Annotated in this window: 35 protein-coding genes and 1 pseudogene (1 of these 36 cut by a window edge); 16 read left to right on the forward strand and 20 right to left on the reverse strand. The window is 64.6% G+C overall.

Translation table 11 applies throughout. The annotated features are described in order from the left end of the window. The 3 genes and pseudogenes from ACFFIC_RS15065 to ACFFIC_RS15075 form a co-directional block, all read right to left on the reverse strand. Positions 1–2,542, reverse strand: partial view of a type I restriction endonuclease subunit R gene (locus ACFFIC_RS15065; protein WP_377051732.1) — the 5' portion only. The gene continues 512 nt to the left of window position 1, outside the view; only the first 2,542 of its 3,054 coding nucleotides appear in the window; it begins with the start codon at positions 2,540–2,542; its stop codon lies off the left edge, out of view. Further along, positions 2,539–3,708 (reverse strand): restriction endonuclease subunit S, encoded by a 1,170-nt coding sequence (locus ACFFIC_RS15070; protein ID WP_377051734.1) that lies wholly within the window; start codon positions 3,706–3,708, stop codon positions 2,539–2,541. The genes ACFFIC_RS15065 and ACFFIC_RS15070 overlap by 4 nt, the downstream gene beginning before the upstream one ends. Continuing rightward, a pseudogene (locus ACFFIC_RS15075) lies at positions 3,699–6,547 on the reverse strand (N-6 DNA methylase). Before ACFFIC_RS15075 ends, ACFFIC_RS15070 begins: the two are co-directional and overlap by 10 nt. 801 nt (positions 6,548–7,348) lie before the next feature. On the opposite strand from ACFFIC_RS15075, the gene ACFFIC_RS15080 reads away from it, so the two are divergent. Continuing rightward, a complete protein-coding gene (locus tag ACFFIC_RS15080) occupies positions 7,349–8,275 on the forward strand; it encodes a hypothetical protein (RefSeq protein WP_377051736.1) in 927 nt (308 codons plus the stop codon). A 271-nt stretch (positions 8,276–8,546) separates the two neighbouring features. Here the strand turns inward: ACFFIC_RS15080 and ACFFIC_RS15085 are convergent, their stop codons facing one another. From ACFFIC_RS15085 to ACFFIC_RS15095, 3 genes are read right to left on the reverse strand one after another with little or no spacing between them, the layout of a single operon-like run. After that, the gene (locus ACFFIC_RS15085; protein ID WP_377051738.1) at positions 8,547–8,948 is read right to left on the reverse strand and encodes a hypothetical protein; all 402 of its coding nucleotides are present in this window, start codon (positions 8,946–8,948) and stop codon (positions 8,547–8,549) included. Next, a complete protein-coding gene (locus tag ACFFIC_RS15090; protein WP_377051740.1) occupies positions 8,945–10,315 on the reverse strand; it encodes a recombinase family protein in 1,371 nt (456 codons plus the stop codon). The genes ACFFIC_RS15085 and ACFFIC_RS15090 overlap by 4 nt, the downstream gene beginning before the upstream one ends. Then, a complete protein-coding gene (locus ACFFIC_RS15095) occupies positions 10,312–10,788 on the reverse strand; it encodes a DUF2924 domain-containing protein (protein WP_377051742.1) in 477 nt (158 codons plus the stop codon). Before ACFFIC_RS15095 ends, ACFFIC_RS15090 begins: the two co-directional genes overlap by 4 nt. 385 nt (positions 10,789–11,173) lie before the next feature. On the opposite strand from ACFFIC_RS15095, the gene ACFFIC_RS15100 reads away from it, so the two are divergent. From ACFFIC_RS15100 to ACFFIC_RS15130, 7 genes are all read left to right on the forward strand, one after another. Then, on the forward strand, positions 11,174–12,409 hold the full coding sequence (locus ACFFIC_RS15100) for a hypothetical protein (RefSeq protein WP_377051744.1): 1,236 nt from the start codon (positions 11,174–11,176) through the stop codon (positions 12,407–12,409). Between the two features lie 85 nt (positions 12,410–12,494). Continuing rightward, positions 12,495–12,734 carry a helix-turn-helix transcriptional regulator gene (locus ACFFIC_RS15105; protein WP_377051746.1) on the forward strand — a complete coding sequence of 80 codons (240 nt, stop codon included), beginning with the start codon at positions 12,495–12,497 and terminating at the stop codon, positions 12,732–12,734. Further along, positions 12,734–15,016, forward strand: a complete 2,283-nt coding sequence (locus ACFFIC_RS15110; protein ID WP_377051748.1) for a phage/plasmid primase, P4 family — start codon at positions 12,734–12,736, stop codon at positions 15,014–15,016. The genes ACFFIC_RS15105 and ACFFIC_RS15110 overlap by 1 nt, the downstream gene beginning before the upstream one ends. A gap of 229 nt (positions 15,017–15,245) precedes the next feature. Continuing rightward, positions 15,246–16,517: a site-specific DNA-methyltransferase gene (locus ACFFIC_RS15115; RefSeq protein WP_377051750.1), complete on the forward strand. Its 1,272-nt coding sequence runs from the start codon at positions 15,246–15,248 to the stop codon at positions 16,515–16,517. Position 16,518: 1 nt separating this feature from the next. Further along, positions 16,519–16,914: a hypothetical protein gene (locus tag ACFFIC_RS15120; protein WP_377051752.1), complete on the forward strand. Its 396-nt coding sequence runs from the start codon at positions 16,519–16,521 to the stop codon at positions 16,912–16,914. Next, the gene (terL, locus tag ACFFIC_RS15125) at positions 16,904–18,364 is read left to right on the forward strand and encodes a phage terminase large subunit (protein WP_377051754.1); all 1,461 of its coding nucleotides are present in this window, start codon (positions 16,904–16,906) and stop codon (positions 18,362–18,364) included. The genes ACFFIC_RS15120 and terL overlap by 11 nt, the downstream gene beginning before the upstream one ends. A gap of 153 nt (positions 18,365–18,517) precedes the next feature. Continuing rightward, the gene (locus tag ACFFIC_RS15130) at positions 18,518–20,236 is read left to right on the forward strand and encodes a hypothetical protein (protein ID WP_377051756.1); all 1,719 of its coding nucleotides are present in this window, start codon (positions 18,518–18,520) and stop codon (positions 20,234–20,236) included. Positions 20,237–20,514: 278 nt separating this feature from the next. Here ACFFIC_RS15130 and ACFFIC_RS15135 read toward each other — a convergent pair whose 3' ends face one another. From ACFFIC_RS15135 to ACFFIC_RS15145, 3 genes are read right to left on the reverse strand one after another with little or no spacing between them, the layout of a single operon-like run. Then, complete coding sequence (locus tag ACFFIC_RS15135) at positions 20,515–21,477, reverse strand: Bug family tripartite tricarboxylate transporter substrate binding protein (protein ID WP_377051758.1); 963 nt, start codon at positions 21,475–21,477, stop codon at positions 20,515–20,517. 14 nt (positions 21,478–21,491) lie between these two features. Then, positions 21,492–22,700 (reverse strand): CaiB/BaiF CoA transferase family protein, encoded by a 1,209-nt coding sequence (locus tag ACFFIC_RS15140; RefSeq protein WP_377051760.1) that lies wholly within the window; start codon positions 22,698–22,700, stop codon positions 21,492–21,494. Beyond that, positions 22,697–23,686 carry a Bug family tripartite tricarboxylate transporter substrate binding protein gene (locus ACFFIC_RS15145; RefSeq protein ID WP_377051762.1) on the reverse strand — a complete coding sequence of 330 codons (990 nt, stop codon included), beginning with the start codon at positions 23,684–23,686 and terminating at the stop codon, positions 22,697–22,699. Before ACFFIC_RS15145 ends, ACFFIC_RS15140 begins: the two co-directional genes overlap by 4 nt. A 114-nt stretch (positions 23,687–23,800) precedes the next feature. On the opposite strand from ACFFIC_RS15145, the gene ACFFIC_RS15150 reads away from it, so the two are divergent. Then, positions 23,801–24,721: a LysR family transcriptional regulator gene (locus ACFFIC_RS15150; protein WP_377051764.1), complete on the forward strand. Its 921-nt coding sequence runs from the start codon at positions 23,801–23,803 to the stop codon at positions 24,719–24,721. Positions 24,722–25,174: 453 nt separating this feature from the next. Here the strand turns inward: ACFFIC_RS15150 and ACFFIC_RS15155 are convergent, their stop codons facing one another. Beyond that, positions 25,175–25,498: a recombinase family protein gene (locus ACFFIC_RS15155; protein ID WP_377051766.1), complete on the reverse strand. Its 324-nt coding sequence runs from the start codon at positions 25,496–25,498 to the stop codon at positions 25,175–25,177. Positions 25,499–25,847: 349 nt separating this feature from the next. Between ACFFIC_RS15155 and dapA the strand changes: the two genes are divergently transcribed. Together dapA and ACFFIC_RS15165 are read left to right on the forward strand one after the other, a co-directional pair. Continuing rightward, positions 25,848–26,786 (forward strand): 4-hydroxy-tetrahydrodipicolinate synthase, encoded by a 939-nt coding sequence (gene dapA / locus ACFFIC_RS15160; protein ID WP_377051768.1) that lies wholly within the window; start codon positions 25,848–25,850, stop codon positions 26,784–26,786. Further along, entirely contained in the window at positions 26,783–27,394 is a 612-nt protein-coding gene (locus ACFFIC_RS15165; RefSeq protein ID WP_377051770.1) for a glutathione S-transferase family protein, read from the forward strand. Before dapA ends, ACFFIC_RS15165 begins: the two co-directional genes overlap by 4 nt. A gap of 153 nt (positions 27,395–27,547) precedes the next feature. On the opposite strand, the gene ACFFIC_RS15170 is transcribed toward ACFFIC_RS15165, so the two are convergent. Continuing rightward, the gene (locus tag ACFFIC_RS15170) at positions 27,548–28,252 is read right to left on the reverse strand and encodes a recombinase family protein (protein WP_377051772.1); all 705 of its coding nucleotides are present in this window, start codon (positions 28,250–28,252) and stop codon (positions 27,548–27,550) included. Further along, positions 28,252–29,004 (reverse strand): DUF3489 domain-containing protein, encoded by a 753-nt coding sequence (locus ACFFIC_RS15175; RefSeq protein WP_377051774.1) that lies wholly within the window; start codon positions 29,002–29,004, stop codon positions 28,252–28,254. The genes ACFFIC_RS15170 and ACFFIC_RS15175 overlap by 1 nt, the downstream gene beginning before the upstream one ends. Before the next feature lie 141 nt (positions 29,005–29,145). Between ACFFIC_RS15175 and ACFFIC_RS15180 the strand changes: the two genes are divergently transcribed. After that, positions 29,146–29,406: a terminase TerL endonuclease subunit gene (locus ACFFIC_RS15180; protein ID WP_377051776.1), complete on the forward strand. Its 261-nt coding sequence runs from the start codon at positions 29,146–29,148 to the stop codon at positions 29,404–29,406. 250 nt (positions 29,407–29,656) lie between these two features. Next, positions 29,657–30,889, forward strand: coding sequence for an alpha/beta fold hydrolase (locus tag ACFFIC_RS15185; RefSeq protein ID WP_377051779.1), 1,233 nt, complete (start codon positions 29,657–29,659; stop codon positions 30,887–30,889). A gap of 414 nt (positions 30,890–31,303) precedes the next feature. Here the strand turns inward: ACFFIC_RS15185 and ACFFIC_RS15190 are convergent, their stop codons facing one another. From ACFFIC_RS15190 to ACFFIC_RS15215, 6 genes are all read right to left on the reverse strand, one after another. Beyond that, positions 31,304–31,552: a recombinase family protein gene (locus tag ACFFIC_RS15190; RefSeq protein ID WP_377051781.1), complete on the reverse strand. Its 249-nt coding sequence runs from the start codon at positions 31,550–31,552 to the stop codon at positions 31,304–31,306. A 289-nt stretch (positions 31,553–31,841) separates the two neighbouring features. After that, positions 31,842–32,981 carry a GTPase gene (locus ACFFIC_RS15195; protein ID WP_377051783.1) on the reverse strand — a complete coding sequence of 380 codons (1,140 nt, stop codon included), beginning with the start codon at positions 32,979–32,981 and terminating at the stop codon, positions 31,842–31,844. 88 nt (positions 32,982–33,069) lie between these two features. After that, on the reverse strand, positions 33,070–34,593 hold the full coding sequence (locus tag ACFFIC_RS15200) for a hypothetical protein (protein WP_377051785.1): 1,524 nt from the start codon (positions 34,591–34,593) through the stop codon (positions 33,070–33,072). A 3-nt stretch (positions 34,594–34,596) separates the two neighbouring features. Then, positions 34,597–37,014 carry a hypothetical protein gene (locus ACFFIC_RS15205; RefSeq protein ID WP_377051787.1) on the reverse strand — a complete coding sequence of 806 codons (2,418 nt, stop codon included), beginning with the start codon at positions 37,012–37,014 and terminating at the stop codon, positions 34,597–34,599. 34 nt (positions 37,015–37,048) lie between these two features. After that, positions 37,049–37,696 (reverse strand): class I SAM-dependent methyltransferase, encoded by a 648-nt coding sequence (locus ACFFIC_RS15210; protein WP_377051789.1) that lies wholly within the window; start codon positions 37,694–37,696, stop codon positions 37,049–37,051. Continuing rightward, positions 37,689–38,708, reverse strand: coding sequence for an HNH endonuclease (locus ACFFIC_RS15215; protein WP_377051791.1), 1,020 nt, complete (start codon positions 38,706–38,708; stop codon positions 37,689–37,691). Before ACFFIC_RS15215 ends, ACFFIC_RS15210 begins: the two co-directional genes overlap by 8 nt. Before the next feature lie 259 nt (positions 38,709–38,967). Between ACFFIC_RS15215 and ACFFIC_RS15220 the strand changes: the two genes are divergently transcribed. Then, a complete protein-coding gene (locus ACFFIC_RS15220; protein ID WP_377051793.1) occupies positions 38,968–41,760 on the forward strand; it encodes a UvrD-helicase domain-containing protein in 2,793 nt (930 codons plus the stop codon). Positions 41,761–42,144: 384 nt separating this feature from the next. On the opposite strand, the gene ACFFIC_RS15225 is transcribed toward ACFFIC_RS15220, so the two are convergent. Both ACFFIC_RS15225 and ACFFIC_RS15230 read right to left on the reverse strand, forming a co-directional pair. Then, entirely contained in the window at positions 42,145–43,290 is a 1,146-nt protein-coding gene (locus ACFFIC_RS15225) for a mandelate racemase/muconate lactonizing enzyme family protein (RefSeq protein WP_377051795.1), read from the reverse strand. Positions 43,291–43,294: 4 nt separating this feature from the next. Continuing rightward, complete coding sequence (locus tag ACFFIC_RS15230; RefSeq protein WP_377051797.1) at positions 43,295–44,266, reverse strand: Bug family tripartite tricarboxylate transporter substrate binding protein; 972 nt, start codon at positions 44,264–44,266, stop codon at positions 43,295–43,297. Positions 44,267–44,855: 589 nt separating this feature from the next. Here ACFFIC_RS15230 and ACFFIC_RS15235 point away from each other — a divergent pair. Together ACFFIC_RS15235 and ACFFIC_RS15240 are read left to right on the forward strand one after the other, a co-directional pair. Then, positions 44,856–45,482: a 2-hydroxychromene-2-carboxylate isomerase gene (locus tag ACFFIC_RS15235; RefSeq protein ID WP_377051799.1), complete on the forward strand. Its 627-nt coding sequence runs from the start codon at positions 44,856–44,858 to the stop codon at positions 45,480–45,482. Between the two features lie 39 nt (positions 45,483–45,521). Then, positions 45,522–46,613, forward strand: a complete 1,092-nt coding sequence (locus ACFFIC_RS15240; RefSeq protein WP_377051801.1) for a Bug family tripartite tricarboxylate transporter substrate binding protein — start codon at positions 45,522–45,524, stop codon at positions 46,611–46,613. Positions 46,614–46,757: the final 144 nt, after the last annotated feature.

Below are 46,757 nucleotides of genomic sequence, written 5' to 3' on the forward strand. Positions count from 1 at the left end.
GGCCGACACCATCGAAGTCGGAGATCGCCCGCGCGCCATCTGCTTTGATGTAGGTATCAATCAGATGCCGCATATCGGCCTCATAGGCCTTCAGGTCGAGCGTCTCACCGCTGGCTTGGCGGATGGTCGCTCGCAGGGCGACAGCGCGCTCCACCTCCTGCTCAACCTGCTTCGCCTCGGTGGCCGAATAGCCTCCTTCAGCCATATCGTCAGCGATCGCGGCGTAGGCGCGGACCAAGCCAGCGACGCATTTAAATAGCGTCACACGTTGCGGCTCGTGCGCGGCCAGGTCGTCCGGGATCTCCGTGTTGCCGCAGAAATAGTGGATGTGCTGCAACTCGCCTTGGGGCGAGTCCACATCCTCGCACAGGCGCGCCAGCGCCTCGCGCGCTTCCTCAAGGCGCTCTCGCCCCTTGGTCAGGCGATCCTGCAGCAGCACCTCAGGGCTTGCTCCACCTTCACTGTCGTCCAATTCCGAGGTGTAGACGGCGATTGCACCCTGCACCTTCTTGAACAGGTCCTTGTAATCCACGACGTAACCGAAGTCCTTGTCGTCACCATCCAGGCGATTGGTGCGGCAGATCGCCTGGAACAGGCCGTGATCCTGCATCGATTTGTCGATGTAGAGGTAGGTGCAACTCGGTGCGTCGAAGCCGGTGAGCAGCTTATCCACCACGATCAGCAGCCGCATGTTGGCGGGCTGCTTGATGAACTTCTCCTTGGCCGCGTCCTCGTAGGTTTCGGTCTTGCTCTTGCCCGGGCGCGCTGACACGTCCTTCAGCAGGGCCGTGTAGAGGTTGTAGATGAACTGCTTCTCGGTCTCGGTGTTCGCGCCGGTGTCCTCCTTCGTCACGTCCTGCGCGTTCGGATTGTAGGAGGTGATGACCGCGCTGCGGCCTTTGAAGACGGTCTTTTCAAACATCTCAAAATAGCGGCAGGCCTCGTAGATGCTGGACGCCACCAGCATCGCATTACCGCGGTGGCTGACTAGGCGCGGCTTCACGCCGAAATCGAAGACGATGTCCTCCACCACCCGCTCCATGCGCGAGCGAGAGCTGAGCACCTTCTGCATCGTGCCCCACTGCTCTCGCAGCGCCGCCTTCTGCCAATCGTTCAGGCCCTTGGTCTTGGCCTCGAACCACTGGTCAATCTTGGTGGTGGAGGCCAGTTCCTGCGGGATGTCGCGGGCTTCGTAGAGAAGGTCGAGCACCACGCCATCCTCCACCGCCTCGCCGAATTTGTAGGTGTGGATGTAGCCGCCGAAGATTTCGTTGCTGGTCGCCTTGTCCTGCTTCAGCAGCGGCGTGCCGGTGAAGCCGATGAAGACGGCGCCGGGCAGCAGCGCTTTCATCGTCCTGTGCAGCTTGCCGCTTTGAGTGCGGTGGCATTCGTCCACGAAAATGAACAGCTCGCCCACGGCCGGGCTTGGCTGGGCGCGCAGCTGCTCGATCAGCGTCTCGAAGTCGTCCACGCCTCGGCGGCCGAATTTGTGCACAAGAGAGCACAGCAGGCGCGGCGTGGCCTGGCCAAGCTGGGCCATGAGGTCGGCGCCGCTCTGGGTGCGGGCAATCGCCTCCCCGCTGTCGCGAAAAACACGCTCGATCTGCTTGTCCAGCTCGTCACGGTCGGTGACGATGACCACGCGGGCCTTGGGCTTGTTCTCCAGGATCCAGCGCGCCAGCAGCACCATGACGATGCTCTTGCCGCTGCCCTGGGTGTGCCAGATGATGCCGCCGCGATAGCCGAGCGCGTGGTCCTGCGCCGCCTTGATGCCGAAATACTGGTGCGGCCGGGGCAGTTTCTTGACGCCGCCATCGAACAGCACGAAGTCGCGGATCAGCTCCAGCAGGCGCGGCTTGGCGCAGAGCTTCGCCAGGTACTTGTCCAGCTTGTAGCCGGCGTTGTCGGCCTCGTCCTCCTTCCAGGCCAGGTACATCTTCTCCGGCGTGCCGATGGTGCCGTAGCGCAGGCCCTCGGTGTCATTGCCGGCCAGCAGAAGCTGCGCGGTGGGGAAGAACCAGGCGTTGAAGTCGGGCTGCTGATTGGAGATGAGCTGGCGGATGCCGTCTCCGATGCTGACGGCGCTGCGCTTGAACTCCACCACGCCGAGGGCGAGGCCGTTGACGTAGAGCACCAAGTCCGGCCGGCGTTCGAGCGGGCCCTTCAGCGTCACTTCCTCCGCGATCGCGAAGTCGTTGGCGGCAGGGTTGGCCCAGTCGATCAGCGGGATGGTTTCGGTGTTCTGGCCGGCCTCGGTCTTCACGGGCACGCCGTAACGCAGCAGGCCATACACGGCATGGTTGTTGTCGTAGAGACTGCGGGTGGGATTATTCGCCTCCCGCCCCAGCAGATCGAGTGCGCGGCTGATCTGTGCCGGGCTGCGACCGCGCTTGGCGAGCCAGCCCGTGAGAAGCAATTCCTCGATGGGACGGTTGCTTTGCCGATCCGACAAGTCGCCAAGATATCGATAGCCGAGCCTGTCGCGGAACAGGGCGATGACGCGGTTCTGCGTGGCGCGTTCGGGCTTGCCGATCGCGTTCATAGGAGGCGCGTCCGGCCGGTGATGAGTTCTTGCATCATGCCCTGCTTGAGAGCGGCAGTCTTGGCGCGGCGCTGTTCGAGAGCTTCGAGTTCCGCGTCCATGTCAGAGAGGACGCGACTGATGGCGTGCTGTTCGACTTCTTGCGGTACAGCTACTTCGACGCTGGCCAGCGCCGCAGCACTGATATGCACGACCGCATCGCCTTGGCCTCGGTTTGCCTTTTGTCGTGCGACCTGCGGCATGTTCGTCAAGTAGCCGAAAAACGTCGGGTCGCCCCCGTGCAGCCTGAGTATAACGATGTCCCCTCCTGCAAATGCTTCGACGTCCTGCACGATCGCGACGCTCTTTCCGATCTCCTCCTTCGTCTCACCCGATCCCGCAAAGAGCACATCGCCCCGCCCTATCCGTCGTGCAGTAGCGGCCACAGCATGCGAGATCCGAGAAGCAAACGAACGAACGATGTCGTTGTGGATCGTGTAAAGCTCACCGTAGCGGACGCAGGGAAGTTCGCCAGAGAGCGCCTCGTCACGCCGAATCCCACTACCTTTGAGGAAATCTCCAAGCCGTCCCAATCGCTTCACCTCCCACTCCCCGCTGAACCCCGGCAGGCGGGTTTGGCCGGTGAGAAGTTCCTGCATGGCGGCTTGTTTGAAGTCGAGCTTCTTGGCGATGAGCCGGTCCAGCGCGCCCAGCAGCGCGTCCACATCGTCGAGAGCTTGAGCAATCAGCCGTTGTTCGCTCGGCTGCGGCAGCGCGACGGCTATAGGCGCGATGAAATTGCGGTTGAGGGATTGCTGCGCGCCCCCTGAATTATGCCGAGAGAAATCTATTGCCGAGAGAAGATAGAAAACAAAGCGAGGATCGTTTCGCCGAAAATCTGTGACGTAGAGCGCCGTGTTATGCGGCCAAAAATCGCTCTCGCAGTAGTGGGCTTGGCCAAACGACGCCCCACTCCGTCCCAACACCACTCCCGGTCCACGAGCAAGTGCTGTATCGTGGTACCCAGCGAGTCCCGCTGAGCCCATGACGGGGATGTCGCCGCTACGCCGGTCACGCCAAGTAAGGTCGTGACCTCGCCTGAGCGAAATGCAGTCGCCAAGAGTGATATTCGCCCAAGCGCTGGTATCGCAAGTCCCCGATGTTACCCGTTCGATCGTCAGCTCCATGACGCACCCATCGCCTTTAGGTGACCCCCCACTCGGCTGGCAAGGGCGGCGACCTCGTCCACAAGCGCTGGCATCGGCGCGGCATAGCGGTCGGCGAGTTGACGGACCCGGCCTGTCAGCGCTTGCGAGACACGATCCAACTCGCCCTGCACGGCCGCGCTGATCGTCGCTACCCACTTGTCGTCCACCATCAGCGCCTTGACCTCCTCCTCGGTCAGCTTGCCGTACTTGGTCAGCACCTTCTCCATCAGCGCGTCCTGCGCCGCCTTCAGCTTGGCAGCCGTCTCAGCCTCCCGCTCGACCAGCGCGAGATACGCCTGCAGGGCCTGCCGTTCCTCGGCCGCCTCGCAGTCAGTCCGGATCTCCTTCAGCCGCGCGGCGACCGAGGTCTTGGTCAGCTTGTCCTTGTCGGTCTTCGCCTCCTCCAGCAGCCCGCCCTCGCCGCCCTGCTCCTCCGCCATCTCCTCCATTTGCTGTTCCAGCGCGGTGAGCGAGACCTCCAGCGCCTCGATCGCCACCTGCTCCGCGGCGAAGTAGCGGGCGATGAGCAAAGCGGGCGGGATCAGCGCGGCCTGGTACTTCTTCCTGCCGATGACGAAGTCCGGCCGCGCCTTCGTCTTCTTCGCCCTGTCCTCGATGATCGGCCGCGCCTTAGCGGCCTCGACCCAGCCTTCCTCCGCGATGCGCCACGCATCGTCCTGCAGCGTCTCCGCTGTGTAATCCATCAGGTGCTGATAGACGTCATAGGCATCTAGCAGCGGCGCGGCCCGAAACGCCTCCAGCAGGCTTTCGGAGGTGGCCTCGATCAGCGCCTTGGGGTGACCATCCTTGCCGAAGGCCTTCAGCAACGGCGCCGTCGTGGCCCGCCAGGTGGCGAAGCTCTGCATGGCGGTGGTGGTGAAGGCGGTGAATTCCGGATGGCCGAAGATAGTGGACTTGAGCTCGGCCACCGGCACGCGCAGCCGGGCATAGCCAGGACGTTCCGGTTCGAACAGGGCGGCGCGCACGCCGGGGATGACATCCCAGAAACGGTCCAGCGCCGTGACGTCGCGCTCCGGAATACCGCCCTGCAAATGGCCGCCGATGTCCTGGATGTCCTCCGGCTCGGTGGTGTCGATGTAGCGCGGCAGGTTGAGGTTGTAGTCGTTCCGCGCATCGGCGATCTCGGTCACCGGCACCAGGCGGGAATAGCCCGGCAGTTCGACCTGGCGCGTGAAGATGTCCACGATCTTGTGGATGTCCTGCTCCCGCAGGCGGTTCTTCGGCCCGTCCTTCCGGAAGCCCTTGCTGGCATCCATCATGAAGATGCCCTTGCGCGACGCAGCACCGGCCTTGTCCAGCACCACGATGCAGGCGGGGATGCCGGTGCCGTAGAACAGGTTGGCCGGCAGGCCGATGATGCCCTTGATGACCCCGCGCTGGATCAGGGTGCGGCGAATGCCGCCCTCCGCATTGCCGCGAAACAGCACGCCATGTGGCAGGATGCAGGCGCCCTGGCCGTTCGGCTTCAGGGAGCGGAGGATATGCAGCAGATAAGCGTAGTCGCCCTGCTTGGCCGGCGGCACACCATAGACCCTGAAGCGGTCATGCAGGTCCTTTTCGAGGTCGAGCCCGGTGGACCAGCGCTTGTCCGAGAAGGGGGGTTAGCGACGACAAAGTCGAAAGTCTTCAGCGACTCGTCGTCGAAAAATTTCGGGCCGGCCAAGGTGTTACCCTGCTCGATCTCAGCGGTGGCGTAATCGTGCAAAATCATGTTCATGCGGGCGAGGTTGGCCGTCGAAGAGTCCTTCTCCTGCCCGTAGAGCGTCACCCGCAGGTCGGTCCCTTGCGCTGCCTCGTCCGCGACCTTCAGCAATAGAGACCCAGAGCCACAGGTGGGGTCGTAGACAGTGGTGTTCGCGGTGGCCTTGGCGCGGCGGATGCCGAGTATCTGCGCTATGACGCGACTGACCTCCGCAGGGGTGTAGAATTGGCCCTTGCTCTTGCCGCTTTCGGTCGCGAAGTGGCGCATGAGGTATTCATAAGCGTCGCCGAGCAGGTCATCGCCATCGGCTCGGTTCCGCGAGAAATCGAGCGCGGGGTTCTCGAAGATGCTGATCAGATTGGTGAGGCGCTCGACCATCTCCTTGCCGCTGCCGAGCTTCGTTGGGTCGTTAAAGTCGGGCATGTCGGAGAGGTTGTTGGCCAGGGCAAGCGGCCCCAGGATCTTCTTGTTGATCTGGTCACCGATGTCCTTCGTGCCCTTGAGCGCGACCATGTCGGTGAAGCTAGCGCCTGTTGGCACGATGATGGCTGCGAAGGGCTGCCCGGCGAAGCGGTCACTGACATATTTCACGAAGAGCAGCACGAGGACATAGTCCTTGTACTGGCTGGCATCCATGCCGCCGCGCAGCTCGTCGCAGGAGGCCCACAGTGAGGAATAGAGGTCAGACTTTTTCACCGCTCCTCCGGAGCGGCGGCCGGTAGCCGCTTGGGCGGCGTGTTCATTCGCAGACCCAGTCGCGGAGGCGACGCTGTCGAGGTCGGTAATTGGTTGTGTCCTTTTCGCCAGCTGCTTGGGTTCCCGGGCCCTCGTTGTAGGAGGGCTCGCGGCATCTGCGCCCATGTTCTGCATGCGCACCGAGCCGCCCCGGCCGCGGCCAGCCACGATGGTGCCGTCCTCGATCAAGGCGGCATGGACGTTCCAGTAGGTGTCATCCTGCCAGCCGAGCGTTTCGCGCAGTTTGCCGTTTCCAGCGCTGCCCCCTAGCTCGAGCAAGGTCTCGCCGAACCGCTCACGTAATGCTTCGCGTACCATGCCCACTCTAGCCTTGACGCTGCTTTTCGGCTCTTGCGGCATTGCAAAGACCCAGTTTCATCATGCCTCAGGCGCTCTGGCCAAGCCAAGTACCTGCTGATGCCAGAATGACCGGGCGAACGGCTTCACTTGCGGTGGATCAAACCGGGGCAGGATGGAAGCCCTGGGTGCAGCCGTCCTTACTCTGCCGCCGAGGGTGCCACCGTATTTGACCTAAGCTTATGGCGGAGGCCGAGAGGCACATGACTTGGGTCTGGACGCTGGTGCCGTGGTTGGGGCCTCGCACTTCCCGCCGCCTCGAACGGTGCGACCCTTTCCCCAAGTCTCGCACAAGACTGGTCAGTCCCTCGATTTGGAGCCGGATGCTCACCCTTTGCTCGACACCGTGACCCGCTCCACCACCAGCCGTACGGGCCGCGCATGCTCGACCGAACTAGCCGCACACCGACGGGTCCGGCCGATCAACGACCGGACCTGCTCCCGCCAAGCCGGACGGAGGCTCGAAAGCTGTTGGCCGAATGCAGCAGCTCCGCTTCGGGGTAGATCATTCAGGAAAGCGGCCGCTAGATGACAGGCCTTCCCTACTGCTTTCGGCTTTTTGCATGCTCTTGCCATACCGGCCCAGCCGCCTGAACTGGCCATTTGCCGCCCGGTAGCTTGCAGGACCAGATCGAGCTGACGTTGTGTGTTCACCCACTGCTGGGAGGCCACTTTCCGGCCTAAGGCCCGTAGGTTATTTTCAATTTTAGCTGTTCGGAGGAGGGGTATCGCTTCCGAAGTGTCATGGGGCTATCACCACCCCACAACGCAGACACTTCAGTCAAACAGCAAGCAGGGTTTAAAGTGCCGACGGTCAATCAGGTCTTCCAACCGCCGTTGTACTGGCAGCAGTTCGAGGAACTCGCGACCGGCTTACTGGGCGAGGTCTACAATATTCCCAATGCTCAACAATTCGGACGGCCCGGCCAGGCGCAGAACGGTGTCGACGTATACGGGCGTTCGAAGCGGTACGGAATGATCGGCGTCCAGTGTAAGCGCCTCGCCGAGCGCGATCCGAACGGCAATCCCTATCCGGGTGGCTCAATCAACAGGAAGTTCCTGCGCGATGCTGCGGACGAGGCACTCGCGTTTGCGCCTGCTTTGTCGATCTGGATCCTGGCAACCACCACACGACGCGACACGTCGGTTCAAGGATGGGTCAACGAGCTCAACGACGATTGGCGAGCGCAGGGTTGTGATCGCCTCGCCATGGTGTGGTCCTGGGACGACATAATTGGCTACCTCAACGGCTTTCCCGAACTTCAGCGCTGGTATTACGAGGAAGTCATTAAGGTCCGCGGAGCAAAAGATCTCGATGGGGTCATTCTCTCCACGATTGCGATGGCATTCTCAAGACCGGCATTTGAGGTGCCGCTTCACTGCGAGAGCCCTGACGAGTTTTTGACGGCCCTTTCTGACACCCAGCGAGCGATGCGCACTGGGGAACTGCTCGATCGGGAAAGTCGGCATGTGATTCGCAAGGCCGTGGGGGGCTGGCGCGAGGTCGCCAATCTCGAGGTTCGTGATGGCCTCAGCGGTGTCAACAAGTCGCTCAGGCATCTTCGCACCCAGATCGAGCAGGGCCTGAAAGATCATAGGATCCGGCACGTGAACGGGTTTCTAGACTTCACGGACATGCAGTTTGCCATGCATCTTGAGGAGCTTCGGAACGAATGCATCGAGATCCTAAATAGGGTGCTGGAGATTGCGGACATGCCTCCCGTCAGTTGAGGGCTTTGACACCGTGCAATCACCACACAGCCTTCCGGGTCTGTTAGACTTGCTTCAGATCAGGACTTAGCTCTTAGGCGGCCAAAAATCGGAGCTGAACGGAACAAAGCGGTGGCCGAGAGCCGCTGTCTATGTCTGCTGCCCCTCCAACCCGTCCATATGCCGCCCGCCACTTGCGTCCGCTTTCGGGAAGGCTGTGACGTCATGCAGATGGCCGATATGGGCGCATAGCGAACCTGACCGATTGGCAGTGAAGTGTGCGGCGCCCATTTCAGGTGCGTACGCCGCCCTGTTGCTCCCAGATCAATGGGATTGACTTTAGCAATGATGGCAGGTCGAGCTGGTCGGACTGCCGGCCATCCAGCACTGCCTCTACGAGGTTCGGCGCTAGCAGCGTTAGCTGCAGCAGCCGCCCCATGTATCCTCGGTCCAGCTTCTCCGCCTCAGCCATCTCGGTGATGGACGCGTACTGCCCCTCATCAAGCAGCCGCTGGTACCGGAAGGACCTGGCCAGCGCTTTCAACAGCGCAGGATCAGCGCTGGTGGGGATTGCGGTTTCCGGCATGCCCGCGCTCGCCTTCCCCTCCGGCGTCACCACCGTCTTGCGCCCGGGCTGGCGTCGGATGCTGAGCGGCACCTGCACAGTGAGGCTAGCGGGGTGGGTGGCGCTCATTCCGCTGCCTCCGCAAGCTGCGTACTGCCCGCTCGTAGATCCCGCACGAGGCTGGCCAGCCCCTCCACTCGCAGCCGGATGTCCGCCCCCGTGCTGGACACCGTCACCCGCTCCACCAGCAGCCGCACGATCCGCGCTTGCTCCGCAGGGAACAGCTCATCCCAGAGTGGCTCCAGCTGGTGCAGGGCGTCACGTGTTTCGGCCTCAGTCAGGTCCGGATCGCTCGCCCTCGCCGCCGGCCAGGTGCCCACGATGATCTCGGGCTGGCGCAGGAGGGCCCGAACCTGCCCCACCACCGCCGCCTCGATCTCTGCCGCAGAGATGCGCCGCACGAGGGTGGGATCGGCCTGTTCGGCCGTGTCCGTGCCCTTCAGCGCCGCCTGACTGACGTAGTACCGGTACAGCCGCCCCCTCCTGCGCGTGTGGGTCGGCGAGAGCGCCCGCCCGTCAGTGCCGTAGATCAGACCCTTCAGCAGCGCCGGCGTCTGGTTACGCGTGCCATTGCTGCGGGTATGGGGGCTCTCCTTCAGCAGGGCGTGCACCGCCTCCCAGAGCGCCCGGTCGATGATGGGCTCGTGCTCGCCAGGGTAGACCTTCCCCTTGTGCGCCGCCTCGCCCACGTAGGTGCGGTTGTTCAGAAGCTTGTAGACGTCACCCTTGTCTAGCAGCCGCCCCGACCGGCTGGTCAGGTTCTCCGCCTGGAGCTGGCGGGCGGTCTCCGTGCCGGACCGAGTGTCCAGGAAGGTGGTGAACACCCGCCGGACCGTAGCGGCCTCCGCCTCGTTGACCAGCAGCTTCCTGTCGCTGACCTCGTAGCCGAGCGGCACATGCCCGCCCATCCACATGCCCCGGGCGCGTGAGGCGGCGAACTTGTCCCGGATGCGCTCGCCGATCACCTCGCGTTCGAACTGGGCAAAGCTGAGCAGGATGTTGAGCGTCAGCCGCCCCATGCTGGTGGTAGTGTTGAAGGACTGGGTGATGCTGACGAAGGTCACCCCGTGCGCCTCGAAGGTCTCCACCAGCCGGGAGAAGTCCATCAGCGAGCGGGAAAGGCGGTCAATCTTGTAGCAAACGATGATGTCGACCCGGCCCTGCTCCACATCGCGCAGCAGACGCTGCAGGGCCGGGCGCTCCAGGGTGCCACCCGAGAAGCCGCCGTCGTCGTAGCGGTCCCCTACCAGCGTCCAGCCCTCTGCCCGTTGGGACAGCACGTAGGCCTCGCAGGCGTCCCGCTGGGCGTCGAGGGTGTTGAACTCGCGGTCGAGCCCCTCGTCGGTGCTCTTGCGGGTGTAGACAGCGCAGCGGAGGCGCCGGACGGGGGTGGGAGGCGGCACCACCTCGGCCGCCCTGCCTTGGCGGCGGCTCATGCGCCCCTCCCTTGGCTCTTCAGCCCGAAGAAGGTCCAGCCGTTCCAGCGGGTGCCGGTGATGTGCCGTGCCACTGCGGAGAGGGAGCGGTAGGGCCGGCCCTCGAATTCAAAGCCGTCCGCCAGCACGGTGACCGCATGCTCCACCCCTTGCCACTCGCGGAGCAGGCGGGTGCCGGCCAAGGGTCGGCTGTCAGCTCGGATGCGGCGGAGCACCACGTTGCCCCCGTCCAGTTGCTCACCGAGCGCCTCTAGGCGGGCCCGGGTCTCCGGGCGTAGGCCACCGTAGGCGAGCTCCTGGATGCGGTAGGCCAGCCTGCTTTGGAGGTAGGCGCGGTTGAAGGGCGGCGGCTCCCTGCCGAACAGCTCGCGCCACTGCTGCTTCAGGTGAGCGGTGGGAGCGGCCTTCAGGGCTGCCAGGCGGCCGAGCACGTCGGCAGGCGGGATGGTCGGGAAGACGGGCGTGGGTGCCACAGGCGGAGCAGCCTGGACCTTACCAGCGCCCCTCCCCCGCTGTGCAGTAGATGGAAGCGTCATGCGTGTCTCCGAGTTTGGGGAGGGACACGACCGCTCTGTTTGGGCCGGAAGTGTAGCGAATTTTCTCCCAGGCCCCCGGCCTGCTCGGCGTCGCGGGCGAGATCCTCGGCACAGTGGGCACGAAGCCGCACCAGGCCGGCCGCGAGCACGGCGCAGACCTCGCGAAGGTGCGGGGGGAGGTGAAGGTTAGGCTCACGGGGAAGTTGGCTGGCTCGGGCTTGATGCACCTGTTTGGAGGGCTCGACCGCCTGGCGATCGCAATTTAGAACAAACGAGCAACTTCGCCTCGGAGTCGACCTCATGCCCGGAGCCTCTGCCCCTCATGACGCCTGAGCCACCAGTCGTGCTTACTCTCCACGGTGCACTGGAAAAATTGTGCGAGGCTGGTCTGGCGCGCGATCTTCGCCTTGCAGAGCACCGTTTGCAGGAACTGCTTCGTGAGCAAGTAGGCAAGAGCAGTACCGAAATGAACAGTGTCGATCTGTTTACGATCGATAAACATTGGCAAAGGCACAGGGCCTACTCGGCCTTGCAAAACGACTTGGTCGACCGGATCGAACGCGGTGAGTTCCACCTGTATGGGAGCAAAGTCTCGGCCACTGGCACGGACGCTGTAGTATTCCTCACATGCACAGACGTACACCGGGGCAGCATCAAACCAGCGGCGAACACCATTGAGCGGGCTGGCGAAACATACACGGAAGTCCATGCTGTCCTTGGCCCCTTCGAGGCGACCGTAAAAGCAGAGCGCCGTCGGCTGGTCCTGCAGCAGGCGGTGTCCCGTTGGTGCGACCCTTGGCTGCTGATCGGTGTTCGTCGCAACGAGAGCGTCTTCCGCACCGATGAGATACTCGACTTTGGTTTTCCACAGCTTAGTCTGGCCTGTGGTGCGAAGCGTGAGGCTCGCAGGCTGTCTGCAGAGGAGTACGCGGTGCAGCGGCGGTGTTTGGAAACGAGTTGGAGGGGTTTGCTCAAAGACTTGCAGACGCGAGTCGCGGCTGAGGAGATCTACCTGTACGGGGTTCAGACCCAGCCAAACTTGGCGACCGACTACGAACGAATTCCAGCCACTTGGGCGTTCGATCTTCAAGTCGATGCCAAAAATCAGTCCGTCACAGCACACGGCCGTCGGTGGACAGCGGTTGAGTGTTGGCTGGATCCGGCAGACGTCGACACAAAGCCCGCCGAGCAGGCATCCCCTGCTCCAGCAGCGCAGGCATCTTTTGCCACGCTCAAGCCCGAGGATGTTTATGAGTTCAGCGACGACTTGATCTTGGCCCTGCTTGAGGAAAACCACCGACGTGTGGTTGGAAGTCCAGATGTAAGGCCGATCTCGCCCGCGAAGGTCTCGTGGACGCCGCTGCTGAAGCGCAAGCTGAGGCACCGTGCCGCCGCCGGCGACATCATGCCGAACCTGGCGAGTGAAGCGTCGGCGTTGGCAGCTTGGCTTGATACAAAGGTTCCGTCGCATCAGGTCCCCAGCGCAAAGACAATCGAGAATGCTCTTCGCCTGGACTACGCTTCGCTGCGCCCACGATCGAACCCCATAATCCCATAATTCCTCACGAGGGATCCTGGGCATGGATCATGGCTCCGGTAGCACCTCTTCATGATGTCATCATTGATCGTCATGGAGCGATGGAATGTCTGTCAGGAGCACGCCGGATTACACAGAGGGCGATCACCGTCTCCGCCACCTTCACCAGCTTGAGTTGGCGCTACGCTGGAATGTCTCGCCTCGAACTTTGGAGCGCTGGCGGTGGCTGGGACAGGGGCCGCGCTTTCTCAAGCTCGGCGGCCGCGTCGTCTACCGCATCGAAGACATCGAGGCCTTTGAGGCACAGCAACTCCGTGCCTCTCGCGCCGCCATGGGGCTGGGCTGATGGACGGCTCGGTCAGGAACGTGGCGCTTCTCATGAAGGAGAACCTGCCCGACCGCCTCTTCCCCGTAACCTTCTTCCGGGACCACACCGCCACTCGAAAGCGCGAGGAGCTGACAACCCTTACCCAGCTGGCAAAGCGGATCACCACAACCAACGCTCCCCGTAAGGACCAGCTGCCCTGGCTCAAGCTGGCCCAGTTCGGCGATGCGCGTACCGAAAAGGGGAGCCTTCGCCATGATGCCAACGTGCTGGTTATTCGCGGCATCGAGGCTGATTATGACGGAGAGCAAATGCCCTTTGATGAGGCCGTCGAGGTCGCGACCAAGTTAGACCTCCTCTGCTTGCTCTACACCTCGCCTTCTCACACGGCTGCAAAGCCCCGTTGGCGGGTGCTGTGCCCGACCTCCCAGGAGCTGCCGCCAGGAGAGCGACGCAAGCTGCTTGGGCGACTGAATGGAGCGTTCCGCGGCGAGTTTTCGGTCGAGAGCTGGACGCTGTCGCAGGCCTACTATTTTGGCTCGGTCGGCTCGAATCCGGACCACCGGGTTGAACTGGTGGACGGCACACCGATCGACCAGCTGGACGAGCTCGACGAGACTTGGCAGGGCAAGCCGAACACGATTCCCATCGGTGCTAGCGGCGGTAGGCCGCAGCAAGGCCCAGTGGATGAGGCGTTGTTGCTGGAGCAGATCCGCACCGGCGCCTCCTACCACACCGCCTGCGTGCGTTTGCTCGGGCGGTGGGCACGGGACGGGGTGGCGTTTATGGATGCCCGCAAACGCCTTGTGCAAACCATGGAGGAGGTTCCCGCCGCAGGGCGGGACATCCGCTGGACCGAACGCTTTGCCGACATCGACCGCTGCCTGGAAGACATCTACGTCAAGGAGGCAGAAGCCAAAGATCGTGGTGACAGAGGGCCGGGCAACCAGTCACCCGGGTCGACCGAAACTGGCCTCATATCGGAGGACAGCGTCGCCGTGGCGTTTGCGAAGGCTTGTGGAGATATGCTCCGCTACTGCCATCACGCCGGCAAATGGTACCGCTGGACCGGCGCCATCTGGCAACGCGAGGACACCCGGCTCGCTTTCCACTGGATACGCCGCCTCGCGTGTCGCCTTGCGGCAGCGACTGAGGAGCCCAAGGTGATGATCGCCGCTGGAAAGGCCGCCTTTGCCTCTGGCGTCGAGCGGCTAGCACAGGCTGATCGCGTCTTCGCCGTCACCAGCGCCCACTGGGATCAGGATCCGTGGCTCTTGGGGACACCCGAGGGCACGGTCGATCTCCGAACCGGCACACTTCGAGCGGCTCAGCAGGCAGACCATATCTCTCGCGCGACCGCCGTCAGGCCTGCAAAGACAGCGGATTGCAAGATCTGGCTTGCCTTCCTCCAGCAGGCCACGGGTGGTGACCAGGAGCTGATCGACTTCCTGCAGCGCTGGTTCGGGTATTGCTTGACCGGCATCACCAGCGAGCACGCCCTCCTCTTCGTTTACGGGCCCGGTGGAAACGGCAAGGGCGTCCTGCTCGTCACTGTTGCTGGCCTTCTCGGCAGCTATGCCACCAATGCCGCCATGGACACCTTCACGGCATCCCAGGGTGATCGACACCCGACCGACCTCGCGATGCTGCACGGGCCGCGCATGGTAATGACAACCGAGACAGAGGAGGGACGTGCCTGGGCCGAGGCTCGGATCAAGGCGCTGACCGGAGGCGACCCCATCACCGCCCGCTTCATGCGACAGGACTTCTTCACCTTCACCCCTGCCTTCAAGCTGACTATCAGCGGCAACCATAAGCCGGCTCTTCGCAACGTCGACGATGCGGCCCGCCGCCGCTTCAACGTCGTGCCTTTCCTCTACAAGCCGGCCCAAGCAGACAAGGACCTGCCGGAGAAGCTCAGAGCGGAATGGCCGGGCATTCTTCGCTGGCTCATCGACGGGTGCCTCGCCTGGCAGAAGCAAGGATTGCAGCGCCCGAAGGTCGTCATCGACGCCACCGCCGAGTACTTCGCCGAGCAGGACGTTCTGGCGCAATGGGTGGACGAATGCTGCGACCAGGGCAAAGGCCTCGGTGATACCAACGCCAGCCTTTTCTCGTCCTGGAGAGCCTTCGCGCAGAGCCGAGGCGAGGAGGCGCGTAACGTCAAGTGGCTCGCGACAATGGTGGAGCGCCTTGGGTTCCGACGCGAGAAGGATTGCGACCTATTCCGCGGTCGCGGCTTCGTCGGTTTGCAAGTGAGGCCGGACATGGTGCCGCCTGACTGGAATGACCGCGACGGATGAGTCCTGTCTTCCGAGCCCTCAGCGACGCCAGCGACGCTAGCGACGTTTCTTCCGATTAATCGCCCACACGCGCGCGTGTAGCGCACCAATGGGAAACAGCGTCGCTTCCGTCGCTGGCGTCGCTCGCCCGCTGTAAATCGCAAACAAAGGAACTAGCGCGAAATCCTGTCGTATCGCGCTGCATGGACCTGCTCGGGTATCCTGCAGCGTGCTCCGTAGGAGACGTGCGATGCCCGACAATGCCCCGAGCGTGTTCCCTCCTTACAACCGCGCCCGCGTCTCCGAGCTGATCCCCTACGCCCGCAACGCGCGCACGCACTCGCCCGCGCAGGTGGCGCAGATCGCCGCCTCCATTCGCGAGTTCGGCTTCACCAACCCCATCCTCGTTGATGGGGAGCGCGGCGTCATCGCCGGTCACGGTCGCCTGCTGGCCGCGCGCCAGCTGGGCATGACCGAGGTGCCGACGCTGGAGTTGACGCATCTCACCCCTGCACAGCGCCGCGCCTACGTTTTGGCCGACAACCGCCTGGCGCTCTCGGCTGGCTGGGACGAGGACCTGCTGCGCGTGGAGCTGGCCGAGTTGGGCGCCGAAGGGTTCGACCTGTCGCTCACTGGATTCGACGAGCTGGAGATCGCGTCCTTCCTGGCCGAGCCCTCGTCGGGACTGACGGACCCCGATGCGGTCCCTCCCCCGCCTGAGACGCCAGCGTCGCGCCTGGGTGATGTCTGGCTGCTGGGTCGCCATCACCTGGTCTGCGGCGACTGCACCGACCCTGCCATTGTGGAAGCCGTGCTCGCCGGGGTGCGGCCCCACCTGATGGTCACCGATCCGCCGTACGGGGTGGAGTACGACCCGGCTTGGCGCAACGAGGCGCTAGAGGGCAGCAACACCCAGCGTACGGGCAAGGTCCTCAACGACGACCGTGCTGATTGGACCCAGGCCTGGGCGCTGTTCATGGGCGACGTTGCCTACGTCTGGCATGGCGCCCTGCACGCGGGCACCGTGGCGGACAACCTCACCGACTGCGGGTTCCAGATCCGGGCGCAGATTATCTGGGCGAAAGAGCGCCTGGTGCTCGGGCGAGGGCACTACCACTGGCAGCACGAGCCTTGCTGGTATGTGGTTCGGAATGGAGCGAAGGGCCATTGGGCGGGAGACCGCAAGCAGACCACCGTGTGGCATATTCCCAGCCGCGACCAGGACACCGACACCGTCCACGGCACCCAGAAGCCGGTCGAGTGCATGCGCCGGCCGATCGAGAACAACTCCTCGCCCGGGCAGGCGGTGTACGAGCCCTTCTCCGGCTCCGGCACCACCCTGATTGCTGCCGAGATGACCGGCCGTACCTGCCATGCCGTCGAGCTATCGCCCGCCTACGTCGATGTGGCGGTGCTCCGTTGGCAAGCCTTCACCGGGCTGGAGGCACGCCTGGAGGCCAGTGGGAGGACCTTTGCTGAGGTCAGGGCCGAGCGCCGCCCCGGCACCGCCGAGGAGGCCTGACATGGCCAAGGGCGGGCTCTACGTGCCCACTGCCGAGCAGCGCCGAACCGTGCGGGTCATGTCCGGCTTTGGCATCCCCCAGACCGACATCGCCACTCTGCTGGAGATCGACCCCAAGACGCTCCGCCTGCACTTTCGGCACGAGCTGGACCGAGGCGCGGCCGAGGCCACTGTCAAGGTCGCCCAGACGCTGTTCTCCATGGCCACCTCCGGCCAGAACACCGCGGCCTCGATCTTCTGGATGAAGGCGCGCGCGGGATGGCGCGAAAAGCACGAGGTGGTGCTCTCGGCTAAGCCGACCGGTGAGATGACCGACGCCGAGCTGGAGGAGGAGATCGCCCGCGCCCGGGCCGCTCGCCTTGTGCTCGACCGGGAGGCACCCAGCGATGGAGAGTGACCCGGCCTGGGAGCTCGGCCAACGGCGGGCCATCCGCCGCGAGTTCGGCCTCTGGTGCGAGCACGCCCTCGCTCCTCAAGGCATGGTGCCTGCCGCTCACCACCGCCTGCTGATCCGCGAGCTGCAAGCCGTGGCCGATGGGGTGCACGACCGACTGATGGTCTTCATGCCCCCGGGCTCCGCCAAGAGCACCTATACGTCTGACCTGTTCCCCGCCTGGTTCCTGGCCCAAGGGAAGGACCGCCGGGTGATTGCCACCTCCAACACCGCCGACCTCGCCGGCACCTTCTCCCGCCGGGTCAGGGGTCGCATCCGCAGCCACGGCCCCACTCTGGGCTACCGCCTGGGCCGCGAGGCGGAGGACCTCTGGACCACCAGCAACGGCGGCGAGTACCGGGCGGCCGGCATAGGCGGGGTGATCACTGGTTTACGCGCCGACCTCGCGCTGATCGACGACCCCGTGAAGTCCAGGGAGGAGGCGGACAGCGAGGCAAGGCGGAACCGAGTGTGGGAGTGGTACCAGGATGACCTCCGCACCCGCCTTCGGCCCGGCGCCGCCATCGTGGTGGTGCAGACCCGGTGGCACCAGGATGACCTCTCGGGCCGGCTGTTGGAGGCGCAGCGGGAGCGTTGGCGGGTGGTGTCGCTCCCCGCCGAAGCCGAGGAGGGTGACCCGCTGGGCCGAGCACCCGGCGAGATGCTGTGGGCCGACGACACCTACGGCTATGCCGCTTCCCTGGCCCGGGTGAAGGCGGAGGCCAGCACCCGCAGCTGGGCCGCGCTCTACCAGCAGCGGCCGGTGCCGGACACGGGCGACTACTTCCAGGCGGCCTGGCTGCACCCGGCCGACAGCCTGCCCGACCGGACCACGCTCCGGGTCTATGGCGGCTCGGACTACGCGGTCACCTCGGGTGGGGGTGACTGGACGGTGCATGTGGTGGTCGGCATGGACCCGCAGGGCCGGCTCTGGCTGCTGGATCTCTGGCGCGGGCAGGCGGCGGCAGACGCTTGGATCGAGGCGTTCTGCGACATCGTGCGCAAGTGGCGCCCGATTGGCTGGGCGGAGGAGACGGGGCAGATACGGGCGGGTGTGGGTCCCTTCCTGGAGCGGCGCATGCGGGAGCGCAGCGCCTATGTGGCGCGTCACCCCTTTCCCACCCGCGGCGACAAAGGCGTCAGGGCGCAGTCGATCCGAGGCAGGATGGCGCTGGACGGGCTCCATGTCCCGAGGAGCGCCTCCTGGCGCCAAGCCTTCGAGGCGGAGCTGCTGAGCTTTCCAGCCGGCAAGCACGACGACCAGGTTGATGCCCTTGGGCTGGTGGGGCAGCTGCTCGACCGCATGGTCCGAGGCGCCCCCGCCAAGCGCCAGGAGCCTGCACGGCGGGACGGGTACTCGCGCCTGTTTGGCCGCGTTTACGAGGAGGTGGGCAGGTCGTGGAAGACCGTCTGATGCATACCTTCCGCTCGGCATGGGGGTAGGAGAGGACACGGCCGCACAGGACGAAAAATAGTGGTCATTATCCCTCTGGCTGACGCTACACTTTTCTGGTCCCCGGGTGAGGTCCAATGCTCCTGTTCCACTCAGCCTCCATTTGCGCCAGCCATGTCTGATGAACGGCACCACACCATTCAGGACGTTTTTCGCGAGGATGGCCCGACAGCCGGTGGGCTCCGGATGGACTGGAAAGTGTTCCTCGCCTGTTGGGCCGCGGCAGCTTTTGTTGCACTTGCGCTGGGCCGCGACACCAGCTGGGACCTGAGGAACTACCACTACTACAACATCTATGCCCTGCTGGAGGGCCGCTGGGCGGTCGATCTCACTCCGGCCCGCGCGCACACCTTCCTCCATCCTGGGCTCGACCTCCCCTTCTACTTGCTGACCCAGAGCTATCTAAATGCGTGGCCGCGCTTGGTGTCGGTCCTACAGGCCAGCTATGCCGGACTGCTGGCCTTCCTCACCATCGCCGTGGCCAACCTCGTCCTGAACGGCAAGGCAGGACGGGTAACCCCTGCTACCGCGCTGGTCGCCTGCTTCGGATTGTCCGGCGCAGCGACGCTGCCCGAGATCGGCTCGACTTATAACGATATTCAAATTGCCTGCCTGGTCCTGGGTGCCCTGCTCGCACTCCTCCTGGCAGCAGGAGCCAGTGACGCGCACGAGGCGTCGAAGGCAACACGGCTGCGGCTAATAGCTGGGCTCTTGGGCGGCTGCGCAGTTGGCCTGAAGCTAACCGCCTTTATCTTCCCGCCCGCCCTTGCTCTCGCCGCAATCATCGCGACGCAAGGCGGCCTAGTGCTTAGGGCGCGTGCGGTGGCGCAGCTTTCCGTAGGCGGCGCGCTGGGCTTCGCCATTACTTATGGCCCGTGGGGCTGGTTCCTTTGGAACCGCTTCGGCAATCCCTTCGGCTCCTTCACCAACAACATCTTCCGTTCCCCCCTCTTCCCTTTTGTTAGCCAGCGCGACGAAAGCTTCCTTCCCGACAGCTTGGTCACCGCGCTGGCCTACCCGTTCATCTGGGCCCACCGTTCCACCGGCACAGTTCTAGAGCCAACGCTCGCTGACCCACGGTTTGCCGTCGGCCTGACTGCCCTTCTACTCGTCATCGGACTGGCCATGTGGCGCAGGTTTTCCCGCCCTTGCACCCCGCCTCCTTCACTTGAGGACCGCGCCGCCGCCCGTGCCGTCCGCACCGTGCTCGCCTTCACCCTGGCAAGCTATGTGATCTGGCTTGGGAACTTCTCGATCCTTCGCTACGCGATCCCAATGGAGGTGCTGCTCGGCATCCCCGTCTGGGCAGCCGCGCGCGAACTGCTCCTCGCCACTAAGCCCGAGGGAGGATTGGCCGCCGCAACAGCCCCGTTGCGCCGTGGAGCCACACTCGCCCTGGCCACAGCGCTAGGTGTCTCGGCCATTGTCACAGAATATCCCGCCCACCCTCGTGAGCCCTTCTTCTGGGAACGAGAACCTCGGGGAGCCGCAGTCTTGGCAGTCAGCCCAATACCCCTGCCGAAAGATTCGCTCGTCGTCCTGCTCGGCCCTGCGGTCTCCTTTGTCGCTCCCTTCCTGGACAGCCCTTCAGTACGCTTCGTCGGTGGACCCAATCCTAACTGGGCTGGTGTGGCCAGTGATCCGGCGAGCTACGCGGCCCAGGTGCTGCAGGAAGTCCGCCTGCATCGGGGACCAGCTTTTGTGCTGCTGGAAGACCCGGACGCCTATGATGAGGAAGCTGCTGAAGTTCTAGCCATCACCTTCGAACGGGCATCCTGCCGCCCCGTACCGAACAATCTTACAAAGGTCGTTCAACTCTGCCGCTGGCGGTAGTCACCGTAGTGGCGCAACCGGCAGAAGCGCAGTTTCCTGTGCTCCCATGACCTTACGCGACAATGCCTAAACTACTCGCCATTCAGGGCCGGCGCATGGAGGCTTCCACCTGTTCACCACCCAGCATCGACCGTTGCTCGGTGGTGAACATCCCCTGGTAGTGGACAAGGTATGCTGAGCAGGTCCGCTGAGCGCCAATTTCCGTCCGCCAGCGCCACCGCCGTCTTCCTGTGAGCGGACATTGAGCCTGAGCCAATGCGCGGTGGCGCCAAGCTCACCTAGCTGCCGCGTAGCCCAAGCGCAGAGACCAACTCGCCGAAGCGCCCGTGGTCGATCCGCAAGCGCTCCGCGAGGGCTTCGGGGCCGTCCTGTAGGATCTCGGTACCGGGCGGAAGGGCGGCCTTGAAACGTGCGGCGTCCGCTACCGCGCGGATCTCCCGCGCCAACTGCTCGACGATGGCGGGCGGCAGGCCGCGCGGTCCGAAGACGCCCAGCCAGGGTGAGGAGACCACGGTACCTGGTGCAACCTCGGGGAGGAGCGGCACGTCAGGAAACGCGGGCATGCGGGAGGAGCCCGTGTAGACGAGCGCGCGTAAAGTGCCGAACCGCACCCCTTCCGCGGTGACGCTCACGGGCTCAAGCGTTGCCTGCACCCGCCCGGCGAGGAGGTCGGTCAGGTTTGCCGCAGAGGTGCGATAGGACACGTGCTCGGCCTCGAAGCCCAGGGCGCGGCCGAGCGCTTCCATGTTCAGGTGCGCCAGCGTACCGATCCCAGCGGAGCCGTAGAGGACGCGGTTGGCGCGGGCGTAGCGGACGAAGCCGTCCAGGTCACGCGCGGGCAGGTCGCGGTGCACGGCCAGGAAGGCGTGCGGCACCGCCACGGCCGCTACGGGTGTTACGTCCCGCAACGGGTCGTAGCCGGTACCGCCTGGCGTCAGGTGCGGCTGCACGGCGAGCGCGGCCATCGCCGCCAGCACGAACGCGCTGCCATCGGCCGGAGCGCGGACCAGGTTCGCCACGCCGATCACTCCGCCGGCGCCGGGTATGTTCTCCACCACCACGGCCCCGCCAAGCTGCCTGGAGAGACCGTCGGCCAATAGCCGCGCCACCGTGTCGGTGACGTTCCCGGCTCCGTAGGGCACGACCAGCCGGATCGGACGGTCAGGCCAGGCGGCTCGCGCGGGCGATCCTCGTGACAGCAGCATCCCGGCCGCGGCCGCAATAACCGTGCGTCGGTGCATCGTGCCTTCCCCTTTCAGATCACACCGGCGTCGCGCAGCCGCACCAGATCATTCTCTGATAATCCCAGCTCACCGCTGAACACCTCGACATTGTGCTGGCCTATGGAAGGACCTGTGCGGTGCACGGCCCCGGGCGCATCAGGGAAGCGGGGCACGACATTCTGCATCCGCAAGGCCCCGAGCTGCTCGTCCGGCACGGTGATGATCGCCTCCCGCGCGGCGAGATGCGGGTCGGCGAAGACGTCGGCTATGTCGTAGATGGGTGCGAAGGCGACGGCGTGCGCGTCCATCGCCTCGGACCATTCCGAAAGGTCGCGCGCGGAGAGCGCCTCCGCCACGATCGCGTCGAGCGCCTCCCGGTGCCGCACCCGCTCGGGGTTCGAGGTGAAGCGCGGGTCGGCGAGGAGTTCAGGCCGACCGATCGCGGCGCAGAGCCGCTCGAACACGGTTTGGGTTGTGGCGGGTAGGCTTACCCAACGATCGTCGCGGGTGCGGTACACGTTGCCCGGGGCACCGTGCTGGCTCGTGTTGCCGTGCCGTCCCCGTACCTTGCCGAGTTGGTCGTACTCCGCCGGGAGGAAGTCCAGGACCCGCAGCATCGCTTCCAGCATCGAAAGGTCGATCTCCTGGCCGCCGAGCCGGGGGTCGCCGTCGCGTCGCCGCAGGGCCGCGAGGATTCCCATGGCACCGAACAACCCGCCTACGGCATCCGCGATGGGAAAGCCGGCGTGCAGCGGAGGGCCATCCGCCTCGCCGCAAATCGACGCGAAGCCCGACATGGCCTCGAACACCCGGGCGAAGCCGGGGCGGTTCCGATAGGGGCCAGTCTGCCCGAAGCCGGTCACGCGCAGGACGACGAGGCGCGGGTTGGCGGCGAAAAGGCGCTCTGCCGTCAGGCCCCACCGGTCCAGGGTGCCCGGGCGAAAGTTCTCCACCAGCACGTCGTAGCGGGGCAGCAGGCGGTCGAGCAGGGCAGCGCCCTCGGCCGTGCGCAGATCGATCGTCACGCCTCGCTTGTTGCGGTTCGTCACCTTCCACCAAAGCGGCACGCCGTCCTTGTACGGAGGCAGGGCGCGCAGGGCATCGCCCTTCCCGGGCAGCTCGACCTTCAGCACCTCGGCCCCTAAGTCGGCCAACAGGGTCGCGGACCAGGGTCCGGCGATGATGGTGGAGATGTCGAGGATCCGCACGCCCCGGAGGGGAGGGTCGGCCGGTCCGCTCATTCTGCGCGGGCTCCTGTGCGGGACACCACGCCGCGCCAGCGGGTCAGCTCCGACGTGACGAAGCGCGCGAAGTCCTGTGGCGTTGAAGCGATAATCTCGGCCCCCTGCTGCTCGACACGTTCCCGCACGCCTGGGCGACCGAGAGCCGCACGGATGCCATCCGCCAGCTTCGTGACGATGACCGGCGAGGTGCCTGCGGGCACGAACACGCCGTTCCAACCGACCGCATCGTAGCCGGGCAGGCCGGCCTCGGCGAGTGTGGGCACTTCGGGCAGCACGGCCGAACGGCTGGTACCGGACACGGCGAGGGCATGCAGGCCGCCGTCGCGGATGTGGCCCAGCGTGGTGAGCACGACGTCCATGGTCATCGAGACCTCGCCGGCTAGCGTCGCCGTGACCTGCGGCCCAGCCCCCCTGTAGGGCACGTGAGTGAGGGTGATCCCGGCCTGATCCCGGAAAAGCTCGGTGAAAAGGTGTGCGGCGGTGCCGTTGCCTGCCGAGGCGTAGGTGACTGTCCCTGGCCGCTGGCGCGCCAGCGCCACAAGCTCGGGCACGCTTCGCGCGGGAACGGAGGGGGGCACAACCAGCGCGTAGACCTGGGACGCCGCCTGCGTGACCGGGATGAAGTCGCGGGCGGCGTCGTAGGGCAGGTTGGAGTAGATCGCCGGGCCAATGCCATGGGTCGCGATCGTGCCCATCAGGAGCGTACGGCCGTCGGGTGCTGCGCGGGCCACTGCGGCGGTACCGACGCTGCCGCCGGCTCCGGCACGGTTCTCCACGACTACGGGTGCCCCCAACGCCTCGCCAAGAGGGCCGGCAATCAGGCGCGCAATCACGTCCGTTGCGCCTCCGGGGGGGAAGGGCACGATGAAGGTGATGGGACGGTCGGATAGCGGGCTCGGGGTCTGCGCTCCTGCTGGGATCGGGCATCCCAGAAGCAGGCCAAAGAAGAGCAGGGCGGCAAAAGTGAGCGGAGGTCGTCCCATGGCTTCGGTTTCCTTCCTTTTGCCGCCGTGGCGACTTTTCCCCGGAGCATCTGTTGCCGCCGGTCCGGATGGAAGAGTGTTTCAGATATTCGACTTCCGGATAGGAGTACGCGAGTGGATCTGGCACGGCTGATGAGCTTCGTCCGGATAGTCGAGGCGGGAAGCCTATCCTCTGCCGGAGCCTCACTCGGGGTCTCTCAGCCCACGCTCACCCGCCACCTGGCGGATCTGGAGCAAATTCTTGGTGCGCCCCTGCTTCACCGCACGGGCCGGGGCGTCGTTCCGACCGAGGCTGGGCAGCGGGCCTTGGTCCGGGCCAGATCGATCCTCGCAGAAGCCGAGCGCATGCGCGCCGAGGTCACGTCCGAACGGCGCATACCCTCGGGGCCAGTCTTGCTCGGCATGCTGGCCTCGGTCGCCGAAGCGCTGATCCCGACGCTGGTCCCGAGAATACAAGCCTCTTTCCCCGACATTCGCCTGAGGGTACGCGAGGGCTTCAGCGTGCAGGTGGAGGCATGGCTAGCCGCGGGAGAGGTCGATCTTGGTGTCTTCAACACTGCTCGTGTCGTGCGGACGGGTGCCGCTGCCGAGGATCTCCTTTCCAGCACCCTGGTGCTGATCGGCCCGCCTGATGCGCAGCTCGGTACGAGCGAGCCGTTGAGGAGCCTGAACGGCCGGGACCTGATCCTGCCTGCGACGGGGAACAACATCCGGCGTTCTGTGGAGGATGCCTGCGCAAGGATCGGCTTTGCGCCAAAAGTGGTGTTCGAATTAGACTCGGTGAACTCGATCCGCCGGCTAGTCTCGGCGGGCGTTGGCTGGAGCGTGCTCCCGGAACATGCCGTCGTGGAGCAGGTGGGGGCAGGCAATTTGAAGGCTGCCAAGCTTCGCGAGCCGCATCTGGTGCAGCACATCTTGCTCGCCCCAACCAAACGCCGCCAACCGAGTTCCGCCGTGCAGGCTGTAATGCGGCTCGTTCGGGATGTGGCGCACGAGCGGTCCCCTCCACCTTCGGCGCGAGTGAACTTGGATTAAACCAAGCCTCAGGACGCTCTGCGGCCAAGCGCCCGCTGGCGTGCCCTCTAACCTGGCTGCTCAGCGGGCGTGGCCCCGTGGCGCCAAGTTTACGCCCATTCCGAAAAACTCGACACGCGTCGAAGTCGTCACCCGCCGCAATCACTGATGCCGCTCCAGTGCCGAGCAGAAGCGCCGGCTGCCCGACTGCCCTAAGAGACTGTGGTGCCGAACATGAGGACGGGCTTTGTACGGGGCCGCAGCGGTTACAGGTCAGACCGTCGATGTCCGCCTTTCCGCACGGCCATCTCCGAAGCAGGATGGCCGCAATCGGCCGAATCTCGCTGTCCGGAAGTCAGGCCTTGGATGCTGAGGAGCAGCATCTCCGCTGGTTCAGCTAGTGCCCAGTCGGCCAAGGATTCGCGCTACCGTGGTGTGGGTCCACACCGCCCTACCCCGCGGCGTCGGCACCCCTCAATCCGTCAGCGCCCGCGCGATCCCCCGGCGTGTGATGATACCTTGAGCGCGGAGCGCTCCCAGCTCCAAGCCGAGCTGGTGTGCCGTGCGGGTGGCCTGCTCCCGCCGAGACTGGGCTGCAGCCGATGCACAGGGCGGCCTGGGTGGCCACCATTCCCGGTCCCCGCCCAGCACCGCCCCGCGGGCCCGTGCCGCCGCCAGCGCCGCCTTCATTCGCTCCGAGATCACCTCCCTCTCCTTCTGCCCCATGGCTGCGTAGACCCGCATCATCAGGTCGTCCGCACCAGGCATGTCGGCGGTGTGGTAGGGTCGCGAGCTCAATCCCATCCACGCCTCTGCGCCTCAGGTCCGCTTCGCGCCCGTCGCAGCGGTCGGACGTCTGAGAACACCTTCTCCGAAGCGGACGAGACACTCAGAGCAGACCAGCAATCTCGTCCTCCCGTGTCGTCGACGATTCAATGACACCTTGACGGCCTCCTTCGTCGCTGGAACGATCAACGCGTGATCCACCGCTGCGCCAAGCCCGTGCCGTCGAAGAAGTGCCCCGCAAGGGGCACCCTGGATCGTCGCGCTTAGTAAAAGCACAGCGCCAGAGGATCAGGTTGGACCCCGCCGGTTGGACGGGGTCACCTTCAGGTCCCGTCTCCGGCACAGGAGGAGACGGACCATTATGCAAGCGAACCACCGCAGCCCCATTAGCCCGGCACCGGGCGGCCTCTGGCTACCGCTCATCACGCCATTCCGCGATGGCGTGCTGGACGAAGCGTCCGTGCGAAGACTGGTGCGGCATTATGCTGCCGAGGCGATCGACGGGCTGATCCTCGCTGCCACGACAGGCGAGGGCCTGACCCTCGACAAGGAGGAGGTGGAGCGCCTCGTCGCCCTCACCGCGGAGGAACTGACCGCGGCCGGGCGGCGCCTGCCCGTGTTCCTGGGCCTCTCCGGCAGCGACACGCGCAAGCTGATGAAGGCGCTGGAGCACAGCGCAGCTTGGCCGATCGACGGCTACTTGATCGCCTGCCCCTACTACACGCGCCCCTCCCAGGAGGGGATGGTCCGGCACTTCTCCGCCCTTGCGGAGGGCGCGGCACGGCCGATCATGATCTACAACATCCCCTACCGAACGGGCGTGAACCTCGGCAATACGGCAATGCTGGAACTTGCGGCGCACCCGAACATCGTCGGCGTGAAGGATTGCTCGGCCGACATGGCGCAGTCGCTCGACCTGCTCCGCCGCAAGCCGGCTGGCTTCTCCGTGCTAACCGGAGAGGACGCCCTGTTCCATACCATGCTGGCCGGCGGCGCCGATGGCGGCATCACCGCTTCCGCACATGTCGGGATCGGCGTCTTCGTGGCCGTGCACCGCCTGCTGCGCGATGGTGAGGCTGCCCGGGCACTGGCCGCGTGGCATGCCATCTGCGACCTGCCGCGGCTCCTCTTTGCCGAGCCGAGCCCCGCGCCGATCAAGCACTGGCTCTGGCGCGCCGGGCTGATCGGTAGTCCGGAGGTACGGTTGCCGATGGTGCCGGTGAGCGACGGGCTCGCCGACCGGATCGACCAGGAAGTGGAGCGGCTCCGGGCGTCGGGCCTGGACGGAGCACGGGCGTGAGGCTCCTTTACCTCGCCTCCTCCCCTTATGCGCGGAAGTCGCTAGTCTGCGCGCACGAGCTCGGGCTGGGCCAGAAGCTGAAAGTCGTTTCGGTCGAGACCAGCCCCATCCGGTCCAGCCCCGAAGTCAACCGGGTTAACCCTCTCGGCAAGGTGCCCGTGCTGCTGCGGGAGGGCGGGCCTGACCTCTTCGACTCGGTCGTGATCTGCGAGTACTTCGACAGTCTGGCCGAGGGTGCGACGCTGTTTCCTCCGGCCGGGGAGGAGAGGTGGCGATCCCTGCGGAGGCACGCCCTCGCGGATGGGCTGTGCGACGCGGCGATCGCGATCCGCCGCGAGCGGAACCGGCCACCCGCGCTGCGGTGGTCGGATTGGGAGCAGGCGCACCTGCGCAAGCTCGACCAGGCCTATGCCCTGCTCGAAGGGGAGGCGGTGCTGCCGGATGAGCCCGTCGAGATCGGGCAGATCGCGCTGGCGACTGCGCTCGGCTGGATCGAGTTCCGCGCTGTTGGCAATGACTTCCGTCGAGGGAGGCCGCGCCTGGCTTCCTGGTACGACGCTTTCCGCCGCCGCCCGTCCATGCTCGCAGCACCGGTGTCGGACTGCTGAAGTGCCGGGAGGGGGAGCCGCATGCCGCCGGGCACGGCTCCTTCGCCGAGAGGAGCTTTCCCGCAACTGGCGCCGGAAAACTGCCATTTCGCTCGCGGCCAGACCCGGACATATCGACGCGATCCGCTCAGGGCGGACAGGGCCGATCTGCAGCTATACTCCTAACCGCGCGATGACCCGCGCTACAGTCGTGTGGGTCCATACCGCCCTGCCTTGCGGGGTCGGCACCCCTCTCCTCGTCAGCGCACGCGCAAGCCCCAGGTGCGTGGTGACCCCTTCGACCCGGATGGCTTCCACTTCCAAAGCAAGCCGGTGCGCCGTGCGGATTGCCTCCTCCTGCCGGGCCTGGGCTGCTGCTACTGCGCATGGCGGAGTGGGCGGCCTCCACCCTCTGTTCCCACCCAGCACCGCCCCACGGGCCCGCGCAGCGGCTAGCGCCACCCGGGTCCGCTCCGAGATGAGTTCCCGCTCCTTCTGCGCCATGGCGGCATAGACCCGCATCATCAGATCGTCCGCACCGGGCATGTCCGCAGCGCGGATAGACAATCCCTCTTCCAGCAACCCAGAGAGGGTGTGGGCGCGCCGGGTGATCCGATCGAGCCGGGCGGCGACCAGCACCGCCCCGAGCTGCCGGCAGCGGGTCAGCGCCGCCTGGAACCCTGGTCTGCGATCGTCCTTGCCCGAGGCAATGTCCTGGTACTCGGCGACCAAGGTCCAGCCCTCGCGCTCGACGAACGCCCGGACGCTGGCCTGCTGAGCCTCTAGCCCGAGGCCGCTGTGCCCCTGTTCGGCGGTGGAGACCCGGTACAACGCCACCGCATAGCGGGGCTGAGTAGGGGAGCGACGCGGGGCGGCCATCAGCCCTGCTCCCCAGCGGCGATGCGGTAGACGCTGTAGCTGCCCTTCGCACCCTGAGACCCGGCCCCGACCTGTCGCACCCGCTCCAGCACCTCGACCGCGTGTCCCCTCTTCTTCAGCCCCGCCAGGAAGCCACGGACGGTGTGCTGCGCCCAACCGGTCGCCTCCATGACCTGGGCGATGGTCGTGCCCTCAGGGTGGCGGAGAAGGGCCAGGACAGCCTGCTGCTTGGTGCCCTCTCGCGGGCGGCGTGGGGCGGAGGTGTCCCGAGGCCGACGAGCTCCGCCACCGCGGCTCAGGGCCGCCCTGAGCGCCTCCATGGCACCTGGCAGGGCCGAGCGCTCCACGCCTGCGTCCCAGGCCACCAGCAGGGTCGTGGCGGCCGCACGGAGCGAGGTGTGGCTCAGTTGCGCGGCAGGAGGGTCGATAGGCGCCTCCTGGCCATTCGGCGCGGCGACGGAGTCCGACTGCCCTTCCCCGCCCTCCTGCGCGTCCGCAGTAACCCTTTGACCCGTCTTCACCGTGACCGGCGCTCCGACCGCCTTGAGTCCAGCCGGAGTGATCCGCAGCACCATTGCAGGGCCACCCTCCGGATTAGACACTTCCTCCAGAAACCCGGCCCTCAGCATGCTCTGGAGCACCGCATTTCGAGCAGCGGCTGGCAGGTTCCGAGGCGCCTCGGCCAGCCGTGCCGGGTGCTGGGCAGCGGCGGTGAGGATAATCGCCTGGGTGGGGGAGAGCGGCTTCGTCATCGTCAGGTCCCTGCATCGGACCCGGTCAGTCGGGTCCTACGACCCAGAGCCCTGACGAGAGCCGGTCAGGGTGCACGGGAGGGAAGCAAGCAACCCGCGGCTGACCATTCGCTCTGACTTGCGAAGTAAGCAAGCGCCTTAGTGGCGCGTCTCCACCAGGAGCTCGGCGCGGCCATGCAGGCGGGCCGGCTCCGGCACGACGGCAACCCGGCGCTGGAATGGTGCATCAACAACGTGGTGGGACACCTCGACGCTCGCGGCAACGTCTACCCGCGCAAGGCACGCCCAGAGCAGAGGATTGACGCGGTGGTAGCCGTCATCATGGCGCTTAAACGCCCTATCAGCGGCGAGGGTGGCAGTATCGACATGCATGCCTTCTTAGCCGATCCGCTGTTCCTGTGAACCCCAGCATCGCGGCAGCCTGTTCGTCACCAGCCATGGACCGTTGATCGTGGTGAACAGCGAGCGCACCGGGCAGCCCTCTACACCTCCCCAGGGCAAACTCCAGTCCTGCCCTGGTGCAGTCCATCCTGCACAAGACATGACCAGGACGTCACGCGGCACGTGCGGCAGGAACCTGAGCTTGCACTTTAAGCCTTTCGAATATTAGCTCGTGCAGGGGCCCGACACAGAGGCCTGAAAGAGGAAACCCATGACCGGATTTGATCCTTTGCCTTCGCGCGGACCGGACCGACTGCCACCGCGCGAGCGCCACCGCCTGAACATTCGACACGCGGTACTCGGTCTAGCCCTGGCCTTGACGGCGGCCTCAGGCATTTCTCAGGCGGTAGCCCAGACATCATCTGTGCAGACCTGCGAGCTTGGCGACCTGCGCTTTGAAAGCGGCGCGATGATCCCGAACGCCCGGATGACCTACATCACGCATGGCACCCTAAACGCTGAGCGTAGCAATGCGATTCTCTCGATTCATGGCCTGCGAGGCAACCGCGACGCGCAAAGCTTCCTGGCAGGGCCCGGTCGCGCGCTCGACACAACGAAGTATTTCGTTATCCAGCCCGATACACTCGGCGTCGCCTCCGTCGATCCAAATGCTACCACCTCTCCGACCCGGTCGGGGATGAACATGAGCTTCCCGCGTTTCACGATCCGCGACATGGTGCAGGCTGAGTACCGCCTGATCACGGAGTGCCTGACTATTCGGCACCTAGTCGCTGTGACCGGAATTTCGATGGGCGGGAACGGTGCGCTGCAGTGGGCGGTGAGCTACCCCGACTTCATGGACGCTGTGATACCGGTTGTTCCAATGGCTCATGCCAGCTCGCAAACGGCCTTCATCTGGGAACTTGCGCGCCAAGCCATCATGCTGGACCCGAAGTGGCGCGACGGAGACTATCCTGCTGACGACCCGCCGCGTCGCGGCACCGGTGTCGGCATCAATATCCAGAACGCCTTCGGTTTCTCTCCTGAGTCCTTTTCCGAAATGTATAGCGACCGTGCCGCGGTGGACCGCTTCGTCGCAACAAGCTCCGAACAGCTCGGCAACACAACGCAGGCACGTGATTGGGTGTACCGCACCTGGGCGATTGTGAACCATGACATCGCGGCGGCGCCACCCTTCAACGGCGACTTGCGTGCCGCAGCGCGCGCCATCAAGGCGCGCCTGCTCCTAATCCCGAACTGCTTCGACCAGTTGCACACGCCCGGTGCAGGCGGCGTGATGGAGCTTGCGGCCAACGCGCCGAACGCCAAGATCGTGGACATCGACGATATTCTTGGCCACAGCGGCAACTCCTCGCCCCGCGGCGTGACAGTCATCACGGCGGAGGTCCAGAGCTTGCTCCAGCGCATTGCGGATGGGCGTCGGGGCTTCGGTGGCCCGAGCTTTCCACGGCACTGGACTCGAGCGGACCGCTGCCCGGGTTAAGTTCGTTGAACTTGTCCCTTTCCGGCGAGTAGCAGTCGCAGCCTGGAGCAAAATCTCCAGGCTGCATAAGCCGTGATGCCCCCGCTCTCGGCCGGAGCCATGCGCACGTTTATGCGGTCGCTCTTGCCATCACTCTCGGGTCCGCCGTGTGCGTCCGCGCTCCGAGGCCGGTCGGCGTCGGCGCGCCGCACACGTGTAGTGCCCCAACCAGCGCCGCTTGGCCCAGCACGCCTTTAGCCATGAGGCGCTCCACCTGCAGGGCGAGGCGGTGCGCCCCATGTTCCGCCGCGTCCCGCCGCGCCGGGGCGGCCGCAGCCGCGTCCGGCCCGGCAGCCGGCGGATGCCTCCTGGCCGCGCCCAACACCTCCCCACGCGCCCGTGCATGCGCCAGCGCCGCCCGCGTGCGCTCCGAGATCAGCTCCCACTCCTTCCCCCCATGGCCGCAAAGACTCGCATCATCAGGTCGTCCGCGCCCGGCATGTCGGCGGCGCGGATCGAGATGCCCTCCTCCAGCAAGCCCGACAACGAGTGCGCCCGCCGGGCGAGTCGATCGAGACGCGCGGCGACCAGCACCGCCCCGAGCTGCCGACAACGGGCCAGCGCTGCCTGGAACTCCTGCCTGCGATCGTCCTTACCTGAGGCAATGTCCTGGTGCTCGGCCACCAGCGTCTAGCCCTCGCGCTCGACCAAGTCGCCGACGCTGGCCTGCTGAGCCTCCAGCGCGAGGCCTGAGTGCCCCTGCTCGGCTGTGGACACACGGTATAGCGCCACCGCGTAGCGGGGCTGGATCGAGGAGAGACGAGGTACCGTTATCAGCCCTGCTCCCTAGTCGCGATGCGGTAGACGCTGTCTTGTCCGCGGCTGATACGAACCGGAGTATTACCGGGCAACGACGCAGGTGCGCTGGCGCCCGGCTTGCTTCAAGCGTCCCAATTGCGATGAACCTCGCTATTCAGGCAGCCTGAGTGCTGTAACTCGGATCATCGCCCTTCCTATCCCAGTTTTTCCAGAAGTCTCCAAATCCGCTTACTATTTCACCCACGGAAGGTAGCCGCCCTGCGCTCCGTCGGAATCCGAGCAGAAAGGCGAGGTAAGCTTCGCCAAGGCCGGACGTGAGGGTGGCGGCTACCCCAGCATTCAGAAAACTTCCGCCTGGCACGAGCTTGAGAAGCTGACCGACAATGAGGCGCCCGGCAGCTGTCGCTGCCACGCAACCGATTATACTCGATGCGAGCGGAACAAGTGCATCGGTAGTACCCTCAATTCCGAAGCGAAGGGATACACCAACGATCATTCCTACTTGGATAGGTACGATTGTGATGGCATCTGAGAAGGGTAGTGGTATCGCAGCAGCGGCACCTGCCGTGGTCGCCGCGCCAACTATGATCTTCCGAGCGTCGGCGGTCTTCAGGTCGAAGTCTACGTCCTGGGCGGCCACGAAGGCGCTTCGCACTGCCTCAGGAAGTAGGCGAAAGGTGGTCTGTACGAGCTCTGGTAGGCCGGCGGTATCCCGAAAGCCGCCCATGGGCAGCGCCCGCACTGGCACAATGGCATCCGCCATTCGGGCAAGCTTCTCGATCTCATCTTTAAATTCAGGAAACATGCCATGCTTCGTGAGGACTACGGCAGTGGGTATACCCTCGTTCTTGAGGGCTTCTACCAGCTTCTGCTCCGCGTCCTCAAAGCGTAGCGCCGGCTCCTGCACACAGACCCATCCGATGTGAATGTGCTGACGCGGATCAGCACTGCTGCGCCCCTTGGCAATCTCGTCTTTAAGGGCTTTCCAGGTCTCGACATACTCAGAAGTTTCGAGTCCCTTTGTATCGAGGATACGAAGCGGATGGTTCTCACGCTCGTACCACGTTGCATGCTGCGTTACCGGCCGTCCCATTGCAGTCTTTGCGAAATGCTCCCCAAAAACCGCATTGATAAGGGTCGATTTACCGGTGCCAGTCCGGCCCGCAACGATGATGTTGATCTTTCCGAGTTTCGCCCTCTGCTCCTTCAAGGCATCGTTTAGGATTGCTGTGAGCCGCTCCCAATCGAGAGAGGGTGCGGCCGCAGAAGCTTCAAAGAGTGGTTGTTTTTGCATCAGCGCAGCTCATACGTTGCGTATTCATAATGGCATGTACTGCTTTCAAGTTCCACCATTTGGCACAAGAAAACCCGCACCTGCCCGCTTACGTTCCATCTGCCGGTATGCCCATGAGCCCACTCTCTCGCGCTAGGCTAACCGCCGTGCGTAGGCGGTCTGGCGTCGCGATGGGCGGCGCGCCACGACCAACCCCAGGGGTGAGCGTCCAGCCTGCCTCCTCGAGGACGATCCTAAGCCGGAGAAGCGTCTTGCCCCGAGCGCGTGCGTCGGCGAGGCCGCGGCCGACTGACCAGTAGACGTGCTGGGCCAGTATCCACGATTCAAAGACATGTTGCAGGAATGCGGCGGCTGGCTCGTCCGTCCGGACCAAGGCCTCACGCCGTGCGCGCGCCAGCGGAAGTCGGTCCGCACGCTCGAACGCTTCTGGCTCCAGTGGCGCTTCTCTGATGCAGAACGCGAGAGCATTGGCGATCGCAGCAGCCAAACCAGCCTCGCCGGGTGCAGCCATGGTAGCGTCGATCGCGTCCATGGCATCAGTGGGCGTGCGCAGCTCGGTGTTGGCCAGCCAAGCTCCGGCACTGACTGCTCCCTCTCTGTCGGGAACCTGCGACAAAAAGACGCGGACTAGCCCGGTGCTGGAGCGGGGTCCACCTTCAAGGACGCCAGTCATCCAATGGAACAGCGCCTCAAGCGCGAGGCGGAATGCCTGCCGCACCTGCATTCGCCTCCAAGCGGTCCACGCCTGCTCCACATCACCTTCCGGCAGGAAGTTGGTGGGGGAGCCGCACATGGTGCGGCGGAGGAGCTTCAAGTCGGGCCCTGCGGCCGTGGCCGCGGCCGCAACCATTAGCGAAACGCCTGCGCTGCGCTCTCGAGAGGCGGAGGGACCTGCGAGCGCGAGGGCCATGGCGCGACGCTCGGCGGCAGTTGGTGCATCGAGGGCCCAACCGTCCCTCCAGGCGCGAACCTCCTCCGTTGAGGCGTCGACTACGCCAAGCACGGAGAAGGCGGAGTGCGTGAGGCGGTCTATGATTTGTGCCTCAAAAGCATCCAAGGCGGCTTGCACTGCTGGAGCCGGGCTCGCGCGCATGGCACCCGATAGGTCAGGGTCGGGTTCGAGCCAGCCGAGGGTCCTCATGGCGGGACCATAGGTGATAGCGGCGGTGAACGCCGTTGACTGCGCGCGGGCCTTCCGGCGGTCGCGCCACTCGGTGCCGCCGAAGCGGTAGGTCGCCTTTCGTAGGAGACTGTTGAGGACATCGCGCCCCGGCAGGTCCGCTCCGCCCTCGTGCAAGAAGTGAGACCAAGCGTAGAGCACTTCCACCCGGTCTACGAAGTCCTTTAGCTCATCCACTGGCACGGTGCTTCGGCCTGCCTGCCGCGCGCAGACCGCAGCCCGACGCCAAGCCCAGGTCGTCACCACATACGGCCGCACGTGACGACCAACATTATTGATGCCAGGGAGGACTTGGTCCATCAAGCCGAAGTTGATCTGCCTTAGCCCCAGGGGATCAACGCCGCCGATCTTGGGCGGCCGCGTTGCCACGAAGCGTGGCTCCATGGCATCTGCCGCCGCCTGAGTGAGCTCAGCCAAACTCAGTTCCGGCATCCTTCAGATTTCCTCACAGAGGAGCACGCTCCCGCAGCAATCGAGAGCGCGTGCCACGCTCCGCTGCCTGAGCCTCTGAGCCTCGTTTCGTGGCAGGACCCTGCCGTGCTTTGGGCAGAAGTCTGCTCCCCTAGCGACAGTCAGAACCTTACGGCGGTCTGCCTCATTAGCGATCGCGCGCTCCAGCAGAGGCCACTCCCGATCTTCGGCCTTCAAGTCTGGGTAGCAGCCGGATGCACGCCCCAGCCTCATGTCGGCCAAATAAGCCCGAATTTGCTCGGGCATGGTGATAACGGTACCCAACCTGCTCCACGAGGATAGGAGATCGGCGTTCGGCGCCAGCAAGGCTCGGAACCTCTCGACAGAGGAGACGTCGGGTGCTGAACCATTCGGATTGAGACCGATCCTCAGCACTCTGAAACGCGCCCGCTTGAGCGCGTCATCGGTGTCGGGTTCTAGCACGAGGGCGACGAGCGCGGTGGCGGCGGCGGCCTGCTTGAAGGCCTCGGGCACATTGCCTTCGGTGAAGGCCACAACTAAGCGATGCAGATAACGCTGAGCGGTCACGGCGTCGGGTCGCAGGCGGTCGCACACATACTGGGTCAGCTCGAAGGCCGTCGCGTAGTCACGGTGGATAAGGGTGCCCTCTACGAGCAATACGAAAAGGCGCTCGAAGTTATCCAGTGCTTTGGCGGCCTCCGCGTCCGCTTTCGGTAGCTGCCGCCGTCCGGACGCAACCTGCGCCCCCGTCTCGGTGTCGCCATCGTCCTCGTCCTCATCGCTGGCGTGACCATCCGCCGCCCCAGGCAGCGGTCCTCGACACTCCCGCAGCACGGCGAACAGGCCCTCCAGGAAGCGCTTCCAGCCAGACGTCCCTCCCCCTCCAATCGTGACTGGGCCCGTTGGCGCGGCGGGGCCGTCGAGCAGCCCCGCGATGCGGGCCGTTCCTCCCGGGTCGGCTTCACTCCCACCGCCACCTGTACCAGCTGCCGGCGCGCCGCGGCTGAGGCGATTCGGGTTCTCAACGGCCCAGCTCATTACGGCAGCCACGTCGGCGGGCACTTCGGTCCCAGCCAGCATGGCGAAGAGCCTGGAGGCGATGGGGCCGGCGCGGCGGACTATCTCGGCAAAGGCTGCGAAGGATACAAAGCCTTCCGCTGCGGCTCCGCCCACTTCGAGACGCAGTACCAAGCGCGTGCCCTTCCACCCCTCCAGCTCCAGGCCTGGGGAGTGCAAAGAGAAGGAGCCACCCGCCCGCACCACAGTCGTGCCGAGCGCGCGACGGCCCTCCGCAGAAACAGCGAATGCGTCGGCTGGCCCGGTCAAGCTCCCGAGCATCACCCGCCCGGTGACCTCGTCACCATTCAGAACAGCACGCAGGACGCCGCCTTTTGCCTCGAGATCGGCTCCATTGTCGTCCTCGGCCGGTCGCTCCGTGAGGGGCTCGGCTGGCTGCCAGTTCCATCCAACAGTGGCCTCGCGCTGAATGCGCACGACACAGGCCTCGACGTTGCCTCCTCCACCGAGCGCCGCCGTGGTGGCGTTGGCGCTCCCGGAAAGTACGAGGCGGCCCTTACGGCACACCACCTCAAATAGCTTTGCGTGCAGGAGGCGGGCCTTGTCAGAGGGGTCCACCGCATCGAGTACTTCGACGCACACGGGCTCGACTTTGACGTTCGCGGCGCGAGGCCAGTTCGAGCCGGCCGTCCCCTCGACCACACCGCCACGATGGGCGTGGACGTAGGCTCTGCTGAGGCCGAGCCTGCGGCAGAGTCGGTCCAGTGCGACGCCGCCGTCCCAGAAAGGCGAGGCGACGGCAAGACGTTCGGCGCCGCCCAACTCGTCGGCTAACTCTGAGAGCTGTTCCAGGATCGGGCGCTCAAGGCTGTGCAGAAGCCGCACGCGCCCTGGCCGAGCGCCAGGGGCTGCGGCGCGCCTTAAATCCTCGGCAACGCGCAAGCAGCCTGCTTGGGCGTCGTGCCGAACTCGGCGCGTGTCGGCCAGTGCTTCAAAGAAGCTTGCAGTGTCGTCCATGGCATCCGCAGCAAACCCTGCGTGCAGATGATCAAACGCCTCTAGATTGCCGCCCCAGCCACCGAAGGTGAGATTGCCGGAGCCGACTACGAGGTGGGTTTCGGTATCGGACGCGAGGACGATGAGCTTGGGGTGGAACACGCGTCCGCCTTCAATGGCGACCGGCTCGACCTCATAATCCCGGCCTACCCGGCGCGCTCCGAGCTCCGAGAGCGCGCTCCGGACGCCCTCAACGTCAGCCAACACCAGAGCCTCCCGAGCACCGTTGCGGATAAGACCGTCGAGCACCACGGATTCGAAGAAGGATAAGCTAAGCGCGTAGGTGGTGAAGGAGACGCGCTGCCACGGATGGGCCTGGAGGAGGTCAAGCGGGGAAAAAGGACTCATCCAGTCAGGACCACCATTTTGATGCTATATCGTACTATATATTCGTGTTCTGCGTCGAGATATCTTTGCTGAGTCCAACCCACGGCTTCACTGCTACCACGTTAAGCCAAGCTTCCCCGGCCCGCCTCGCGCGGACGTCGGCGGACGTCCAAGCTTCGGCGACCTCGATCCGGAACCCCTTCATAGCCGCAAGCAGCGTCATCTCTGTATGGTCCACGAACAGGCGTCCGTCCAACCGACGTTCACCTTCGCCCAGCTTGAATGACATGTACCAGGCGCCGCTGGGACGGAGGGCGCCTGCAAGGCGCGCGGCGATCCCAGGGAATTCCTCAGCCGGGATGTGCAGAAGGGATGCGCAGGCCCAGATGCCATCGAACTCTTTATGCCAGGTCACGTCCTCGAACCGCATCTGGAGGACCTCCAACCTCCCCGCTACTCGCTCCCGCGCCAAGCGTACCATCTCGGCGGAGGCGTCAAAGGCAACCACTGAGTAGCCCCGCCCTGCAAAAGCCAGCGCGTCCCGCCCGACGCCGCATCCCGCGTCGAGGATCCGCCCGCCTACAGGCACATGCCGAAGGAACCGCTCGTAGAAGAGCGACATATCGAGGTGGGCAGTCTGGGCGGCGAAAGTCGCGGCGTTGCGATCGTAGAAGGTGACCGTATCTTCCGCCGGGTCAGTCATCCTTGCCCACCTCGGCTGGCTGCCACTTATGGACCAGAGCATCAAGCGCGATCCTCTGCCGCAAGCGGAGGAAGGAAGCCCTTGCCTCCCTGTCGACGCCCGTCTGCAGCATGATCGTTTCACGAAGCGGATGGTGGCTGTCCACGAGCCAGTTGTTGCGTTCATGCAGGCGGGCGACGAGCCGATCGGAGGGTACGGCCGCGAACTTGCCTCGCTCGCCCCGGTTACAGGTGCGGCACGCGAGCACGAGGTTCCAGACGTTGTCCGCATCCCGCATCTCGCCCCGCTCCTTGAGCACCCATGGAAAGAAGTGGTCCACTTCGGTGGCCGCCAGCGGCACCTCATTCCGGCAGTAGAAGCAGCGGCCGCGCTGATACCCGTTCAGGGCACCGCGAACCCGGGTCAGGCTCGTACGCCGGATGCGGTGATCGGCTGGGAGGTAGAGGAGGTCCTGGGCTGCGTCCGCCTGGACCGCGATGCCTGCCCGTGGAAGATCCAAGTACCAGGCCGTCTCTACCAAGCGCCAGCGAGCCTCAGCCTCGTCAGCGAGACCTCCACCTTGTAACGATATCGTAAGATTTCGGAGGTTGTCTGTGAGGCGGATAGCACCCCCGCCCCGACCTCCATTTCGCTCGTCCTCAAAGAAGCGCATAGGGACGGGACCGCCGCCGACGACGTGGAAGGCGTCGAGGACGTTGTTGAAGCCCAGCCGGGCTGTGGTGCCAATTAGCGCGTCCTCAGAGAGTTCGCCCCGGTTAAAGGTGCGGCAGGCGTCAAGGAACTTGCTTGATGGCGAGGTGGTCTGCTTGTCGACCAGCCTCAGGTGCTCGCACAGGTGCCGGGCGAAGGGTGCAGCAAGCTCCTCCAAGGGCACTCGCTCGTCGTCGCGTGCAGCAATTTCAAGCAAGGTCTTGGCAAGGGCGAATTTGTAGGACGCTACGTTGCGGCCGAAAAGAACTACCGCGCGCCAGTTGGCATCAAACGTAGGAGCTTGGGCGAGGAAATTGGTCACGCGGCGGTCCGGTTCAATGCGGTTGCCTTCAGCGTATCATCATAGCAGCGGGCGGGGTGCTACGTTAGCAGGCGGCAGTCGAGCCCTGGGGCATATGACCACCTCGGCTTCGTCATCTGTGGCTAGGACAAGTAACGCCCGCTGCGGGTCGCGCCGACTCTCCGGCAGCCGTTCGGATTGCCATCGCTTGCACATGCCAGGATAATTAGCTTGTCGGCTGAACTTAAATCCGGTCTCCAGGGAAAAAGTAGGAAGAGGAATGGCAACGGAATGGGTCCCGTCCGTGTGGGGACGGAATCTAACAGGATCGCCAGACTGGCATCTGCGCTTGCAAGACTGTGAACTTTCACTGGAAGTGAACGGCCGCGTTCACCGGATCAACGTCGAGGATGAGGCTTCCTATAGACTCAACCGAGGCGTTTTCTGGACCGACATTACTCTTCACCCGGCCCAAGCACATAGAACGAAGGTCGATGGGCTGCCCAACGCTCGAGGGCTCGCCCTGACTCAGGCGCTGGAAGCCGCGCTCACCGACAAGCGCCTCCGAGAGAACACGGCATTTCTTCAGGGATCTCTTGGGTCAATCCGTCGCTGGTTGGAACATAAAACCGCGCAGGAGCGGGCCGCGGCAGCCGAGAGGCGCTGGTTCACCCACGAGATGCAGGCGGCCGTGGAGGCGGCTCGTCCAACGATCGATGCCAAAGCCATCCGTCTGCGGCTAGAGAAACCCGGTGTGAAAGCCCGGCTGGGCCAGGAGGCTAGCGCCCTAGAGCGCTCCTTGACCGAGTACGAAGCCGACCATCGGCGTTTCTGGAATTTACTCAACACTGCCCACAGCGAACAAGAGTTGAAAGCCTGCAAAGAATTGTTCGATCGGGTAGAGAGTAAGCCGCTGACTGACGAGCAAGCGCGGGCCGTCATTTGTTTCGACAACCGGGTCCAAGTGGTGGCTGCGGCCGGTTCGGGCAAGACGTCCACAATGGTGGCCAAAGCCGCCTACGCGATCCACCGGGGCTTTGTAGCGCCGGAGCGCATTGTCTTGCTTGCATTTAACAAACAGGCGGCCAAAGAACTTGAAGACCGCGCGGTGAAATCCTTCGATCGGCTGGGCATCCAAGGCATCTCAGTTAAAGCGTCCACCTTCCACGCATTGGGGCTCCAGATCATCGGCAAGGCCACGGGGGAGAAAGCGGATATTCCGGATTGGGCCACTGACGCCGCCGGCGGTTTCCGTAAGCTCACTGAAATAGTTGACCAGCTAAAGGACCGCTCCGCAAACTTTCGAACCCAGTGGGATCTTTTCCGGTTCGTATTTGGACGCGACCTGCCGGCCTTTGGGTCGCCGGGCACATCGGACGTTTGGGACGAACAGGGCAATGGACGCCGGCGCACATCCAATGGAGAATCGGTCCGCAGCCTGGAAGAGGTGATGATCGCCAACTGGTTATTCCTGAACGGTGTAAACTACGTTTACGAGCAACCTTATGAAACAAAGACTGCCGATGAGGATCATCGCCAATACAAGCCTGATTTTTATTATCCCGACATCGATCTTTATCACGAGCATTTCGCGCTTAATGCGCAGGGCGAGGCGCCAGCCCACTTCAAGGACTACGTCGAAGGGGTAGAATGGAAGCGCCAACTGCATCGTGGCAGAGGAACAGCGCTGTTTGAGACCACCTCGCACGGCATTCGTAAGGGCATCGATTTCAAACGAATGGAAGCCGAGCTGACCGAGCGCGGCGTGGTGCTGGACCCTAATCCCAGTCGCGAGATCCCCCTGAGTGGCCAGAAGCCTTTGGAGGCCGAGGAACTGACGGGGCTGGTGCGCACGTTCATTAGCCACGCTAAGAGCAACTGTTTGACTATTCCCTTGTTGCGCCAGCGTTTGGACGCCATGAGCGAGGATACCTTCAAGCACCGCCATCGGATGTTCCTGGACATCGCCGCGCCCATCCTAGAAGCCTGGGACGCAGCCTTGGCGGCAGAGGGCAGCATCGACTTCGAGGACATGCTCAATCTGGCAGCCGAGCACCTGGAGAGTGGCCGTTACGAGGCGCCCTACGAACTAATCATGGCCGACGAATTTCAGGACGCTTCCCGAGCTCGTGCCCGCTTGTGCCGAGCGCTGGTCCAAAAGCCCGGAAGGTTTTTGTTTGCCGTGGGTGACGACTGGCAGTCCATTAACAGATTCGCCGGCGCGGACGTGTCGGTAATGACGGGCTTTCAGGATTGGTTCGGACACGGGCAGCTTCTCAAGCTGGAGCAGACGTTCCGCTGCCCCCAGGCGCTGTGCGACGTCTCCAGCCAGTTTATTTCCAAAAACCCGAACCAGATCAGGAAACGAGTGCGATCGGCTACCCTCGCTATGGGACCGGTGCTCCAAGCATTCCAGGTGGACAGCAAGGACAAGCTGGCCGACGCAATCGACCAATTCGTTATGAAGTTGGCCCAAGCGGTTCAAGATGGGATCATCCCGCCTGCACGCGACGGGAAGGTTTCGGTTTATGTACTCGGTCGCTACAACGCCGACCGGCAATATGTGCCAGCCCGCAAATTCCGTTTTGAGCGTTGGGTGAATGTATCATTCCTCTCCATCCACCGCTCCAAGGGCAGCGAGGCCGACTACGTCATCTTGCCGGAGATGCTCAGTGTGCTTCGTGGGCGCAGCTTCCCCAACACCCGCGCTGACGACCCTGTGCTGGCGTTGGCGATGCCAGCCGGGAATGACTTCCCCCAAGGGGAGGAGCGCCGGTTATTCTACGTAGCGCTTACGCGAGCTCGGCGCAGCGTAGCAATGTTCACTGTCCGGGGGCAGTGCTCTAGCTTCCTCCGGGAGATGGAAGAAGACGGCGTGGTGGCGATCACCGACACCGACGGGGGGGCTATCCGGGAGGAACGCTGCCCCTCTTGCAAGCAAGGCATCCTCGTCGTGCGAACGGGTCCTTACGGTGAATTCCAGTCCTGCTCGAACTATCCTGCTTGCAGATTCAAACCCAAGCGGCGCAGGCACACCCAAAGTTTGTTCCAAAAGCGCGCAGGGCGAGCATAAGCCACTGCCGGTCCCTCCTACATCCAGTCGGTGCGATAGCCGGGCCGGGGTTACCGCACCAGGCTGCCGCCAGCTCGCGCACGCCGTCGGCGGCCGTGCGGAAGATTGGGGCGGGATAGGTGGGGTAGATGCCCGGCAGCGGCTGGTAGGTGCCCAGTAGGTCGCGTGCTGCGCTTGTACCGTCATGGATTGCGCGCTGATTGGTCCGGGCATTGTAGAGGTTGCACATGCTAGCAACGTAGCGCGCGGTATCGGGCTTCCTGTCTCCCGGCGGTGCTCCGTCCACGAAAAGCTGAGGAGGTGCCGATGCTGGTTGGGCAGACGAAACACGCCGGTCGAGACACGTGCCATGTCTACTTGCCCGCACGCTTAGCAGTCGGAGGGTCAGGCGTAAGGCGGCCAGCGCCACGCGCGCTCGGTCGTGCGCCGGGGAACGCCCTCCGGCGGCGGAGTGCCAAAACGAGCAGCTGCGTCGGGCCGCAAGGTCAGTCCAAAGCCGGGGCGGTCCAGCGGCGCGATCGTGCCGTCGCTCGGCTCGGGGTGTTCTTCGACGAGCAGGGCAACGGGTGCGACGAGGTCCTCCGCGTGCTCGTGGAATACGCCGTTGGGGATGGCGGCGATGCAGGCCACGTCCGTGAATGGGCTAAAGTGGGGGCAGACGGGCAGGCCATAGGCATCGGCCATGGCGGCGATCTTCAGGAACTCCGTCACGCCGCCGCACTTCACCACGTCGGCCTGCACCACGCCAACGGCGCCCTTCCCGATCAGCTCCCGGAACTCCCACTTGCCGTAGTGGTTCTCGCCGGCCGCGATCGGGATGCGCGTGGCGCGAGCGAGCGCGGCGAGACCGTCGATCTCGTCGGCGAGCACCGGCTCCTCCAGCCAGTATATGTCGAAGGGCTCGATCAGGCGGGCCAACTCGATGGCGGTGCCGACGCTCCAGGCGTTGTTGGCGTCGACGCAGAGGTCCGCATCGGGGCCAATCGCCTCGCGCACGAGGCGGATGCGCTCGACATCGCGGCGCGGGTCACGGTGGCCGATCTTCATCTTCACCATTGGAAAGCCGGCGTCCACGAAGCCGCGCATCTGCGTCACCAGCTCTTCGTCGGAGAGGTTCATGTTGATACCGCTGCCGTAGGAGGGCACGCGGTCCCGATAGGCGCCGAGCAGCTTGTGCAACGGCTGGCCAGTGATGCGGCCCTTCAGGTCCCAGATCGCACAGTCGAGAATGCCGATGGCGATCATCGGAGCACCGCGGCGGCCCTGGCTGATCAGGTTCCAGTACATCTTCTGCCAGAGGCGCTCGTGGTCCATCGGGTCCTCCCCGACGAGCACGGGCTTCAGCATCTCCTCGATCAGCACGCGGGTGAGCTTGCCGCCTGGGGCAGGGACGAGGCCGATATGCCCGCCATCGGTGAAGACTTGGCAGAAGTTGACCAGGGCAGTTCCCGGCAGGCGGCTAATCGCGTCCTGCTGCGGCCGGGCCGGGACGTAGAAGGTGTCGGTGATCCGGACGTCGGTGATCTTCATGGTGCTAGTCCAGGCTGATCCGGGCTTCCCGGACCACACGCGCCCATTTGTCGGTCTCTGAGGCGAGCCAAGCGGCGATCTGCCCGGGCGATTCGCGGCGGACGGGGAGATAGGCGGACTTCGCCCAAAGATCGACGACCTCCGGCTCCTCAAGAATCGAGGACACATCGGCGTTCAGGCGGTTCATTAGGTCGAGCGGCACGCCGGCGGGGGCAAAGAGGGTCTGGGTACTAACCGCCTCGAACCCGGGGAAGCCGGCTTCAGCCATGGTCGGCACGTCGGGCAGAGCAGCAATGCGGTTGGGGGTGGTTACGGCGATAGCGCGTCCACGGCCAGTGGTGATGATAGGGGCGGTGTTCGCACTGAGGCCGTTGAAGAGGGCGTCGAGCTCGCCGGTAAGGAAGGCGGTGTTGGCGGGGCCGCCGCCGCGATAGGGCACGTGCACTAGCTTCGTGCCGGCGAGATTATTGAACATCTCCAGCACGAGGTGAGGGCTGGTGCCGTTGCCCGCCGTGCCAACGTTGAGGCTGCCTGGCCGTGCCTTATCCGCGGCGACGAGGTCCGCGAGGGAACGGATGGGCGAGTTCGGCGGAACCATGATCACGAGCGAGAAGGTGGCTAGGTGGACCACCGGCGTCAGGTCCCTCGCGGCGTAAGGCAAGCGCGCGTAGAGGGACGGATTCATCGTGACGGCCGAGGAGTCCGAGACGAGGAGGGTGTAACCATCCGCCGGCGCCTTAGCGACAAGGTCAGCCCCAAGGATACCTCCGGCACCGGGGCGGTTATCCACCACGACCGGCTGGCCCCAGCTCGGCGAGACGCGCTGGCCTACGATGCGCGCCAGCACATCTGATCCGCCTCCGGGAGCGAAGGGGACGACGATCCGGACCGGGCGGGCCGGCCAAGCTTGCGCTGCGAGGGGGGTAGTCCGGAGGAGGGCGGCAGCCCCGAGCAATCCGGCGGTGCGCCGTCTCATGCGCGCGGTCATTGTTCCCTTCCCCTCCTACCAATTGTTTTGTTCCGAATACCTCTGCTTTCAGAGCCGGTAAAGGCGGCTGGATGGGCCAACAAAGAAGCTGCTGGCGGTGAAGCGGCGATTCCTCCTGCCAGAGAATGTTTGCGCCCAGTTCCTCTCCCTGCTCCAACTTTCCACGAGACAACTTTTCTCTGGTGAGTTGGAATCGCGTTTCTCCGTGTGTTCTGGCTGCATTTTCCGCATCTAGCCTGATGCTTCGAGTGCGGAACGAGCGGCGTTTTCTCTCTCCGGAGAGGCCGTTGTCTCCGAAGCTTGAGACTTGGGCGATTTAGTCTACAAGGTTCAGCGCCTTGTAATCATTACATCTTTGATCGGCGCTCCCGTCCGGACCTGGTAATGCTGTCGCCCAGGCGATTGCTGCTGCCGTATAAACACGCGCTTCACACCTAAGCCTTCACGTCCTCGCACGTCGCGCTACTCGCTTCGTCTGACCCACCCGCGCCCATGCTCGTCGCAATGCTCCGGCACTTCTCCTTGCCTTGAAGAATACAGCAGGCGAGGCTTTGCCCCGGCTTGGGGAGCAGCGGAAATGGCCTCAGAACGGCGGATTGATTTCTGGTTCTCCGTGGCGAGCACCTACACCTACTTCGCCGTCATGCGAGTGCCGGAAATCGAACACAGCACCCAGGTTCCCTTCCGTTGGCGGCCCTTCGATGTTGGCCGGATCCTGCGCGAGATGGACAACCGCTTCCTCAGGGGCAAGCCCGAGAAGTACGCCTACATGTGGCGTGACATCAGCCGCCGTGCCGAGATGTACGGGCTGCCCGCCAAGGTGCCCGTGCCCCATCCGATCAAGGCCTCGGACACTGGCAACCGTGTCGCCCTTCTCGGCTTGGAGGAGGGGTGGGGCATTGCGTACTTACAGGCCACCTATCGGCTCTGGTTCACGGAAGGACTTGAGCCGGGGAGCGAGCTGAACCTTTCCACCAGCCTGCGTGAGTGTGGGCAAGATCCGGAGCACGTGGTGGCTCGCGCAGAGGCCGAGGAGTTTGGCCGGGCGCTGCAGGAAAACACGGATCAAGCGCGGTCCCTTGGTGTCTTCGGGGCTCCGACATTCGCTGTTGATCAGGATCTCTTCTGGGGGAGCGATCGCCTCGATGACGCCGTGATGTGGTTCAAGCACGGCCGCCTGCTTGCCCCTGAACGCCGCATCTGACCGGACCGCCTTTTTCGGTCAGTTAGGGAGTGTAAAGACATGCGTCCGACAAGGCGGCAGTGCCGCGCCGCGCCGGATGCCCTACCGGCAAAAGGATTGTGGCCCCGCACAGTCAGTTTGCGTATCGTTTCCGAAATACTTGGGAGGAAACCGATGCGAACGACTCGTCGCTCGACGCTGACTGCGGCCTTCGCCGCACCCTTCGCGCTTCCTGCCGCAGCACAGCAGACTTGGCCGAACCGCCCAGTTCGCGTCATCGTTCCTTGGCCACCCGGTGGGTCGACCGACGTGCTCTGCCGGCTCCTTTGCGAGCAGATGCAGCAGAGGCTTGGCCAGACCTTCGTGCTGGAGAACCGGCCCGGCGCAGGCGGCAACATCGGCGCGGATGCCTTGGCCAAGGCCGCAGCGGATGGCTACAGCATGGCGCCGCTGACGCTTGGTGCCTGGCACATCAACCAGTTTCTCTACGGTAATCTCCCTTACAACCCGCAGCGCGACTTCCAGCCGATCTCCATGCATTGGGAATTGCCGAACGTCCTGGTCGTCTCGGCCCAGCACAACCCGGCCAACAACTTCCAGGAGTTCGTCGCCTGGGCGAAAGCACGTCCCGGGGGCATCAGTTACGGTTCGCCTGGCGTCGGCACCACCGCCCATCTCAGCGGGGCTCTGTTCACAAGCCGCCTCGGGCTCGAAGGCACCCACGTGCCCTTCCGGGGCGCGGCGCAGATTATCCCCGCAATGCTGTCGGGCGATCTGACCTGCGCGATGGACAATCTCGCGAGCTATGTCCCTGTGATCCAGGAAGGCCGCATGAAGGCTTTCGTGATCACCGGTGCGGAGCGCTGGCCGACCCTGCCCGAGGTCCCGATCATGGCGGAGGGCGGCGTGCCTGACTTCGTGGTGACGAGCTGGTGCGCCATGGCCTTCCCTGCCGGCGTCCCTGCCCCGATCATCGAACGGGCGGCGGCAACGATGCGCGAGATCGGTCAGGACGCGGCCGTGCAGGAGCGGTTCCTGCGTGCCGGGGCCAAGTGCGTCTGGAGCACCCCTTCCGACGTTCTCGCCCGTGTCGAACGCGAGCGGCCGACATGGCGGGAGGTGGTGCGGATCTCCGGTGCCCGCTTGGATTAGGCGAGAGATGCTCTGTTGAAACCCCTGGCTGGTCTCTCCGCCACGACCTCCTTGAGGGTGCGGGCCTCCTGACGGAGGTCCTGACCTCGTCCGTCGTGGCCGCCCGGGCCGTGTCCCCGGCCAGGCGGCGCTTGCCCGCTTCCA

It is taken from the genome of Muricoccus vinaceus (genome assembly GCF_042433125.1).
GTDB classification, from domain to species: Bacteria; Pseudomonadota; Alphaproteobacteria; order Acetobacterales; family Acetobacteraceae; genus Roseomonas; species Roseomonas vinacea.

Excerpts from the sequence above, each read along its gene's own strand:
- ACFFIC_RS15070 (WP_377051734.1), bottom strand. The coding sequence starts at position 3,708 with ATGGAGCTGACGATCGAACGGGTAACATCGGGGACTTGCGATACCAGC.
- ACFFIC_RS15085 (WP_377051738.1), bottom strand. The coding sequence starts at position 8,948 with ATGAGCGCCACCCACCCCGCTAGCCTCACTGTGCAGGTGCCGCTCAGC.
- ACFFIC_RS15090 (WP_377051740.1), bottom strand. The coding sequence starts at position 10,315 with ATGAGCCGCCGCCAAGGCAGGGCGGCCGAGGTGGTGCCGCCTCCCACC.
- ACFFIC_RS15100 (WP_377051744.1), top strand. The coding sequence starts at position 11,174 with ATGACGCCTGAGCCACCAGTCGTGCTTACTCTCCACGGTGCACTGGAA.
- ACFFIC_RS15105 (WP_377051746.1), top strand. The coding sequence starts at position 12,495 with ATGTCTGTCAGGAGCACGCCGGATTACACAGAGGGCGATCACCGTCTC.
- ACFFIC_RS15110 (WP_377051748.1), top strand. The coding sequence starts at position 12,734 with ATGGACGGCTCGGTCAGGAACGTGGCGCTTCTCATGAAGGAGAACCTG.
- ACFFIC_RS15115 (WP_377051750.1), top strand. The coding sequence starts at position 15,246 with ATGCCCGACAATGCCCCGAGCGTGTTCCCTCCTTACAACCGCGCCCGC.
- ACFFIC_RS15120 (WP_377051752.1), top strand. The coding sequence starts at position 16,519 with ATGGCCAAGGGCGGGCTCTACGTGCCCACTGCCGAGCAGCGCCGAACC.
- terL (WP_377051754.1), top strand. The coding sequence starts at position 16,904 with ATGGAGAGTGACCCGGCCTGGGAGCTCGGCCAACGGCGGGCCATCCGC.
- ACFFIC_RS15130 (WP_377051756.1), top strand. The coding sequence starts at position 18,518 with ATGTCTGATGAACGGCACCACACCATTCAGGACGTTTTTCGCGAGGAT.
- ACFFIC_RS15135 (WP_377051758.1), bottom strand. The coding sequence starts at position 21,477 with ATGCACCGACGCACGGTTATTGCGGCCGCGGCCGGGATGCTGCTGTCA.
- ACFFIC_RS15140 (WP_377051760.1), bottom strand. The coding sequence starts at position 22,700 with ATGAGCGGACCGGCCGACCCTCCCCTCCGGGGCGTGCGGATCCTCGAC.
- ACFFIC_RS15145 (WP_377051762.1), bottom strand. The coding sequence starts at position 23,686 with ATGGGACGACCTCCGCTCACTTTTGCCGCCCTGCTCTTCTTTGGCCTG.
- dapA (WP_377051768.1), top strand. The coding sequence starts at position 25,848 with ATGCAAGCGAACCACCGCAGCCCCATTAGCCCGGCACCGGGCGGCCTC.
- ACFFIC_RS15170 (WP_377051772.1), bottom strand. The coding sequence starts at position 28,252 with ATGGCCGCCCCGCGTCGCTCCCCTACTCAGCCCCGCTATGCGGTGGCG.
- ACFFIC_RS15175 (WP_377051774.1), bottom strand. The coding sequence starts at position 29,004 with ATGACGAAGCCGCTCTCCCCCACCCAGGCGATTATCCTCACCGCCGCT.
- ACFFIC_RS15185 (WP_377051779.1), top strand. The coding sequence starts at position 29,657 with ATGACCGGATTTGATCCTTTGCCTTCGCGCGGACCGGACCGACTGCCA.
- ACFFIC_RS15195 (WP_377051783.1), bottom strand. The coding sequence starts at position 32,981 with ATGCAAAAACAACCACTCTTTGAAGCTTCTGCGGCCGCACCCTCTCTC.
- ACFFIC_RS15200 (WP_377051785.1), bottom strand. The coding sequence starts at position 34,593 with ATGCCGGAACTGAGTTTGGCTGAGCTCACTCAGGCGGCGGCAGATGCC.
- ACFFIC_RS15205 (WP_377051787.1), bottom strand. The coding sequence starts at position 37,014 with ATGAGTCCTTTTTCCCCGCTTGACCTCCTCCAGGCCCATCCGTGGCAG.
- ACFFIC_RS15210 (WP_377051789.1), bottom strand. The coding sequence starts at position 37,696 with ATGACTGACCCGGCGGAAGATACGGTCACCTTCTACGATCGCAACGCC.
- ACFFIC_RS15220 (WP_377051793.1), top strand. The coding sequence starts at position 38,968 with ATGGCAACGGAATGGGTCCCGTCCGTGTGGGGACGGAATCTAACAGGA.
- ACFFIC_RS15225 (WP_377051795.1), bottom strand. The coding sequence starts at position 43,290 with ATGAAGATCACCGACGTCCGGATCACCGACACCTTCTACGTCCCGGCC.
- ACFFIC_RS15230 (WP_377051797.1), bottom strand. The coding sequence starts at position 44,266 with ATGAGACGGCGCACCGCCGGATTGCTCGGGGCTGCCGCCCTCCTCCGG.
- ACFFIC_RS15235 (WP_377051799.1), top strand. The coding sequence starts at position 44,856 with ATGGCCTCAGAACGGCGGATTGATTTCTGGTTCTCCGTGGCGAGCACC.
- ACFFIC_RS15240 (WP_377051801.1), top strand. The coding sequence starts at position 45,522 with ATGCGTCCGACAAGGCGGCAGTGCCGCGCCGCGCCGGATGCCCTACCG.